Raw genomic sequence first — 55,756 nt, 5'->3', positions numbered from 1 at the left:
AGAGCAGCTGGACTCCGGAGCCGTGAGCGACCTCGAGATCCGCGGCTCGGGGCCGATCGCGGTGGACACCGCGTCTTTGGATGCCGCCGCCGGCGGCTTCGAACTGGTCGCCGCCGCACTCGACGATGACGCCGACGCGCTCGCGGCCGTGGCGACCGACCTGTCCGGCGTGGTCTTCGCGGAGCCGGAGACCGGCGACGCCCGCGCCCTCAGCCGGGAGGTGGCGGCATCGGCCGATGAGGCACGGGCCCTCGCGGCGCGGCTGCGTCACGCCTCGGCGGTGTACGAAATCGTCGAGCTGCGGGCCCAGCTGGTGGCGGCCGAAGCGGGGGGCGACGGCGCGCAGATCATGCGCGTGCGGGTCGCGCTGCTGCTGGCGCGCGCCACCGACCCCGAGGCGGCGCGGGCGGCGGATCTGGCGCTGCGCGCGTGGCGAGCAGACATGGGGACGGCGTTCGGGGGCCAGCTGCTGGCGCTGGGGATGCAAGCGGGGCCGCTCACGCTGGGCGCGCTCTCGGTCGGCCTGCCGGTGTTCCGGCAGGCGGTGCGCGCCCACGGTGGCGGCACCGTCGACGTCGGGGAGCGGCTGACGGGACACCCGCCGCCGGTGGCCGCCGTGCCGCTGCGGCAATCGGCGCGGGGAGCGGCCCCCGCCTCGCTCGCCGAGGCAGCGGCCCGCATGCCGGGCGAGGGCGACGCGCGCGTGCGGGTGGAGAAGTACACCATGCCGGATGGCACCCGGCAGTTCGCGGTCTACATAGCCGGGACGCAGACGGCGGCTTCGGGCGGTGAGGACCCCTTCGACATGCAGTCCAACCTGGAGCTCTATGGAGGGGAGACCGCGGCGTCGTACGCCGTCGTGGTCGATGCGCTGCGCGCGGCCGGCGCAGGCGAAGGCGACGCCGTGCACGCCTTCGGCCATTCACAGGGCGGCATGATCGCCTCGCGGCTGGCGACCGAGGGCGGCTTCGACACCCGCACGGTCGTGACCTTCGGGTCGCCGGTGGCGGCGGATGTGGGCGCGGGCACCCTGAGCGTGAGCGTGCGGCACGCCGACGACCCCGTCGCGGCGCTGGCCGACGGGGGCCTTCCGGCCGTCGTCGGTGCGCCGGGGAGCTTCGTCGCCGAACGCGTCGCGCACCCGCGGGCGCACGTCGGCGACCTCACGCTGCCCAGCCACCACATGACCGCTTACGCCGAGACGTCGGCGATGCTCGATGCGAGCACCGATCCCCGCGTGCAGCCGCTGCGCGATGTGCTCGGGGAACTGGGCGCCGCGGCATCCGTCGAGACGACGGTCTGGGCAGCGGCGCGCCGTGACGAGCGGCTCAGTCGCGGCGACGGCGCTGCGGGCGCAGGATGATGCCGAAGAACCAGTTGATGAGCGAGATCACGATCGCGGCGACCACGCCCCACCAGAAGTCGTCCAGGCGCAGTCCCCAGTGCCAGAACCCCGTGATCCACGCCGTGAGCCACAGCAGGAACCCGTTGATGATGAACGAGATCAGCCCCAGGGTGAGGATGTACAGGGGGAGCGCGACGATCTTGATGACCGTGCCGATGATCGTGTTGACCAGCGCGAAGATCGCGGCGACTGCGAGCAGGGTCAGCACGAGCTGCAGGGTCTCGCCGGGTGGGAAGGCGATCACCGTGACCTGCAGCGCGGGGATGAGGGTCACGACCCAGATCGCGAAGGCGTTGACGACGACGCGGATGATGAAGCGCATGCCCAGCAGTGTCCCATGCCGCGGCGCGACGCCGTCGCGAATTGCCGGTGCCGCCCGCGCGCGGGTTCTCGGCCGTGCTTTGGGGGCGGCGCCGCGCTTGTAGGCTCGGAATGTGACTGAGGCCCCCTCGCCCGCGCCCGTGCGGATCCGTCCCGAGATCGCCGCCCTCCCGCCCTACCGGCAGGGGAAGCAGGCCGGCGCCGATGCATTCAAGCTCTCCAGCAACGAGAACCCCTTCGAGCCGTTGCCGAGTGTCGTCGAGGCCCTGCGTTCGGCGATCGCCGTCAACCGCTATCCCGACGCGTCGGCGTCGCGGCTGCGCGCCCGGCTGGCGGCGCGGTTCGGAGTCAGCAGCGACGCGGTGCACGTGGCGGCCGGCAGCGTGTCGATCCTGCAGCAGCTGGCCCTCGCGACGGCAGGCGCCGGCGACGAGCTGATGTACGCCTGGCGCTCGTTCGAGGCCTACCCGGGTCTGGCCGCCGTCGCCGGCGCGACCGCGGTGGCGGTGCCGCTGGCCGCAGACGGCACCCATGACCTCGAGGAAATGGCCCGGCGCGTCACAGATCGCACTCGGATGATCCTCGTCTGCAGTCCCAACAACCCCACCGGGCCCATTGTCCGACAGGACGAATTCGAGGCCTTCCTCGCCCGCGTGCCGGCAGACGTGCTCGTGGTGCTCGACGAGGCCTACGCCGAATTCGTCACGGACCCTGCGGCCGTCGATGGTGCGCGCGTGCTGGCGACCGGACACCAGAACGTCGTGGTGCTGCGCACCTTCTCGAAGGCGTACGGTCTCGCGGGCCTGCGCATCGGCTACGGCGTTGGTCACCCCCGCATCCTCGACGCCGCCCGCAGCACCGGCATTCCGCTGTCGGTCACCGCGCAGGCCGAGGAGGCGGCGCTGGCCAGCCTCGACGCCGAAGACGAGCTCATCGCCAGGGTCGCCGTGATCACCGACCGTCGCGATCGCCTCGCGAGCGCGCTGCGGGCGGACGGGTGGAACGTCCCCGACGCGCAGGGGAACTTCGTGTGGCTGCCGACGGGTGAGTACACGCTCGACGTGGCGCCCCGCTTCGACGACGCGGGCCTCATCGTGCGTCCGTTCGCGGGTGACGGCGTGCGCATCTCGGTGGGCGAGGAGGAGTCGATGGCGGCCATTCACGAGGCCGCGGCATCCGCCCTGTCGCTGCTGCCCGAGGGGCACCCCGCGCGCGCGGCGCACGCGCAGGGTCTGTAGGTCGCGTACTGCGGATCCGGCGATCCGTTGTGGGATGTCCAGCAGGGCGGGCCTTGCGCCGCACGTTAGCGTAGGGGGATGATCCCGCCCGACGATCCCGCTCTCGTGCGCATCCTCGCGGCCGACGGGTCGTACGCGCCGACGCCCGCCGCAGAGCCCTACCTCGAGATCGTCGACGCCCTGCCCGACGCCGATCTCGAGCAGTTCTACCGCGACATGGCCAACAGCCGCGCGTTCGACAGGCAGGCCACGCACCTGCAGCGCCAGGGCCAGCTCGCCCTGTGGCCGCCGTCGTTCGGCCAGGAGGCCGCCCAGGTCGGGTCGGCCCGTGCCACCCGCACGCAGGACCACATCTTCCCCTCGTACCGCGAGCACGTCGTCTGCACGATCCGCGGGGTCGACCCGGTCGACATCATCCGCCTCATGCGGGGGCTCACGCACAGCGGGTGGGACGCGGCCGACCCGAAGAACGGCAACACCCGTCCGTACACGCTCGTGCTCGGTGCGCACACCCTGCACGCGACCGGGTACGGCATGGGTCTGGTGTTCGACGGGCGCACCGCGACCGGTGAGCCCGAGCGCGACGAAGCCGTGATCGTCTACTACGGCGACGGGGCGTCGAGCCAGGGCGACGTGCACGAGGCGATGGTGTTCGCCGCGAGCTACCGCGTTCCGCAGGTCTTCTTCCTGCAGAACAACCAGTGGGCGATCTCGGTCCCGGTGGCGACCCAGTCCCGCACACCGCTGCACCTGCGGGCGGCCGGCTACATGCCGTCGATCCTCGTCGACGGCAACGACGTGCTGGCCAGTTACGCCGTCACCAAGCGGGCGCTGGACGAGGCGCGCGCAGGCGACGGTCCGCGCGCGATCGAGGCGATGACCTACCGGATGGGCGCGCACACGACCAGCGACGACCCGACCAAGTACCGCACCTCCGACGAGGAGCAGTCCTGGACGCTCCGCGACCCGCTGGTGCGCATGCGCGCGTTCCTGCAGGCGCGGGGAGCCAGCGACGCCTTCTTCGCCGACGTCGACGCCGAGGCGCAGGCCCTCGCCGACGACGTGCGAACCCGCACGAACGCCCTGGGTACCATTCCGGCCGAGTCGATGTTCGCGCACGTCTACAGCGACCCCCACCCGCTCGTGGCCGAGCAGCGGGCCTGGCTCGCCGACTACGAGGCATCCTTCGAGGAGGGCGCGTCATGACCGAGGCTGCAACGACCACCCGTCCGGCAGAGGTCACCGGCACGCTGACGACCATGCCGCTCGGGCGCGCCCTCAACGCGGGCATGCGCGCCGCGCTCGCCGCAGATGACCACGTGCTGCTGATGGGCGAGGACATCGGCCGCCTGGGCGGCGTCTTCCGCGTGACCGAAGGGCTGCAGGCCGAGTTCGGCGAACAGCGCGTGCTCGACACCCCGCTGGCGGAGTCCGGCATCATCGGCACCGCGATCGGCCTGGCGATGGCCGGTTTCCGCCCCGTCGTCGAGATCCAGTTCGACGGCTTCGTCTTTCCCGGCTTCGACCAGATCACCACGCAGCTCGCGAAGCTCACCAACCGCTCCGAGGGCCGGCTGCAGATGCCGGTGGTCATCCGCATCCCCTACGGCGGCCACATCGGCGCGGTCGAGCACCACCAGGAGAGCCCCGAGGCCTACTTCACCCACACCGCGGGACTGCGGGTGGTGTCGCCGTCGACGGCGAACGACGCGTACTGGATGATCCAGGATGCCATCGCCTCACCGGACCCGGTGGTCTTCCTCGAGCCGAAGGCGAAGTACTGGGCCAAGGGCGAGGTCGACACCGCATCCCGCGCCGTGCCGCTGCACGCCTCACGGGTCGTCCGCCGCGGCACCGACGTCACGCTCGTCGGCCACGGCGCGATGGTGACGACTCTGCTGCAGGCCGCGGCGCTCGCCGAGGGCGAAGGCACCTCGTGCGAGGTGGTCGACCTGCGCTCGCTGTCGCCCATCGACTACGGCCCCATCCTCGACTCGGTGCGACGCACCGGACGCATGGTCTACGCCCAGGAGGCGCCCGGCTTCACCTCCGTGGGGTCGGAAGTCGCCGCGACCGTCATGGAGCGCGCCTTCTACGCCCTCGAAGCCCCGGTGCTGCGGGTGTCGGGATTCGATGTGCCGTTCCCGCCCGCGAAGCTCGAGGGCGTGTACCTCCCCGATGCCGACCGCATCCTCGAGGCCGTCGACCGCGTACTCGCCCACTGAGGCCGCAGGGCCGCCGCGAAAGGACCATCATGAGCACGCAGACGTTCGTCCTGCCCGATGTCGGTGAGGGACTGACCGAGGCCGAGGTGGTGCAGTGGCGCGTCGCGCCGGGGGACGAGGTCGCCGTCAACGACGTGATCGTCGAGATCGAGACCGCCAAGTCGCTCGTCGAGCTGCCGTCGCCGTTCGCCGGCACAGTCGGCGAGCTGCTGGTGGCCGAGGGTGACACGGTGCCCGTGGGCGCTGCGATCATCACGATCGAGTCGAGCCGGACCGCAGCGTCCGATGACGCCACTCCCGTGGTGGTCGGCCAGTCCGAGCACGGCGAGCAGGCGGCATCCGGCGACGGCGAGGGCGCGGTGCTGGTGGGCTACGGCACGGGCGGCGCGGTGGCGTCGCGACGGCGCCCGACGCGGACGCCGAGCTCGCAGCAGCAGGTGCGAGCGTCGGTCGGGGTCATCGCCAAGCCCCCGATCCGCAAGCTGGCGCGGGACCTCGGTGTGGACCTCGCCGCGGTGACGCCCACCGGCCCGGGCGGACAGGTCACCCGCGACGACGTGGTGGCGCAGGCGTCGCAGGCGAGCGTGTTCCGCAACATCCAGACCCCCGACCTGCCCGAGGTGCGAGAGCAGACGATCCCCGTCACTCCGGCGCCGTCCGACGACGGGCGTGAGGAGACCATTCCGGTCAAGGGCGTGCGCAAGGCGACCGCCTCGGCGATGGTGCGCTCGGCGTCGTCGGCCCCGCACGTGTCGGTGTGGACCGACGTCGACGCGAGCCGCACGATGGAGCTGGTCAAGCGCCTCAAGGCATCCCCCGATTTCGCCGACGTCAAGGTCTCGCCGCTGCTGATCATGGCTCGGGCGGTCGTCTGGGCGGTGCGTCGCACACCCATGGTCAACGCCGCGTGGGTCGACACCGACGGCGGAGCCGAGATCCGCGTGCGCAACTACGTCAACCTCGGCATCGCCGCCGCCACGCCGCGCGGCCTGCTCGTGCCGAACATCAAGGACGCGCAGGACCTCAGCATGCGCGAGCTCGCCCGCGCTCTGCAGCGCCTGACGCTCACCGCGCGCGAGGGCAAGAGCACCCCTGCCGACCAGCAGGGCGGCACGATCACGATCACCAACATCGGCGTCTTCGGCATGGATGCCGGCACCCCGACGATCAACCCCGGCGAGTCGGGCATCGTCGCGATGGGTGCCATCCGCCAGAAGCCGTGGGTCGTCGACGGCGAGGTGCGCCCGCGCTGGGTGACCACGGTCTCGGGGTCCTTCGACCACCGCGTGATCGACGGCGACGGCATGAGCCGGTTCATCGCCGACGTGGCATCCGTGCTCGAGGAGCCCGCACTGCTGCTGGACTGAACCGTGGCGGGCGCCCGTCGGCACCCATGTTGAGAACGATTATCAGTAGCCCGTACACTGGGTCCATGACGACCCGCAAGACGCTTCCCGCAGCCGCGCTCGGTGCGGCATCCGTCCTCCTGCTCGCCGGCTGCTCAGGCACCGCCCCGGATGATGTGGCGACGGACGACGGCGCGCTGCAGGTGGTCGCGTCGACGAGCGTGTACGGGCAGATCGCCGAGGAGATCGGCGGGGATGCCGTCGAGGTCACCTCGATCGTCTCGTCGGCGTCGCAGGACCCGCACGCGTACGAGGCGAGCGCCCGGGATCAGCTGGCGATCCAGCGCGCCGACCTCATCATCGAGAACGGCGGCGGATACGACCCCTTCGTCGACGCGCTGATCGAGGCGAGCGGGGTGGACGTCCCCGTCGTGACCGCGGTGCAGCACTCAGCCGAATGGCCGGGCGGCGACGGGCACGACGCCGAGGCCACGGACGCGCAAGAGCACGGCGATCACGACCACGTCGAGGGCTTCAACGAGCACGTCTGGTACGACCCTCACACCATGGAGCACGTCGCCGAGGACATCGCCGCCGCGCTCACCGAGCTGCGTCCGGATGACGCGGCGATGTTCGAAGAGAACCTGGCCGACTTCTCCGGGCAGATCGCCCGGCTCCAGTTCGAGCTCTCCGACCTCGCCGCCGTGCACGAGGGCGAGGGGGCGTTCGTGACAGAACCGGCTCCGGTCTACCTCGCGCTCGCCGCCGGGCTGGTCGACCTCACGCCGCCGGCATTCAGCGAGGCGGTCGAAGAGGGGCAAGACGTGCCGCCCGCCACCCTGCTCGCTGCCCTCGACGTCATCGCCTCGGGCGACGTCGCGGTGCTGCTGACCAACGCGCAGACCGCCGGCGCCGAGACCGCAGAGGCGATCGATGCGGCAGAGAACGCCGGGGTGCCCGTCGTCGAGCTCACCGAGACGCTCCCCGACGGCGAGACGTACATTGGCTGGATGGAGAACAACATCGCAGCCCTCGCCGCGGCGCTGGACGCGTGAGCGCGACCACCTCCGCACCCGGCGTGCCGCTGCGCATCACCGGCGCGGCGCTGCGCCGCGGCGATCGCGAGCTGTGGGCGGGGCTCGACCTCGAGGTGCATCCCGGTGAGCTGCTCGCGGTGCTGGGCCCCAGCGGGTCCGGCAAGACGACGCTTCTGCGGGCGATCCTGGGGCTGGAATCCCTCAGCGCCGGACACATCGAGGCGCTGGGACGACCCGTGCGCCAGCGCGGCAACCGCGACATCGGCTACATCCCGCAGCAGCGGCCGCTTCCCCCTGAGACGCCGCTGCGCGGCCGCGACCTCGTCGCGCTCGGCATCAACGGTCACCGATTCGGCTTTCCCTTCCCGCGCCGCGGCGAGCGTGAGCGCGTGGACGCGCTCGTCGACGCCGTCGGCGCGCGCGCCTTCGCCGATCGTCCGGTGGGGCTGCTCTCGGGCGGCGAGCAGCAGCGCCTGCGCGTCGGCCAGGCCCTCGCCGACAACCCCCGCCTGCTGCTCTGCGACGAACCGCTGACGAGCCTCGACCTCGCCAACCAGCAGGCCGTCGTGGGGCTCATCGACGCACACCGGCGCAGGAGCGATGCCGCCGTGCTGCTCGTGACCCACGACATCAACCCGGTGCTCGGCGCCGTCGACCGCATCCTGTACATCGCGGGCGGGCGGTTCACGCTGGGAACTCCGGACGAGGTGCTCACCTCCCGGGTGCTCAGCGACCTGTATGGCGCCCCCGTCGAGGTGCTGCGCGCGGGAGGGCGGCTCGTCGTCGTCGGCGCCCCCGACGCCGAGGCCTCGTCGCACCACCACCACCACGAGGCATCGGCATGAACTGGGACGACATCGGCGACGCGTTCTTCGGCGGACTGGCCGACTACAGCGAGATCCTCGCGCTCGTGCAGAACTCGGTGTGGGCGGGCGCTGTGCTCGGCCTCGTCGGCGGGCTCATCGGCGTCTTCGTGATGCAGCGCGACATGGCGTTCGCGGTGCACGGCATCAGCGAGCTGTCGTTCGCCGGCGCAGCGGCGGCCCTGCTCATCGGCGTCGACGTCGTCACGGGGTCGATCGTCGGCTCGCTCATCGCCGCCGCGATCATCGGCGGGCTCGGTGCCCGGGCACGCGACCGCAACTCGATCATCGGGGTGCTCATGCCGTTCGGCCTGGGCCTCGGCATCCTCTTCCTCTCGCTCTACGACGGTCGCAGCGCCAACCGCTTCAGCCTGCTGACCGGCCAGATCGTGTCGGTGCAGTCCGGGCAGCTCGGCTGGCTGATCGGCATCGGCGCCTTCGTGCTGCTCGGCCTGCTGCTGATCTGGCGCCCGCTGCGCTTCGACTCGCTCGACCCGCAGTCCGCCGCCGCGCGCGGTGTGCCGACGACCGCGGTGTCGCTGACGTTCATGCTGCTGCTGGGTCTCATCGTGGCGGTGGCCGTGCACATCATCGGGGCACTGCTGGTGATGGCGCTGCTGGTGACCCCCGCCGCGGCCGCCATGCGCGTGGCCTCGGGGCCGCTGTCGGTGCCGCTGCTGGCGGCCCTCTTCGGGGTGGTGTCCGCGGTCGGCGGCATTCTCCTCGCCGTCATGGGCACCCTGCCGGTGAGCCCGTACATCACCACCATCTCGTTCGTGATCTACCTCGTCTGCCGTGTGGCGGGAGGCCGCCGCGGGCGCGTGACGCGACTGCACGAGGCGGCATGACCGCGCCCGCTCTCAGCCGCCTCTTCGGGGCGCCCGCCTAGAATCGGACCCATGGCTCAGCGGAACACCTGGCAGCGAGAGCGCGTGCGCGACGCGCTCGCGGACGCGCCGGGTTTCGTCAGCGCGCAGACCCTGCACGCGACGCTGCGCGAAGAGAACACCGGCATAGGTCTCGCCACCGTCTATCGCGCGCTCGCGGGCCTGGCCGCAGCCGGCGACGCGGACCAGCTGCAGAGCCCCGACGGTGAGGCGCTCTACCGCGCCTGCACCACCTCGGGCCACCACCACCACCTCATCTGCCGCCGGTGCGGACACGCCGTAGAGATCGCCGCGACCGATGTCGAGCAGTGGGCGCACCGCACGGCGGCCCAGCACGGATTCACGCAGGCCGAGCACGTCGTGGACATCTTCGGGGTGTGCGCCGCCTGCACCGCCGCCGCCGCCGGCGCCGCGTCGCCCGCGGCCGCCGAGTCCGCGGTCGCCCGGGAGTCGCTCGCGTGACGAGCGTGCAGCCCCGCCGAGCGCGCCGGCCACGTATCGCGCGCCCCGAACCGGCGCGCAGCACGCGGCTGCTGGTCTCGCTCGGCCTCGGGGCGGCCGTCGTCGCCGCACTGCTGTTGGTTGCGGCGATCACACCGGCATCCACTCCTCTCCCCGATCGGGCGCAGGACGGCCTCACCCTCGCCATCAGCGTGCTCATCGAGTCCCTGCCCTTCGTGGTGCTCGGCGTGCTGCTCTCCATCGTCATCCAGGTGTGGCTCCCCCCAGGGGCGATCGAGCGGTGGATGCCGCGACGCGCGTGGGCGCGACGGGCGGTGCTGTCGTTGCTGGGCATGTTCATCCCGGTATGCGAATGCGGGAATGTGCCCTTCGCGCGGGGTCTGATGATGCGCGGGTTCTCGGTGCCCGAGACCCTCACCTTCCTCGTGGCGGCGCCGATCGTGAACCCCATCGTCATCCTCACGACGCACCAGGCGTTCGGGTTCGACGACGGCATCCTCATCGCCCGGCTCGTGGGCGGCTACCTGGTCGCGAACCTCATCGGCTGGCTGTACAGCCTGCACCCGGACCCCGATGCCCTCATCACCGACCGCTTCCGCGACACCTGCGACTTCGCGGCATCCGACACGGGCGGTCGGGGCCGACGCAGCCTCGCCCAGTTCGTCGTCGAGCTGCGCGCGGTCATGCCGGCGCTCGTCATCGGATCGGGTCTGGCCGGCGCCGTGCACGTGCTGGTGCCGCGCGAGGCGCTGGTGGCCATCGGGTCCAACCCGGCCCTGTCGATCGCCGTGATGATCGCGCTGGCGATGATCGTCTCGATCTGCTCCAACGTCGACGCGTTCTTCGCGCTCTCCTTCGCGTCGACATTCACGCCCGGCGCGATCGTGGCGTTCCTCATCGTCGGCCCGATCGTCGACATCAAGATGCTGGCGCTGCTGCGCACCACCTACCGCACTCCCGTGCTCGTCGGGATGACGGTGGTCGTCGTGCTGTTCGCCTTCGCGATGGGCGTGGGGGTGAACCTGCTTGTCTGACGTCGTGATGCTCTCGTCGAAGAGCGGGGTGCTCACCCGCGGTCAGGCGCTCACCAACCGCTGGCTGGGAGTCGGGCTCGCCGCCGGCGTGGCCGCGTTCACGATCGTGCTGGCGGCGACGGGCCGCATCGGGCTGTACATCAACCCCGACACGTCGTGGTTCGCCGTCGCGTTCGCCGTGGTCGCGCTCGTCGGGACCGTGGCGAGCTTCGCGTTGCCACTCGGCGCCGAGGCGGAGCACGGCCATGATCACAGTGACGCGCGCGCGGCCGCCGGCGACGCCCACGGTGGCGAGCACGAGGCGGAGCACGACGCCGGGCGCGAGGCCGTCGCCGCCGCGGGCTTCGGCCGCACCGCGGCGACCGCGGCGACCGTGGCGGGAGGGGTGCTGGCCACCGGCATCGTCGGCGCGATCCTCGTGCTGCCCCCGGCGTCGCTCTCCGCCGAGCTTGCGATGGACCGCGACACTGGATCGGCGCCGCTCTTCCAGGGTGCCGACGCGCTCGACCTCGCCACCACCGGCGACACCACGGTGTTCGGGGTCGGGGAGTGGGCGACGGTCTTCGCCACCGCCACCAACCCCGAGGCCTTCGACGGCGACGCGGTGACCCTCACCGGCTTCGTCACTCCCGCCGACGACGGGTTCGACCTCACGAGGCTGGTCATCACGCACTGCGTCATCGACGCGCAGGTGGCGAGCGTTCCCGTCGCCGTCGGCGACGTGCCCGAGACGGGCACCTGGGTGACCGTCAGCGGAACCGTGCAGGTCGGCGCCGACGGCGCGCTGACGATCGCCGCGACCGAGGTGACCCCCATCGACGAGCCGGACGACCCTTATGAGTACTGACGCCGTCGGTCGTCGGCAGCGCACGCGGGGCGGCCTGCGCCGCGATCGGCGCCGGCGCTCGTTCGCGGTGGCGTTCGCGGTCGTCGTCGGCCTGCTCGTGCTCGTCGGGCTCGTGGGCGCCGGAATCGCCGCTCTGCAGGGTCCCCGCGTCACCGGGGTGCAGTCCGATCCCGCGGCGGCGATCTCGGCATCCGGGTCGCGGTTCATCGTGACGACCAGCCGATCGCTGCAGGAGGTCGATCCCTCGCAGGTCACCGTCACCCCGGAGACCCCCTTCACGGTCGACACCTCCGGCCGCAGCGTCGGCGTGCGCTTCACCCTGCCGCTGTACGACGACACCGAGTACACGGTGCGCATCGAGGGGCTCCAGGCCGTCGGCGGTGGTCCGACCTCGGATGTGGTCGAGACGATGCGCACCCCGCCCCTGGAGATGTTCCTGCTGCGGCGCTCCGAAGGGGGCGACACCGTCTTTCGCACCGACCTCGCCGGCGAGGGCGTGCCCGTCTTCGAGCACCCCCACATCGAGGACTTCCGGGCCACCTCGAGCCGGCTCGTGATCTCGGTGCGCGAAGACGACCGCACTGCGCTCATCGTCACGGACCGCGACGGCGGCAACCCCACCCAGCTCGCTCTGCCGGGGGAGGGTCGCGTCGCCAACCTGCAGAGCGCCGACCGCGGCGAGCTCATCGGCTACACCTACACCGCCGACGACGTGGGGCTCGGCGGCGGCGCCGAGAGCGTGCTCTACACCGCGTCGCTCAAGGATCCGGATGCCGATCCGGTCGCGGTGTCGATCGCGGGCGACGAGCAGCGAGTCACCGACTGGAGGTTCGTCCCCGACAGCGAGGCGCTCCTGGTGCTGACCTTCGACGGCCGGCTGCTGCTGTCGGCGTCGTCGGGCGCCGACTCGGTCGACCTCGGCACTGCCATGGCGATCGAGGGCATCGCCCGTGGTACGCCGCTGGCCGCGGTCGAGCGGGTGGACGGGCTGGTGCTGGTCGATCTCGGCGACGGCACCGAGGAGCCGCTGCCGCTCGCCGTCGCCGACGTGCGGCCCCAGCTCGTGCTGCCCCTCCCCGGCGGCGAGGGGACCCTGCAGACCGTCACCCGCTTCGACGGCCTCAACCCGCTCGGCACCTCGGTCGAGGTCGTCGAGCCGGGCGGAACGCGAGCGGTCTTCGAGGTGCCAGGCACCGACGCCGTGCTGCAGACCTGCGTGTCGCCCAGCGGCCGCTACGCCGCGGTGCTGGTGGCGCCCGACGCGGTCGCGAACGCCTACGACCTCTATGACGTGCCGCTGCCCGAGCGACTCGAGACCCACATCGTCACCCTCGCCGAAGGTGAGCCGGTCGTCGCGCTCACCGGGTTCGACTCCTCGTGGTGCCAGGTGCCGCCGCAATGAGCGACCTGCGTCCGGCGACGCGCGAGGAGCTCGCGGGGCTTCCCCTCGAGGTCGCGCCGCGGCTGCTGGGCGGCGTGCTGCGGGTGACCGCAGACGGCGAGACGGTCGGCGTGCGCCTCACCGAGGTCGAGGCCTACCACGGCCGCGGCACGGGGGAGGTGCCCGACCCTGGTTCGCATGCGCGCATGGGGCCGACGCCGCGCAACGCCACCATGTGGGGGGAGCCCGGTCACCTCTACGTCTACCTGAGTCACGGCATCCACTCGTGCGTGAACGTCGTCTGCGCGCCCGACGGGGTCGCCGGCGGTGTGCTCTTGCGCGGCGGCGAGGTGGTGGAGGGGCTGGATGCCGCCCGTCGCCGCCGCACCGCCGCACGCGTCGACCGCGACCTCGCCCGAGGGCCGGGACGTCTCGGCGACGCGGTGGGACTGCGACACCCCCGTCATGACGGGATCGACGCCGTCACGGGGGTGCCGCTTCACGGTGCCGTCGCGCAGCTGCTGCTGCTGGTGGACCCGGTGGCGCAGCCGGCGACCGGGCCGCGCGTGGGCGTGGCGGGCGAGGCGGGGACGGCGGCGTTCCCGTGGCGCTTCTGGATCGCCGGCCACCCGACCGTATCGGCGTTCCGGTGGGGGCGCGGGGCCGGGCCGCAGGCGGCTGCGGCCACGTGAGGCGGTGCCGCAGGTCAAGCCGACACGCCCGCCCGTGCTAGACTGACTCTTCGTCTGCGCGCACTCCAGCACGCAGTTCGCACCCTTCCCTTCGACCGCGGTCCTTCACGGGCCGGATCGAGTGCGGGGTGCAGACAAGGGATCTTGGGTGGCACCGTCCGGTGCCACGGTACTAAGGAGACATCACATGGCAGCAGTGTGCCAGGTGACTGGAGCTGTTCCCGGCTTCGGTCACAACATCTCGCACTCGCACCGCCGGACGAAGCGCCGCTTCGACCCGAACGTGCAGAAGAAGACCTACTTCGTGCCCTCGCTGGGCCGGAAGATCACGATCAACGTGTCCGCCAAGGGCATGAAGGTCATTGACGTCCGCGGCATCGAGTCGGTTGTCAAGGACATGATCGCGAAGGGTGTGAAGCTCTGATGGCCAAGAAGGCTCAGGACGTCCGTCCGATCATCAAGCTGCGTTCGACCGCCGGCACGGGTTACACCTACGTCACGCGCAAGAACCGCCGCAACAACCCCGACCGCATCGTGCTGAAGAAGTACGACCCGGTGATCCGCAAGCACGTCGAATTCCGAGAGGAGCGTTGATCCATGGCTAAGAAGAGCAAGATCGCGCGCAACGAGCAGCGCAAGGTCATCGTGGCCCGCTACGCCGCGAAGCGCGCCGAGCTGAAGAAGGCGCTCGTGTCGCCGGAGTCCACCGACGAAGAGCGCGAAGCCGCCCGCGTGGGGCTGCAGAAGCTGCCCCGCAACGCATCGCCCGTGCGCGTGCGTTCGCGCGACGTCATCGACGGTCGCCCCCGCGGAAACCTCACAAAGTTCGGTATCTCGCGTGTTCGCTTCCGCGACATGGCTCACCGTGGCGAGCTGCCCGGTGTGACCAAGTCGTCCTGGTGACACCCGGTCGCTGACCGCATCGAAAGGCCCGCAGTTCCCCGGAACTGCGGGCCTTTCGCGTTGCCCAGTGAGTATTCGCGTTGCCGAGTGAGTATTCGCGTTGCCGATCCCCGAAACCGGCCGAGAAAGATGGTTGCGACGCCCGGAACGGGCGCATCCGTCCCGATTCACCCGCGACACGCGGTGAATCTGCCCCGCAAGGCGCCCAAATCCGCATGATTCCGCGGATCGTGGGTATATTCGGGCACGGTCGCACTGACCAGCCCGGGGGCGCCAGCCTCCGGTCCGAAGGACAAGAAGGCGGCGCCGCCGCCTTGGAGGACAACCCCATGGCTGACAAGTCCATCACGAAGACCGAGCTCGTCTCGAGCATCGCCAGCGCCACCGGCCAGAGCCAGGCCACCGTCTCCGGCGTGCTCGACTCGCTGTTCGCGGCCGTCTCCGAGGCCGTCGCAAAGGGCAGCAAGGTCTCGATCCCCGGCTGGATCGCGTTCGAGCAGGTCGACACCGCCGCGCGCACGGGCCGCAACCCGCAGACCGGCGAAGAGATCAAGATCGCCGCCGGCAAGCGCGTCAAGGTGACCGCCGGCTCCAAGCTCAAGGCTGCCGTCAAGTAACGACTCCGGCCCAGGCCAGGCCTCGGCGCGCGCAGGCGCGCCCCGAGACCTCGCGCCGCCAGAAGGGGGATGCCACGCGGCATCCCCCTTCTGCATGCCCACGTAGGCTTGTGTGGTGAACTCCCGCGCCCTCCGGTACGCCGGCCCGACGATCCTCGCGGTCGCGGCTGTCGCCGTGCTGCTGTGCGGGCTCGCCTTCGCCGGGGGAGCCGAGCCGCTGCGGCTGGGCGATCCCGGTCCGGTCGTCCGCTGGGGCCTGCCGGTGGCCAAGCTCACGGTCAACCTCAGCGCCGCCGTCATGGTGGGATCCCTCGTCGTCGCGCTGTACGCGCTGCGGGCGGGGACGCGCGCCTTCGAGACCGCGCTGGATGCGGCATCCGTCGGCGCAGCCGTTTTCACCGTCTCGGCCGGCATCACGGGGTTCTTCACCGTGCTCAACGCCCTCGGCTCCACTCCCAGCCCCGACGCGCAGTTCGGCCAGCTGCTGGGACGCTTCCTCGTCGAGCAGGAGCTCGGCCGCTCGTGGCTGCTGACCACCCTGGCCGGCGCCGTGCTGACGGTGCTGACGTTCGCGGTGCGCACGTGGACGCCAACGCTCATCGTCGCGATCCTCGCGATCGCCTCGCTCGTGCCCATGGCCACGCAGGGTCACTCCGGCGACGACGCCAACCACAGCGCGGCCGTCACAGCGCTGGCGCTGCACCTCATCGCGGCCGCGGTCTGGCTGGGCGGTCTCGTGCTCATGGTGCTGGTGCGGCCCGTGCTCTCACGCGACGAGATGGCCGACGTGCTGCGGCGCTACTCCTCGATCGCGCTGGCGGCGTTCATCGTGGTCGCCGTCTCGGGCACCGCGCGCGCCCTCGCCGGCGGTATCACGCTCGAGCTGCTGACCTCTCCCTACGGCCTCGTGCTGCTGGTGAAGATCGCCGCGCTCGTCGTGCTGGGCGTGCTCGGCGCCTGGTACCGCGTGCGGCTCATCGGCCGATACCGGGAGGATGCCGCATCGCGCCGGTTCTGGTCGCTCATCGGCCTGGAGCTGGCCTTCATGGGCATCGCCAGCGGTGCGGCGGCGGCCCTCGCGCGCACGCCTCCGCCGGTCGACACGTCGCTGCCCGTGGACCTCACGCCCGCGCAGTTCCTCACCGGGGCGCCGCTGCCACCGGAGTTCACCATCGACCGCTGGTTCACCGCGTGGGACATCGACCTGCTCTGGGCCTTCGCCGTCGCCTTCGGCGCGTTCTTCTACGTCGCGGGCGTCATTCGCCTCCGCCGACGCGGCGACACCTGGCCGGTCCACCGCACCGTCCTGTGGCTGGTGGGTCTTGCGCTGCTGCTGTGGGTCACGGGCGGGCCGATCAACGTCTACCAGGACTACCTGTTCAGCGTGCACATGGTCGGGCACATGCTGCTGTCGATGGCCATTCCGCTGTGCCTCGTGGCGGGAGCTCCGGTGACCCTCGCGGCACGGGCGATCCGCAAGCGGGACGACGGCACGCGCGGCGGCCGGGAGTGGATCCTGTGGGCGGTGCACAGCCCGTTCTCACGCGTGGTCACCCATCCGCTCTTCGCGGCGGCGATGTTCATCGGATCGCTCTGGGTCTTCTACTACACCGACCTCTTCCGCTGGTCGCTCTACGACCACCTGGGCCACGAGTGGATGGTCGCCCACTTCCTCATCGCCGGGTACCTGTTCACCCTGTCGCTCGTCGGCGCCGATCCGGTGCCGTATCGCTACCCGTACCCGTTCCGCCTGGTCACGCTCATCGCGGTGATGGCGATGCACGCGTTCTTCGGCATCGCGATCATGATGCAGTCCGGCCTGATGGTCGCGGAGTGGTTCGGCTCGATGGGGCGCACCTGGGGTGTGACCCCGCTGGAGGACCAGTACGCGGGTGGCGGTGTGGCGTGGTCGGTCGGCGAGATCCCGACGCTCGTGTTGGCGCTGGTCGTGGCGATCCAGTGGAGCCGCAGCGACGAGCGGATGCAGAAGCGGCGCGACCGTCAGGCGGACCGAACCGACGACGCCGAGCTCAAGGAGTACAACGAGAAGCTCGCGCGACTCGCCGAGCGGGATGCCCGCCGGGAGCGCGCCGGGCTCTGAGGGGGGCGGGCGCGGGGGTTCCCGGGTGCTGTGCGCCAAGCCGGCCCGGTTGTTCAGTCGTCGCATACTTCCCTGTGGAGCGCGTGCGCAGGGCCATTCGTGACGACCGTGCGGGCGGTGGTGCTCACTCGGCGGCGCGAATACTCACTCGGCGCCGGAGAGGACGATCGAGGCTGTGCCGTCGGGCAGCACCGAGATCTCGCCCGTCAACTGGAACGGCACGTCTTCGCTGACCGGCGTCACAGATCCGTCGAACAGTGACCTCACCTCGACGTCGATGTGCGCGACGGCGTCGGTCACGGGAATCTTCCACCCCGCGCCGTTCGGTTCCAGCGTGACCTGCGGCGGCTGCGGGATCGACCACTCGGGCAGCTCGTTGATGCGGTTGCGCACCGTGAATCCGAACGGGCACCCCGCGGGCTGCAGCACCTGCTGGGCGGCGCAGTCGGCCAGGAACTGGTCGACCTGCTCCTGCACGACGCCGATGAACTCCTCGGTGGGCTGCGCCTGAAGCTCGATCGGGATGCCGGTGGCCGGCGAGTCCGACAGCACCGCGACGCCGGGGGTCGCCGACATGGCGGTGTCGACCGACACGGAGTAGACGCCCGGGGAGAACACCAGCAGCGGCACCGACGCGGTGGGGTCGGCCTCGGCGCCCTCCGGTGACACCTGGCGCTTGTCGACCTCGAAGCCGTTGACGGTGAACTGCATGGCGCCGTGCACCGTCAGGTCGATCACCGCGAGCGGCGATTCGGCGAACCGCCAGGAGGGGGCCACGCCGATCCAGCCGTCGCGCTCCACGGCGAACGTGGTCTTTCCCGGGTAGGGCCCGGCGCTGTATTCCACCGTCACCAGGGTGACGCCGTCGCGGGTCTCCTCGGCGACGGCTCGCACGTCGGTGAGCTCGGCGAGGGCCGCGCGACGCAGCAGCGCCTCTGAGGCCGTCGCCGGAAGGCCGGCGGCTTCGAGGTCGGCGGAGTCCACGACGACCCCCGGGACGGTCAGGGCGTCGGCGGCCCGGCCCTCGCTGAGCATCGTGAGGTAGCGCGTGACGAACGCGCTCGGGCCGTAGAACTGCGTGTACAGCACGCTCGAGGTGGCAGCCAGCGCCGCGAGCAGCAGCACGCCCGCGACGGCCAGCAGCGAGAGATCCCGCCGCAGGCGACGGCCGGCCGACCGGGAGCCCGGCGTGGCGGCATCCGCCCGGGGCGAGGGGGCGCCGTCGCCGCGGCGCGCGCGAGAGCGCATCGGCTCCGTGACCCCCTGCTGCATGTACTCAGTCTAGGAACTGCACCCGCCCCCAGCCCGGGAGTACTCCCAGGCGGCGCGGCGTGGCGCGCTGTGGGCATCGGCGGCTGGGCGCCTCGCGCCTGTGCGAGCATGAATCAGTGAGCACACCGCCCCTCTCTGATGAACAGGAAGCGGTGTTCCGGCTGATCGAAGACACCGATGAGCACGTCTTCGTCACCGGCCGCGCCGGCACGGGCAAGTCGACGCTGCTGCGTCACCTGGCCTGGAACACCGACAAGCAGATCGCCGTCTGCGCCCCCACCGGGGTTGCCGCCCTCAACGTCGAGGGTCAGACGATCCACTCCCTGTTCCGGCTGCCCATCGGGCTCATCGCCGGAAGCGACCTGGACCAGCCCGACCAGACCCGCCGCATCCTCAATGCCCTCGACACGCTCGTCATCGACGAGATCTCGATGGTCAACGCCGACCTCATGGATGCCATCGACCGCTCGCTCCGCCAGGCGCGCGGCCGACGCAGCGAGCCGTTCGGCGGCGCCCAGGTCGTCATGTTCGGCGACCCCTACCAGCTGGCGCCGGTCCCGCCCCGGGGCGACGAGATGCGGTACATCCGCGACCACTACCGGTCGTTCTGGTTCTTCGACGCGCACGTCTGGGCGGGGGAGTCGGGTGACGACGCCGATGGCGGCCTCATCGACCTCGGCCGTCACGGCGCGAAGCTCAACATCCGCGAGCTGCGGGACATCCACCGCCAGTCCGACCCGACATTCAAGATCCTCCTCAACGCCGTGCGTCACGGGGTCGTCACCGCGGACATGGCGGACATCCTCAACACCGCCGGTGCCCGGCGTCCGCCCGAGCCCGGCGGCGACGAGCCGCCCATCATCACGCTCGCCACGCGAAACGACATCGTAGGCCGCATCAACCAGCGCCACCTCGACGCCCTCCCCGGCACGGTGCAGACGGCCCGGGCCGATGTCAGCGGCGACTTCGGGCGCGGCGACGCGGCGTACCCGGCCGAGATGGAGCTGCAGCTCAAGGTGGGCGCGCAGGTGATGTTCCTGCGCAACGACGTCGGCGGTTTCGGCGAGCCGCCCCGGTGGGTCAACGGCACGATCGGCACGGTCACCCGCATCGCCGGGGCGACGGTGCGCGTCGAGGTCGACGGCGTGGAGCACGATGTCGAGCCCACCGTCTGGGAGAGGTTCCGGTACGCGTACGACCCGGCATCCAAGGCGCTCTCCCGCGACATCGTCGCGGAGTTCACGCAGTTCCCGCTGCGGCTGGCGTGGGCCGTGACGATCCACAAGTCGCAGGGCAAGACCTACGAACGCGCGATCATCGACCTGGGCTCGGGTGCCTTCGCCCCCGGCCAGACCTACGTCGCGCTGTCGCGGCTGACGAGCCTCGAGGGGCTGTACCTGACCCGGCCGCTGCGCCCCAGCGACATCCGCGTCGATCCGGACGTGCGTCGCTTCATGCGCCCGCGCGCCTGACGGCGCCGTCGCGGCGGGGCGTGCTCGGCAGGTCAGGCGACGAGGATGCCGGCCTTCGCGCGGGCCAGATCCTCGAACAGCTCGGTGTTGAACCGGTAGGCCTGCAGCACCTCGGCGATGACGCGCTCCTTCTCGGCGTCGTCCCACGGCGCGGCATCCAACTGCTCGCGATAGACGTCCTTGAAAGCCTTCGGGTCGGCGATCGCGTCGAAGAGGTAGAACCCGATGCCGTTCGTCTCGAAGCCGAACCGGCGAGCCATCAGCCGGCCGATGAACAGGCCTCCGGAGAGGTCGCCGAGGTAGCGGGTGTAGTGGTGGGCGACGAAGCCCCCGGCCCAGGTCGCACCGACCGCCCGGATGCGCTCGACATAGCGCTGCGTCGTCGGCAGCGGTTGGATCTGCGTGCGCCAGTCGGCGCCCAGCAGGAACCCGAGGTCCGCTTCGAGGGCGGGCAGGCGCGTGAGACGGTCGCTGATGAACACGGATGCCACCGGATCGGCCTTCATGCGCTCAGTGGCCCCCTCGAGGGCTTCGTAGATGAACCAGTGCTGCGCGACGAGGGCGATGTAATCCTCGCGGGTGCCCTCGCCCTTGATGAGGTCGGCCATGAATCCCGCGCTCTCGCTGCCGGAGTGGGCGCCGGTGGAACGCTCGCGCAGTGCGGTGGAGAAGGCGATCGGCTCGGACATGCCCTCATCGTATGACGAAGGCTCAGCTAACCTGAAGCTTTTTATTCAGGCGGCATCCGGTTGTCTGGGCCGCTGTCAGCTGTGGGGCCGCGGTTCGACCCCGAGCGCGGCGCAAGCGGCGTCGTACAGGGCCACGATCTCGCGGCGAACGTCGCGGCGCTCCGCGATGGGCGCGTGCGGCCACCCCACGCGCACCGACTGTGCCGACCCGTCGGCCCGCACGGCCACCCAGTCGCCGCCGTCGCCGTCGAAGCCGGCCATGGTCGCCTGCACGGCGTCGGGGCACCCGAACGCGCGCGCGATCAGCAGGCTGTCGTCGGTGTGGTCGTCGTTCATGTGCCGGAGCACGCCCACCAGGGTTTCGTCGTCGAAGGTATGCGGCATGACCCCCAGGCTAGGTGAGCCGTACGGGGGCGGACGCCGGGGTGTGTTTGAATCGTAGGGAGACTTTTCGGGGGTTTGGATGCCGCACATCAGCCGCGCACGGCGCGTCGTGACCGCGATCGCCGGCGTCGTCGGCATTGCGCTCGTCGCCACCGCGTGCTCCGGCAACGGGCCGTCTGTCGTTCCCGACGTTCCGGAGCAGGTGGATGCCGCGCTGGCCGCCGAGACTCAGCAGCAGCTGCAGGGAGCGGTCGAGCGCGCCATGGCCGCGACGGGCTCGAGTGGCGCGATCGTCGGAGTGTGGGCGCCGTGGAGCGGCACGTGGGTCGCGGGCCTCGGGACCACGACGCCCGGCGGCCAGCCGGTGAGCACCGACATGCGCTTCCGGGTGGCCAACGTGACACGCGCGATGACCTGCGACGTGCTGTATGCGGCGGCATCCGACGGATTGGTGTCGCCTGACGACGCGGTGACCGAGTGGATCACCGGCATGCCGGGCTACGAGGACATCACCCTCGAGCAGCTGTGCGACTCGACGAGCGGCATCGCCTCGTACGCGCCGCGCGTGATCGACCGCTGGCTGGCCACTCCCGAGCGCGTGTGGAGCCCCAAGGAGCTGGCCGCCTACGGGATGGGATCCGCGCGCACCGGCGAGCCCGGGGCGGCGTTCGCCGATTCGGACACCGGGTACCTGCTGCTGGGCATCGCGCTCGAGCGGGCGACCGGAATGTCGGCCGCGGAGATGTACGAGAAGTACATCACCGAGCCGCTCGCGTTGGAGGCCACCGCGCTTCCGGCAGCGACGCGCAATCTTGCCGAAGCCGAGGCGCCCATGCTCAACGGGCTGTACTCGCCCGACGGTCCGGAGGGCGGGGCCAACTGCGCCGAGCCGATGGACGTCACCGCCCTGTCGTCGAGCACCGGCTACACCGCCGCCGGCGTGGTGTCGGACATCGAGGACCTGGGGCTGTACATGCAGGCCCTCGCGACGAGATCCCTTCCCGGTGCCAACGACGACCGCTTCGCCTCGGTGATGCCCGCCGGGCCCGGCGCTCCTGCCTGGTACACCACCGCCGGCGGCACCTACCAGGCAGGGTCGCTCATCGGCCAGTACGGTGCGATGCCGGGATACATCACCGGGGCCTTCTCCGACCCGGCCACCGGGATGACCGTCGCGGTCGTGCTGAACAACTCGCGCGCGAACGGTGGCGTCGGAGCGTACCTCGCGTGGGAGCTCGCCGCGATCGCGTCGAAGGCGCCGGCGGCGTCGGGACAGACCGCGCCCGCCGCCGGCCTGCCCTGGACGGCAGAACAGTACGGTGAGGCCGTCGCCGCCGCCGCCGTCTGCCCCCTCCCCGCTGCCGAGTGAGTATTCGCGCGGGATGCTGAATACTCACTCGGCAGCGTGAGGGGGGACGCTTCCGTCTGAGCGAAAAGGGGTGTCAAGCCCCTTTTCGCTGCTGCTTCGCTTGGGCACGCTCGAAGCACGCAACGGAAGGAGCCACATGACCATGCAGGATCCGCGTGATAAGTACCGCGACGAAGAGATCCCCGCCCAGCACCAGGAGCAGCCCGGCCTGACCGGGGAGACGCTGCCCGACCCCGACCACGGCGAGAAGACCTACCGCGGCAGTGGCCGACTCGAGGGTCGCAAGGCGCTGATCACCGGCGGCGACTCCGGCATCGGCCGCGCCGTCGCGATCGCCTACGCGCGCGAAGGCGCCGACGTCGCGATCGTCTACCTCCCCGAGGAGCAGGAGGATGCCGACGCCACCGTCGCCCTCATCGAGCGGGCCGGCCGCAAGGCCGTTGCCCTCCCGGGCGACATCCGCGACGAGACCTTCGCGACGAGCATCGTGGCCGACACGGTCGAGCAGCTCGGAGGCCTCGACATCGTCGTGCTCAACGCGGCCTACCAGAAGGACCGCGACGGCATCGAGAACCTGCCGACCGAGGAGTTCGACCGCGTCTTCCGCACGAACCTCTACGGCATGATCTGGACCGCCCGCGCTGCCGTGCCGCACCTGCAGCCGGGTTCGTCGCTCATCGTCACCGCGTCGATCCAGGCGTTCAGCCCGTCACCGTCGCTGGTGGACTACGCCATGACCAAGGCCGCCCAGGTGGCATTCGTCCGCGCCATGGCCGAGGAGCTCGGACCCCGCGGCATCCGCGTGAACGCCGTCGCCCCCGGTCCCATCTGGACACCGCTCATCCCCGCCACCGGCTGGGAGGTCGAGCGCCTCGAAGAGTTCGGCCATGACACCCCGCTCGGCCGGGCCGGGCAGCCGGCCGAGCTGGCCGGTGCGTACGTGTACCTCGCCTCCGAGGACGGCTCCTACACGTCGGGTGCCGTGCTGCCGGTCACGGGCGGCAAGCACCTGTAACGAACGGACGGGCCGGGGACCCATCGGGCGAGCAGTCCGATGGGCCCCCGGTTGTCCCGCCGACGCCGGGGGGAGGCGTGGCGGTCCGGGCGACGGTCGGCGCGGGGGCGCGGCGACCGCCGGCGTGGGAGCCGTGCGTGGGCGCCGTTCGATCAGCCCTGACGCAGTTCGGCGAGCTCGCTCTTGCGCTTCTCGAGCTCTTCGTTCAGCGCATCGAGGTTGTCGGCGAGCACTGCGCGGGCGTCCTTGAGCAGGTCGGGGTCGACGTCGAGCCCTCGAATGCTGGGCACCTCGTCGCCCCAGCTGACGGGGATGTCGCACAGAGTGAGTTTCTCGACGGTCGGGTTGTGGAGGAGGACGTTCGCCCTCGCGGATTCCTTCCACGAACAGCGGAACTCCACGCCGCCGATCACCGGGGCCTCCTGCGCATCCACGTGCCCGGCGAACGTCTTCGACTCGGCACCGAACATCGAGGCGTCGACCGGAATGCGGATCGAGGTCCCGCTGAGGCGGTACCACGAGTTGCCCTCGCCGAAGAAGTACAGCTCACCCGTGTACACGTCCCAGGCCTCGTACTGCACCATTCGCCCCACGGCGCCGAACGGGATCTCCGGGTAACTCGTCAACTTGTACTCGAGTCCTTTGCTGAGGTCATATCCGTAGCTCGTCTCGGAGCTGATTTCCACTCCGTACTTGAAGGTCTCACCCGGCATCGGCTCATACTCTGCCTCGTAGCTGAGCTTGACGCCGAAGGTCTGCTCGACGGAATCCGTGACCTCCTGTGACCAGGTGCGCTCGAACTTCCACTCCTGGGGCTCGTCTGAACCCGCCGCGTGGGGCTGGGTGGCGATGGTCCGCGGGTTCCCTGCCTCGGCCGTGTCGAGCGTCGGCTCACCGATGGACTGGATGCAGCCGTCCCCCTGCTCGCCACAGGCGTCGACGATGCCGCGGTCCCTGGCATCCTGGTCTGTCGTCACCGTGTCCACCTTGGCCATCCGCACCTGGAAGGTGGTGTCATCGTCGGTCTTGACGTTCGGCTTGCTCATTCCGGTGGGCTCGCACGTGAACGGCGTGTTCTCCAGCACGCGCACACCGGTCGTGTTCGGGTCGCCCAGGAAGATCGAACAGGTGGCGGAGGGCTCGCTGCCCGACAGGTACTTGTAGTTCTCCGCCCAGCCGCTGATCCAGTACGGGGTTTCCTTGCCGTCGAGCAGGATGCGGTAGGCGAAAGATGCCTGCGCGTGGGTGTCCGGTTCGGACTGTTCGCGCCCGAAGTTCTGCTGCGCGGCGGACCATGTGAGCTGCGCCCCGTTTTCGATGGTCGCGTACGGCAGCGCGCGCTTGTGCTCGACGTCGGCGTCCACCGGGTACCAGGCCTCACCGTTCATCACGATGCGCTTCTGCTGGTTCGCGGTGGAGAAGGTCCCCTCGGCGAGGGAGATGACCGGTCCGTGGCTGACGTTGCGCACGTCGATGATGCCGGTGATGGTGGACCAGTTGTACAGCGCCACCTTCGCCGAGGCGAGCACGGCCCCCGATGCCCCCTGCGTCGAGCTCCCCTCGCACGCGAAGGGCGACTCGTTCTGGAAGTCCACCGGTGCGCCGTCCTGCAGGATGACGCAGTCCGTCTCGACGCTCAGCGATCCGGATGTGCGGTTCACCTTCGAGGTGTATTCGACGGTGTAGTCGGTGAGGGTTCCGTGGTCGATCAGCTGCGCGGTGAAGGTCACCTCGTGATGGCCGTCATCGGGCATGGGGTAGTCCCAGGCCAGATAGTGGATGCCGGCATCGGCCCAGTCGTATTTCTGCTCCGCGGCCACGTCGGTCTCATTGTGCGGGTTCGCCGGCTGCACGCCCGGCGCGAACGCATACCGCAGCTGGAACCCGGTCGCCCGTGTGGGCACCGCGTCCCGCCGCACCGTCTGAGTGGCCTGGGACAGCACGGATGCCACGTCCTCATCGGCGGGCTCGGGCTCGGGCGCGTCGGGCGCCGGCGCCTGCTCGGTCGCGGGCGCCTCGGTCGCGGGCGCCTCGGGCTCGGGCGCGTCGGGCGTCGCCTGCTCCGGCGTCTCCGAGGGCGCGGGCGCGGCGGTCTCGGTCTGCGGATCGCCGGTCTCGGCGTGTGCCGGGCCGGCCAGGACCCCCACGAGGAGGATCGCGGCGATCGGGATGGCGAGGGCGGCGCGGGCGCGCACGGATGCCCGCCGGCGGTGAATGGTGGATCTCATCTGTCTTCGTTCCCCTGAGTGATCGTGGTCGTCAGCCGGACACGCTGTGGTGCCAGGCGGTGAAGGTGTCGAACGAGGAGCGGAGCGCGGCGGCCGCCGCTGCGGCATCCTGCGTCTGCCCGTCGAGGATGGCGGTGTGCAGATCGTCGAGCGCCCGGAAAGCGGGCAGCAGGCGGGTGAGCACCTGGTGGGGCTCGTCTGCGACGCCGAGCTGAGCGGCCCGCACGACTTCGGCGAACGCCTCGGCGACGTCGCCCGCGGATCTGCGTACTGCTCCGCCGTCGCCCGCCGCGATCCCCGCCTCGAGCGCGGCCATGTGGGTGAGCGCGTCCTCGGTCGGCATCCGTGACAGCGACCGGTCGACGATGACGTCGTCGTACGGGCCCGGGTACTGCGCCGAGAGCGGAGCGAAGGCGGTCAGTGCACCCTCCTGGTCGCCGGCCGCGACCGCATCGGCGACGTCGAGCACGCCCGTGAAGGTGTCCACCCAGTGTGCGTACTGCACGTCGTCACGCGCGGCATGGTCCAGTGCGGCCGCGGCCGCCTCCAACGTCGCGGCCGTCACGATCCACGCATGGTCGAAGTCTTCCTCGAGCCACCCGCCGAGCACCGGGAGCGACAGCGCGTACGCCTGCTCCGGTGTGGCGGCGAGCCGTCCATCGGGCTCGGGGGCACCCGCGCCGGCCTCCGCGGCGGGCGGCAGCGCGGGGGGCGGCCCGGTCGACGCGCCGACGGCGATCGCCACGCCGACGCCGACGACGGCCACGACACCCGCAGCGATCGCGGCCGTCTTCCAGGGGTGGACTCGGGTCTGGTGCTTTTCCATCACCCCATGACGCTAGGGAGCGCCCACGCGGCAAACAGGGGACTCAGGTCCCCAGAGGTGGCCGCGTACCGCCTGATAACTTCGCAGAAATCGCACAAAACTGGAGCTTCACAGTGACATCTCGCCGCATGATCCGTCTGTTCGTCCCGCTCGTGGCGGCGGTGGCGCTTCTCTCGGCCGGCTGCTCGGCGACACCTCCCGCCGACGCCCCCACCGCGCCGTCGGCGGCCGGTTCCGTGTCGGACGTGACCGTACCGGACGCGTTCACCGCGGTCACCGTCGAGACCATCGGCGCGCCGCCGCTGCCGTTCCCCGGAACCGATGGCAGATTCCACGTCGTCTACGATCTCCAGCTCACCAACGCCACGAAGATCCCCGCGACCCTGGGCCAGATCGACGTCGTCGATGGTGCCGATCCGCAACGCACCGTCGCGAGCTTCTCCGGAACGGCGTTGGTCGATCCGTCGTGCACGTTCGGTGAGTGCAATCGGCTCCGGGATCTGCCTGCCGGCTACGTCGACAGCGCGGTCATCCCGCCCCAGACCAGCCGCGTGGTCTTCGTCGACTTCACCCTCGAGTCGCTCGACCAGCTCCCCCCGGTTCTCCTGCACCGCATCTCGGGTACCGGCGCGCTCTCCCCGGCGTTCGGCGAGCCGGGCGCCATCGAGTATCTGGCCGCGCCGCTGGCGATCTCCACCCGCACGCTGCCCGTCATCGCGCCCCCGGTGCGCGGCGACGACTGGGTCGCGCTCAACGGATGCTGCGAGCCCGGTTTCCCGCACCGCAGTTCGGTCATGTCGGTCAACGGCAAGCTCAACAACAGCCAGCGCTTCGCGATCGACTGGAAGCGGACGAACGACGCGGGCGAGTTCTACTCCGGCGACAAGACCAGCAACGACAGCTACGTCGACTACGCCGCCGACATCCTCGCCGTCGCGGACGGCACCGTCGTGTCGATCCTGGACGGCATGGCGGCGAACGCCCCCGGCGTACTGCCCGCCCACGACCCCGAGCTGGCGGCGAAGCTCACCGTCGAGAACGTCGACGGCAACCACGTCGTGCTCGACCTCGGCGGTGGGGTGTACGCCATGTACGCCCACCTGATCGCGGGATCGATCACGGTGAAGCCCGGCGACACCGTGACCGAGGGCCAGGTTCTCGGGCGTCTCGGCAACACCGGCAACGCCAACGCCTCGCACCTGCATTTCCAGTTGATGGACGGGCCGAGCCTGCTGGATTCGGACTCGCTCCCGTATGCGTTCGCGGGCTTCGACTACAGCGGGCAGGTCGCCCCCGAGTCGATCGCCGACGCCGACGACTACCTCACCGGCACCTTCCTGCAGGGTGCGCTGTCTCGGCCCGAGCCGCGCACCGGCGAATTGCCGCTGGGCTTCGCCATCATCGACTTCCCGTGACGCGGCGGTGCGCGGCGGGTCGAGCGGGCGGATGCCGCGCCACAGGCGACCTGGGTCGCTAGGTGTCCCGGCATCCAGCCGCCACAATGGAGTTCCCCGTCCCCTCTGGTGCCCGATGACCCAACCTCATGGCGGCCGTCCGGTACCCGTCCGTTCGGCGCTCGCCCGCTCGCTCGACCGCGCCCTCGCGATGGTCGCCGTGCTGGCGGGGATCCTGGGCGCCGTGTACCTCGCGCTGATCCCCGTCGAAGACCCGGCCTGGCCGCTCATCGCGGCGAGTGCGGTGATGTTCTGGGTCTACGTCGGCATCGGCGTGGTGGCGTGGCAGCGCAGGCCGAGCAACCCGCTGGGACTGCTCATCGTCCTGGCGGGGGTGATGATCCATCTGGGCACGGTGGGCAACACCGGTGTCCCGTTCCTGGTGGCCGTCGGAGCCGTCTGCGCGACGCTGGTCCTCCCTGCCATGCTGCATCTGCTGCTGGCCTTTCCCACGGGCTACCTCATCACCTGGCCGGCGAGGGCGGTGGTGATCGCCGGGTACACGCTGTCGACGGCGCTGCAGGCGCCGCAGTACCTGTTCGACGCGGACGGCCCGGCACCGGACCTGGTCATCGTCGATGCCCCCGACCTCGCCGCGGCCGCCCTCTCGGTGCAAGTGGTCGCGGGGGCGGCGGTCATGGCAGCGACCGTCGTGATCCTCGTCGGTCGGCTGAGGCGCGCGGACGCCGCCCACCGTCGCGTGCTCGTGCCGCTGTTCTCGTACGGCATCTTCGCCGCCGTCGCGACACCCCTCAGTGGCCGGCTGGTGCTGGCGCCGTTGGGCGTCGACCCCCTGATCGGCATCGCCGCGCAGTACCTGGTGGTCACGGGGGTGCCCGTGGCGTTCGCGCTCGGCATGCTGCGCGGCGGGTTCGCCCGCACCAGCCAGCTCGAGGAGCTGGGCACCTGGCTCGGCGCGGCCGCGGCCAGTCGCGAGCTGCTTTCGGCGGCGTTGGCGCGTGCACTGGGCGATCCGTCGCTGGAGTTGTACTTCTGGGCGGAGGGCCGCGGCTGCTTCGTCGACGCCGACGGGCATCCGGCGCCCCCTCGCGCCCCCCACCGCGGCTGGTCGCAGATCGTCCTCGACGGGCGGGTGATCGGAGCGATCGAGTACGACCGGGCGCTGCTGGTCGATGAGGAGCTCGTGCGCACCGCCGGCAACGTCGTGGCGATCGCGGTGGACCGCGAGCGTCTCACCGCGGAGCTGCGGGCGAACCGCCGGGCGCTGCTGCGCTCGCGGGAACGACTGGTCGAAGCGGCCGACCGTGAGCGCCGTCGCATCGCCAGGGACCTCCACGACGGGCTGCAGGCGCAGCTGGTCATGCTCGCCGTCGACGCCCAGCGCCTGGCCTCCGCCGATCCCGACGTCGTCCACGCGCGTGCGACGCGGCTGCGTCGCGACATCGACACCGCCGCGGCCGATCTGCGGCGGCTCGTGCACGACCTCGTGCCGGCGGCGCTCATCGAGCGCGGTCTGTTCGCGGCCGCCGAGGAGCTCGCGGATCGCATGCCGATCCCTACGCGGCTGGTCGGCGCTGTCGGGGTGCTGGGCGACGCGATCGCCGACACGGCGTACTTCGTGATCGCCGAAGGACTCACGAACGTGGTCAAGCACTCCCAGGCCGGTTCGGTCGTCGTCCTGCTGGAGGTGCACGGCGATGAGCTCGTGCTCGACCTGAGCGACGACGGCGTCGGGGGTGCGCAGGTCGAGCGGGGCACCGGTCTTCGAGGCCTGGCGGACAGGGTGGATGCCGCGGGCGGGACGTTCGCACTGACCAGTACCCCGACGGAAGGGACGCGCTTATGCGTGACGCTGCCCTGCGGATCGTGATCGCAGAGGACGAGACGCTCATCCGGCGCGGCCTGCAGCTTCTGCTGGAAGAAGCCGGCCATGATGTCGTCGCCTCCGTCGGCGACGCCGGACAGCTGCGTGAGGCGGTCGCCGCGCACGCGCCGGACCTGGTCGTCACCGACATCCGGATGCCCCCGACCAACACCGACGAAGGACTCCTCGCCGCCCTCGCCATTCGGGCGGCGCACCCTGCGACCGGGGTGGTCGTGCTGTCGCAGTATGTGCAGCGCAGCTACGCCCGCGAACTGCTCTCCCGCGGCACCGGCGGTGTCGGGTACCTCCTCAAGCAACGGATCTCCGACATCGAGACGTTCCTCCACGACCTGGCCGCCGTCGCCACCGGGGCAACGGTGCTGGACCCCGAGGTGGTGGCCGTCATGGTCGACCGCGCGAGCCGGGCGACCTCAGCCGTCGGCTGTCTGACCCCGCGCCAGCGCGAAGTCCTCGCCCTGGTGGCCGAGGGCTGCAGCAACGCGAGCATCGCCGCGAAGCTCTTCCTCACCGAGAAGGCGGTCGTGCAGCACATGTCCCGCATCTACGACTCCCTCGGGCTTCCTGCCGACGCGGATGTCCACCGCCGGGTGCAGGCTGTGATCCACTACCTCGACGACGCCTGAGCGGGGTTGGGCGCGCGGCATCCGCGTCGTGGCCCGTCCTTCGGGGATCGCCGGTTCTTCGGGTGCCCACGCGCCGGCGACGCCCGGGGTCAGGCGGCGCCGGCGGCCCACCGGGCGAGTGTCCCGATGAGGCGCCGGTGCCCCGCGGAGTCGTAGGATCGCTCGTCGTGGCCCAGCGTGTCGACGGCCACCCGCGCCGGGCCGTGCGTGCGCACCCAGGCAGCCGGCATCCGCTCGCCGTCGGTGACCTGCGTCGCGACGACGCTGCGCTCGCCGAGCTGCTGCAGGCGGCAGTAGCGCTCGTCGAACACCGAGAAGCCGTCGATCACGGTGCCTCCGGGGAGCACACCGCCCGCGATGTCGACGTCGCCGATCTCGGGATGCCACGACGCCTGCGGCACCCACATGCCGCCGATCGCCGGCGCCCACGATGGGTAGTCCCGCAGCGATGCGACGGCGCAGTGCATCGCCAGCAGCCCCATCCCGCGCTCGAGGGCGTGGTCGAAGCCGTCGACGGATGCCGCGGGAGCGGCGCCGTCCCGGTCGTCGCTCCACGGGTCGCCCGCGTTCACGACGAGCAGATCGACGTCGTCGAGCCGGGTCATCGCGGCATCCACGTCGTCGTCGATCCTCACCTCGAACCCCGTCTCGCGCAGGATCTCGGCGAGGAGGGGACTCGTGCGGGGGAACGGATGCCACGGGTCGGCGTACCGCCCGGAGCCGCTGACGACGAGGGCGGTCTGGTGGGACGAGGAGGCGGTCGGCATAGTGCCACGGTAGCGGGGTGGGGTGCGTCGGCCGGCTCGGGCGCGGAGCGCCGGACGGCGTCTTCGACTTCTCCTGGATCGACCGAATGGCACGACAACGAGCCAGACCCGGGCCTGGCGCGGCCCTCGGTCGAGACGTACCGTGGCCGCCTACGAACACGGACGCCACGGAGGACGACATCATGCGCAAGATCACCACGGGCGCGCTCGCGGCCATCGTTCTGCTCGGTGTCTCGGGCTGTACCGCCGGCGGCGCGACAGGCGGCGCCACGCAGGCCACGAAAGAGCAATCCGTCGCCGAGGCCTGCGACATCGCGCAAGGCGAGGCCCAGAGCGCCGAGGATGCGCTGACGCAAGCGCTCGCCCTCATCGACGACGAGGACTACGCCGGGGCATCGGAGGCGATCCGGTCCGCCACGGACGACCTGGACACTTCGCTGGCGCAGGTCACGAACGTGCGGGTGCGCGACGAGCTCGAGGACGTGTACGAGGACATGAGGGAAGTCGGCCTGCTGATCGACCAGCTGCAGGCCGCCGCCGACGACGCGCCGCTGCTGGCCGAGGTCCAGAGCGACCTCGTGGACGACAGCCGCGACGTGCAGGAGTCCGTTGACGAGCTGGCGGCCCTCTGCTCCTGACAGCGAAGGATGCAGGCCCGACCCCTGCCGCGGTGCAAGCCGGGCGGCTCGCCCCGTTTGGCAGAAGGCGCCCGTCTCACGCGATACTCGTGGGATGCCCTCCCCGATCAACCTCGATGGCCAGCGGTTCGCGATGGTCTCCTCCACCGCCAGCATCGTCGATCCGCAGTCCCCGACCACCTTCACGTACCACCAGGACGGATTGCTGGTGTGGGGTGAGTACACCGGCGACACCGTGACCGAGGGGCGCTTCGTCGGCAGCGTCGACGGCGACGTGGTCGGCATCTCTTTCGCCCACGCGCTCGCCGCCGACGGAAGCATCGTGCGCGGTTCCGCCGACAGCCGCGCGGAGCGCGCCGAGGACGGCCGCCTCCGCCTGGTGGAGAGCTTCGTCGTGGACGGCGTCGACCACGAGAGCGTGTGCATACAGCTCTGAGCGCGCGTCAGCCCGACGGGCGATCCGAGCTCGTCGCCACAAAGCTCATCAGGCCCCGCTCGGGCATGACCTCTTTGCGGGCGGGGATGTCAGTGGGCAGTACGTACGGCCGCTCGAACACCTCGTTGAGGATCAGCACGGTCTCCACGCGCGCCACCTGCGGCAGCAGGGCGATACCGCCCACCACGAGGGCGTGGATGCCTTCGACGTCGATGCTGCGCACGAGCAGCATGATGTCGTGCTCACCGGTGGTGATCTTCGCCGATTCGACCTCGGGAAGAGCCCGGACCGCGGCGAAGAACTCCTCCCAGCTCTGCGGGTGCACGGAGCAGAACACCAGCGCGCAGACACCGAGGCCCGCCTTGGCAGGATCGACCCGCGCCGAGTAACCGGTGATGACCCCCGCTCGGGTGAGGGCCTCCACCCGGCTGTACGCGCTGGCCCGCGAGATGCCGACGCGTGCCGCCAGCGCGGCAATTGAAACACGACCGTCATCTCTCAGCGCACGGAGGATGTCGTAGCCGATTTCGTCGATCTGGACGGCCGATCGTCCAGCCGAGTGCGTGCGCGTTTCCCTCATGTTGGACATATTGCACCTGGGTGTTACGTCCGTCAACGGAAAGTGCGCGTCCGTGACGGAATCTCGGATAGAGTGCCCGAAAACCCGCTGCGCTCCCTCGGGATGTCCAGCCCGCGATCTCAGGAGGACCCACCCGTGGCCCGATCCCACTCCCGTGCCGCTGCCGCGCTCGTCGCGGTTTCCGCGCTGGCGCTCGCCGGCTGCTCCGGCGGCAACTCGGCGAACACCGACGTGGACGGTGGTGACGGCGCGTCCGGCACGCTCGTCATCGACACCGCCTTCTCGCTCGAGACCGGTGACCCCGGCCGCAACTACGTGCCCACGGGCAACATGGTGCTGCACGCGGTGTACGACACGCTGCTCACCCTCGAGGGCGACGACACCACGCCGCAGCCGGCGCTGGCGACGATGGAGCAGAACGAGGACGCCACCGAGTTCACCTTCACCCTCGACGAGGACCGCGTGTTCTCGGACGGCTCCCCGGTGACGGCGGACGACGTCGTGTTCTCGCTGGAGCGCGTGGCGGGCATGACCGACTCCAAAGCCAACTTCCTCATGACGGGCATCACGGTGGAGAAGGTCGACGACGCCACCGTCGTGCTGAAGACCGAGAAGCCGTCGCTGCAGCTGCCGGCGATCGTGACCAACCCGTCGCTGTCGATCCTCAACGCCGAAGAGGTCGAGGCCAACGGCGGCGCCACCGACACCACCGACGCCGCGCAGACGTTCCTCGACGGCGCATCGGCCGGTTCCGGACCGTACCTGCTGGACTCGTTGGACCTCACCACCCAGGTCGTCCTGGTGGGGAACCCCGAGTACAACGGGCCCACTCCCGCTGCGTACGACAAGATCGTGGTGCGCAACGTCACCGAGAGCGCCACCCAGCTGATCAACCTCAAGGGCGGAGACTCGAACATCGCGGTCGACCTGAACGGCGACCAGGTCGAGGGCCTCGGCGACGGGTTCACCGTCGACTCCGTACCGTCGGCCGAGACGATCTTCCTGCTGATCAACCAGAACCCCGAGGTCGGCCCCGCCACGGCGAGCCCGAAGTTCGCCGAAGCCGTGCGCTACGCCCTCGACTACGACAAGATCCTCGAGCTCGCCGGCGTGGGTGCCGAGCAGGCCACCGGCGTCATCCCGCCGATGTTCGCCGGCGCGCTCGCCGACGGCGCCGGCCAGGACCTCGACCGCGCACAGGCCGCGCTGGCCGAGTCCGGCTACGCGGGCGAGACGGTCAAGCTGCAGTTCCCGAACGACAACCCGGTCGGGGGCGTGGAGTTCACGCCCGTGGCCGAGCGCGTGCAGGACCAGCTGAAGGCCGCCGGCATCAACGTGGAGCTCGCTCCCGCGCCGTTCGCGACCGAGATCGACCCGTACGTCAACGGCACTGAGGCGTTCTCGATGTGGTACTGGGGACCCGACTACGCCGACTCCTCGTCGTTCCTGCCTTTCGGCCCGGGCGAGAAGGTGGGGCTCCGCGCGGGATGGGATGCCGCGGCATCCGCCGACATCGCCGCCCTCGTCGCCGCAGCGCGCAACGCGACGTCGGTCGAGGAGCGCACCGAGGCGTTCGGCGCCTATGCCGCCGCCATGCAGGAGTCTGGTCCGTTCGTGCCGCTCATCGTCCCCGGCAACAACATCGCCTCCGACGACACCGTGAGCGGACTGACGTACAACCCGACGTGGACGCTCGACCTCACCGCGCTTTCCCCCACGCAGTGACGTGACGACGTCCACCACGCCCGCTCGTCGCACTGGAGCCGGCCGGCACACGCTGGCCCGGTACCTGGTGCGGCGGGCGGGCACCTCCGTCATCCTGCTCCTGGGCGTCGTGCTGGTGACGTTCCTGCTGACCGTCCTGGTGCCCGGGGACCCGGTGCGCGCTGCGCTGGGCGAGGGGGCTTCGTCGAACCCGGCGACCGTCGCCGCGTACGAGGAGAAGTACGGGCTGGACAAGTCGGTGCCTGAGCGCTTCGTGCTCTACCTCGGCAACCTGCTGCAGGGCGACCTCGGCACGTCGATCACGACGGGCCGTGCGGTGGTCGACGACCTGGCCAAGGCCGTCCCCGCCACGGGCGAGGTCGCGTTCTACGCGATCATCCTGAGCCTCGCCGTCGCGATCGTGCTGGGCACGCTCGCCGCGTACCGTCGCGGCAAGGCCACCGATCAGGTGGTGCGGGTGGTCTCGCTCGTCGGCCTCAGCATCCCGACGTTCTGGATGGCGATCCTGGCGTACAACTTCTTCTTCCTCGAGCTCGGTTGGGTGCGCGGATCGGGACGACTGTCGCCGACCATCACGCCGCCGCCGCGCGTCACGGGCTTCCACACGATCGACTTCCTGCTCAACGGCGACTCGGTCGGGTTCTTCGACGCCGTCAGCCACCTGGCTCTGCCCGTGTTCGTGCTGAGCCTGTTCACGATCGCCCTCCTGACCCGCTTCATCCGCACCTCGGTGCTCGAAGTGCTCGATGCCGACTACGCCCGCGCCGCGCGCGCCAAGGGACTGAGCGGACCGCGCGTCGTCTTCGGCTATGTGCTGCGGGGAGCGGCGCTGCCGATCCTCACCATGGTCGGCATCGCGTTCGGCACACTGCTGTCGGGCACCGTGCTCGTCGAGGCTGTCTTCGCCTGGCCGGGTCTCGGCACCTATGCCTACAACGCCGCCAAGGGTCTGGACCTGCTCGCCGTCACCGGCGTGGGGCTCGTCGTCGGCGTCATCTACCTCGTCATCAATCTCGTGATCGACATCCTGTACGGCGCGCTGGACCCCCGGGTGAGGCTGTCATGAATCTGCTGCTGCCCGCCCGCGTCGCCCCTCGGCGCCGCCGTCTTCCCGCCGCGTGGCGCTCTCCGCTGGCCGTCGTCGGCGTCGTCATCGCCGCCGGGTGGGTGGTCGTGGCGATCCTCGCACCGTGGATCACGCCGCACGACCCGCTCGCGCAGCAGCTGCCGCGCCTGCAGGCTCCCAGCGCCGAGGCGCTCATGGGGACGGATGCCAATGGTCGCGACGTCTTCTCCCGCCTGCTGGCGGGTGCGCAGACGACCATCCCGCTCGCCCTCGTGCTCGTCGTGTGCGCCATGCTCATCGGCACGGTCGTCGGCGCCGTCGCGGGCTACATCGGCGGCTGGGTCGACGAGGTGCTCATGCGCATCACCGACATGGTGATGGCCTTTCCGACCGTGATCCTGGCCATGGTGATCGCCGCCGCGCTCGGCCCCTCGATCATGAACGCGGTGATCGCCGGCATCATCGTCGCCTGGCCCCAGTACGCCCGCATCACCCGCTCGCTGGTGCTGAGTCTGCGCCACCAGAACTACGTCATCGCCGGCAGGCTGCTCGGATTCTCGCCGCTGCGGTCGCTGCGCGTGGACATCCTTCCCAACGTGGGCGGACCGGTGCTCGTGCTCGCCGCTCTCGACATCGGCACGGCGATCCTGCTGCTGTCGGGCCTGTCGTTCCTCGGCCTGGGCGCGCAGCCGCCCACGCCCGAGTGGGGCGCGATGATCTCCGCCGCCATGCAGCACATCGACGCCTGGTGGCTGGGGGTGTTCCCGGGTCTCGCGATCCTCACCGTCGTCATGGCGTTCAACTTCATCGGCGACTCGCTGCGCGACGCCCTCGACCCGCTGGCCGCTCGGGAGCGGCCGGCCGAGGCCGCCGCGGCTGCCGTCACGGGCACGGTCACGGCCGGCGGCCCGGCATCCGCCCCGAGGGAGGATGCGCGGTGAACGCCCTCACAATCAGCGACCTACGCGTCGAACTGGGGCCTCGTGGCGCCCGTAGCGAGGTCGTGCGCGGCATCGACCTGGCGCTGCGCCCCGGCGCGGTGCAGGGGCTGGCCGGCGAATCGGGGTCGGGCAAGAGCATGACAGCGATGGCGGTTCTCGGCCTGCTGCCGGCCGGGGGCACAGCGAGCGGGTCGATCCGGCTCGGCGACGAAGAGCTCATCGGGATGCCGTCACGCCGGTACCGCGCCGTCCGGGGCCGTCGCATCGGGATGGTGTTCCAGGACCCGTCGGCGAGCCTGCATCCGCAGCTCACCGTCGGCGCGCAGCTGACGGACGTGATGCGCACCCACCTCGGCCTCTCGCGGGCACAGGCGCGCACGCGGGCTGCGGAGCTGCTCGACCGCGTGCGGGTGCCGCATCCCGACGCCGCGCTGAAGAAATTTCCGCACCAGTTCTCCGGGGGGCAGCGCCAGCGGGTGGCGATCGCGATCGCGCTGGCCTGCGACCCGGAGGTGCTGCTGGCCGACGAGCCGACCACGGCGCTCGACGTCACCGTGCAGGCCGGCATGCTGCACCTGCTGCGCGACCTGGCGATCGAGCGGAACCTCGCCGTGCTCCTCGTCACCCACGACCTCGGTGTGATGAGCGCCATCGCCGACGACGTCGCGGTGATGCGTCACGGCCGCATCGTCGAGGCGGGGACGCGTGCGCAGGTGTTCACCGCTCCTGTCCACGAGTACACGCGCGAGCTTCTGGCGGCCATGCCCGACGCGCAGGAGCCGCTTGTCGCGGGCGAGATCCCCCAGGAGGACGAACGATGACCGCTCCGATCCTCGAGGTCAACGACCTGGTCGTCGAGTACGGCGGACGGGGCGCGCTGCGCGCGGTGGACGGGGTGTCGCTGCGGATCGTGCCCGGAGAGGTGCTGGCGCTCGTCGGCGAGAGCGGGTGCGGCAAATCATCGACCGCCCGCGCGGTAGTCGGGATGGAGCGCCCCCACTCCGGCGCGGTGTCGTACCACGGGGCCGCGGTGCCGCCGTTGGGACTGCGCACCCGGCCGACGGCGCTGACCGCGATGCAGATGGTGTTCCAGGATCCGAACTCGTCGCTCAATCCGCGCGTGCGGGTCGCGCAGCAGATCGCCGACGGCGCGCGTGCCGCGCGCAGCCGGGGTGCGGTGTCGGCGCGACCGGAGGAATGGCTCGAGGCGGTCGGGCTCGCGGCGTCGTTCGCCCGCCGGTATCCGCACCAGCTGTCGGGAGGTCAGCGCCAGCGCGTCGCGATCGCCCGGGCGCTGGCCGCGCGCCCGGACCTCATCGTCGCGGACGAGCCGATCTCGGCGTTGGACGCGTCGGCACAGGCATCCGTCGCGGGCATGATGCGCACCTTGTGCCTGGAGTCGGGGGCCGGGATGCTCTTCATCTCGCACGACCTCTCGGTGGTGCGGCTCATGGCTGATCGGGTGGCGGTGATGTACCGGGGGCGCATCGTGGAGTCGGGGCCGACCCCGCTCGTCTGGGCCCACCCCGTGCACCCGTACACCCGGGATCTGCTCGCGGCGATCCCGCACCCCGACGGCACCGGCACCCTCCCGGCGGCGCCCGCGGCGGAGTCGCCCGCGGAGTGGGCGGAGCACATCCCGGCCGCGCTGAACCGCGCGGCCTGACACCGGCGGCCGTGGGCCTGCTCGCCCCAGCTCAGCGGATCGATGACGTGGTATATTGTATATTCCGTAGATTCGGCCCGCGTCAGCGGCGACAGAGCAGAATCGAGGCCCCATGCCATCGGCGCACCCCACGCCCCCGGTGACCGCGCACGACCCCAGCGCCTCCGCGACGCGGACGATCGCCGAGTGGGCCAGCGGCACCGACCTGCCGCCCGAGCTGCTGCACCACGGGCGGCGGATGATCATCGACTACCTCGCCGCAGCCACGGCCGGCAGCCGCACGGAACTCTCCCGCACGCTGCGCGAGCACTTCCGCACCGCCGAACCGGGACGTGCGGCGACGGTCATCGCGGGTCCGCGCCTCACCGCGACGGCCGCAGCGTACGTCAACGGCGCCGCCGCCCACGGTCTCGAGCTCGACGACGGTTACACCCCCGGCTCCGTGCACCCCGGCGGGTGCGTCGTGCCCGCGGTGCTCGCGGCCGGCGAATCGCGGGGCGTCAGCATCGATGACGTCGCCGCTGCCGCCGTAATCGGCGTGGAGGTCACCGCCCGGATCGCCGAGGCGGGCCACCCGAGTGTGCTGCGCGCGGGCTTCCACAACACCCCGGCGGCCGGGGTGTTCGGAGCCACGGCGGCGGTCGGCCGCCTGCTGCGTCTGTCGCCCGAGCAGATGTCCGGCGCGCTGGGCCTGGCCGGATCCTCCGCCGGCGGGCTGCGCGAATACCACGCGCACGGTTCCGAGGTGAAGCGACTTCACACCGGCAAGGCTGCGCGCGAGGGCGTCATGTGCGCCGAACTCGCCGCCGCAGGGATCTTCGGACCGCACACGATCCTCGAGGGGAAGGACGGCTACTTCGCCGCGTTCGCCCGCGGGCAGTGGAAGCCGGACGCGCTGCTGGGCGGCCTCGGCACCTCGTGGCGCGCGCTGCGCACCTACGTCAAGCCCTACCCGTGCTGCCGGCACCTGCACGGCGCGATCGACGCGGCGCGGCAGCTGCGCACCGTCGTCGGCGACGACCTGTCCCGGATCGACCGGATCCGCGTCGGCACGTTCGAGCTCGCCGCGCGACTGGACAGACGCGACCCCACCACCGTCATGCAGGCGCAGTTCAGCCTGCCGTTCGCCGTCTCCGCCGCCCTCGTGCAGGGCACGGTCGATCTCTGCACCTTCGAGCCGGATCGTCTCGGTGACCCGGACGTGCAGGCGCTGGCGCAGCGCGTGACGGTCCACCTCGACGAGGCGGCCCAGTCCGCGTACCCGCGGGAGCGGGCGGCCGAGGTGGAGATCACGCTGCACGGCGGGGAGGTCGTGCGCGCGCGGGTGCACCACCCGCTCGGGGAACCGGAGAATCCGCTCAGCGACGCCGATATCGAGGACAAGTTCCGGGCCCTCGCCCTGCCGGTCCTCGGCGCGTCGCGCGTCGACGAGGCGCTGGAGCAGGCGTGGCGCGGTAACGACCTTCAGGCCCTGACCTCCGCCCTGTCGGAGTGAGCCGAGACACCACGGCGGCATCGCCGTCGCGAAAGGAGACCATGCACGCCGCGGCTACGCCCACCGACGCCCCTCTGTTCACGAGACTCGCCCGATGGATCGCGTCGGATGATCTGGTGATCCCCGACGCGGTGCGCACCGTGGCGCGGCTCGCCATCCTCGACACGGTGGGAACGACGATCGGGGCGCGGATGAGCCCGGACTTCGATCAGGTCGCACCCTTCATCGACGAGGCCGAGTCGGACGCCCGCTCACCGCTCATCGGACGACGCGGCAGCGCGTCGGTGTCGGATGCCGCCTTCGTCAACTCCTTCAGCGCCCACCTGCTCGACTTCGATGACTCGCAGGGCGATATGGCAGGCCACCCGACGGCGGTGATCTTCCCCGCCGTCCTGGCGGTCGCCGAGAGGTTCGGCGGACCGATCGGCGACGTGGTCGACGCCTACGCGGTGGGCGTCGAAGTGGCTGCGCGGCTCGGGCGGATGCTCAACCCCGACCACTACGACCTCGGCTGGCACCCCAGCGCCACCATCGGGGTCTTCGGCGCCGCGGCGGCCACGGCGCGTCTGCTGGGGCTCGACGCCGAGCGCACGCAGGCGAGCCTCAGCCTCGCGGCGGCTTTCTCGAGCGGGATCAAGGCCTCGTTCGGCACCTCCGCCAAGCCGCTGCAGGTGGGGCGGGCTGCCGCGTCCGGTGTGCAGGCGACGCTCCTGGCGCGGGCGGGTGCGTCGGGTCGCGAGAACGCCTTCGAGCACCCGCAGGGGTACGCCCGGGTGTTCGAGCGCAAGGATCCGCAGGCCGTGCCCATCGCCGCCGCGCTCGAAGGACTCGGCACCGAGTGGGCGCTGGTGCACCCTGGCATCATCATCAAGCAGTACCCCTGCTGCGGAAGCACGCATTCCGCGATCGAGTCCGCCGCCGCCCTCGGGCCGCTGACGAGTGACGAGATCGAGGATGTCCTCGTTCACCTGCACCCGAAACGGCGAGGCCACGTGGACCGCCCGAATCCCGGCAGCGAGCTGGATGCGAAGTTCAGCGTGCAGTACACCGTGGGGCGGGCGCTGCTGAGCGGGACGGTCACGCTCACCGACTTCGCCGACGGCGCGCACCGCACCGACGAGGCCGTCGCGATGCTCGCGAAGACCACCGTGGCCGACATCGACGCCCCCGACACGTCGGTCGCCGACAGGTACGTGGCATCGGTGACCGTACGGACCACCGATGGGCGCACGCTTCAGCACACGACGCCCGTCGCGTCCGGCCGGGAGCCCGGGCACATGCTCCCCGCCGCGAAGATCATCGCCAAGTACGACAACTGCGTGCGGCCCTACCTCGACCCGACGCGTGCGGCGGCGCTGCGCGACATGATCCTCGGCGAAGAGTCCGCCCTCGCGCAGGGCCTCGTGCGGCTGACCCTTCCGGAATGAGTGAGAGAAGGGGGTGGATGCCGCGTGTGCGGCATCCACCCCCTTCTCGTCCGTCCGGAGTCAGGACGCGGTGCGGTCCAGCTCGAACCGCGGCAGCACCACGCCGTCGGGCATGGTGGCGTAGCGCAGCGAGACCCGCTCGTCGATCCAGGACCCCTCCGGCTCGGGGCCTTCCAGGTTGCTGATGATGATCGGCCCCTCGTCGAGCCGGACGGCGATCACCGTGTGGGGCGCGGGGTAAGCCGGCAGGTAGGTCTTGTGGAACACCACCCAGCTGAGGATCGTGCCCTTGCCGCTCACCAGCTCCCAGGTGACCTGCTCGGAGTTGCACTGGGCGCAGATTGGGCCCGCCGGGTATCGGAACTGCCCGCAATCGGCGCAGCGCTGCAGCTTCAGGTCCTGCTGCTCGACCGATTCCCAGAACGGGATGTCGTGGACGAGGGGAACGGGTGCGGGGGTGGGGGCGATATCCATGGGATCTCCTATCGTCCGTAGATGACCGACATGCACTTGCCGGCGACATCGGAGGTGTAGTGAACGGTCTGCGCGCCCGGGACCTGCCGGTCCCCGGCGGTGCCGCGCAGTTGGCGCACCGCCTCGAGCTGGTGGTTCCAGCCCTGCATGTACGACTCCGACAGATGACCGCCGTGGGTGTTCACCGGCAGCGCGCCGCCGGGCCCGATCCCCTTCTCCGCGAGGAACTTCGCGACATCGCCGACCTCGCAGTAGCCGTAGCCCTCGAGGGCGAGGGGCACATGCACCGAGAAGCTGTCGTACGCGAGCATGACGTCCATGTCGTCCGGCCCGATGCCGGCCATCTCGTACGACGACGCCCCCGCCTGCTGCTGCGCCGGGAGGTAGTAGTCGGTCAGGCGCGGTTCGAGGCTCGTCGCGCCGGTGTTCAGGTCCGACCGGCCGGTGCCCAGGATGTAGACCGGGTCCGGCCGCATCCGCTCGGCGTACTCCGCGTCGGCGATGATGAGCGCGACACCGCCATCGTTGACGAGGCAGTAGTCGAAGACGTGCAGCGGCTCGCACACGTACCGCGACTGCAGGTAGTCGTCGATCGTGATCTGCTTGCGCTGGATGGCGGCCTCGTTCATGCTCGCCCACGCGCGCTGCGCGACGGCGACCTGCCCCATGTCCGCTTCCGACAGCCCGCGCTCGTGCTGATAGCGGCGCAGGGTCAGCGCGTACAGCGCACCCTGCGAGGTCATGCCCCAGGGCGAGTGGTAGACGTACGAGAGGAACGACTGTCCGCCCATGGCGCTCGGGCCGCCGTACTGCGTGCCGGCAGAGCGCTGGTCGTTGCCGTACACCAGCGCGATCACCTTGGCGTAGCCGGCTTCGATGGCCATCTGCGCCTGGAGAACCGACTGCACCGCATCCGCTTGACCGCCCCAGCGGACGTTGAGGCCGAGGACCTCGCCCATCCGCTCGTAGGCCGTCGTCGGACCCACGATGAGGCCGTCGATGTCGTCCTTGGGGATGCCGGAATCGCGCAGCGCGTCCTGGAATGCCTGTGCGGCGTATCCGACCGAGTCCGCCGGCTTCTCGCCGGCGCGCACTCGCCTCCAGTCTCCGCTCCAGTCGGTCTGGCCGATGCCGATGATCGCCGTCGCGCGTCGCGTACGAGTCATGTTCTCCTTCTCCCGCTCGTTCTTAGCTGAGGATGTCCGTGGTGCGCAGATCCGCGATCTCCTGCGGGCTGAGGCCCAGCAGCTGTTCGCAGATCTCGTCGGTGTGCTGCCCGAGCAGTGGCGCCGGCCTGGTCGGCTGCACCTCGTGGCGGGCGAAGCGGAACGGCTGGCCGTTGTAGAGGGTGCGCCCCATCTCGGGGTGGTCGAGGATGCGCCAGTGCTCCCGGTGTGTCAGCTGCGGATCCGCGATGACCTCCGGCGGGGAGAGCACGGGGGCCGCGGGGATGCCCGCCGCCTGCAGCGCCTCGGCGAGTTCCCGGTTGCCGCGCGCGGCGACGGCGGTCGCGACGTCGCCGAGGGCGTGCTCGCGAGAGGACCCGGCGGCAAGCCCCAGCGTCGCCAGCAGCGCGTCCCACTCGCGCGAGGTGGGGGTGGAGATGGCGATCCAGTCGTCGTCACCCGCCGTGGGCAGCACGTCCTGCCAGTAGAGCCCTTCGCCGCTGTTGCCCAGCGGATCGCGATCGTTGCCGTTGACGGTCCAGTCCAGCAGTTCCGGGCCCAGGGTGGCGAGCATGGCCTCGGTCTGGGCCATGTCGATCCGCTGCCCCCGGCCGGTGCGCCGACTGTGGCGCAGCGCCGCCAGCATGGCGAACGCCGCGTGCCCGGGGTTGGGGATGTGGTCCGGATAGTTCGTGCCGGTGCCGGCGGGCGCGAGCCCGGGAATGCCGCTCAAGTGGTGCAGGCCCGTGATGGCACTCATCATCGCGCCGTACCCGCGGGCGTGACGTTCGGGTCCGCTGTCGCCGTTCATCGACATGGAGAGGTAGATGATGCGGGGGTTGACCTGTGCCACCGCTTCGTAGCCCAGGCCCAGGCGATCCATCACGCCGGCAGAGAAGTTGTTGCAGACCAGCTCCGCCTGCGCGATCAGCCGCAGCGCGATGTCGACGGCCGCGGGCTCCTTGAGGTTGAGCAGCATGCTGCGTTTGCTGGTGTTGCGGTCGGCGAAATAGCCGCTGCGGTTCACCCCGCTCTGTCCGCCGGCGAACGGCGGGCTCAGGCGGATGCCGTCGACCTTCTTCGTGCTCTCGATCTTGATGACCTCGGCGCCGAGATCGGCCAGGATCTTCGTCGCGTACGACCCGGCACCGACCCAGCTGAAGTCGATGACGCGCACGCCCGTCAGTGGACGTCTCATGCGATGCCTCCCTCCCGGCGCAGATCGTCGACGGCCGAGGCGGAGAAGCCGACCTCCGCCAGGATCTGCTCGGTGTGCTCGCCGGGCCGCGGGGCCGGCCGTCGGTGCTGCCAGGGCGTGCCGTCCAGTCGGTAGGGGGCACCCGGCGCGTCGGCGTGGGCCTCGTCGATCGCCGTCGGGGCGAAGAACTCCCGCGCCCGCAGCTGCTCAGAACGGTGCACTTCCGACATGGTCATCACGGGGGAGAGGGGCACGTTCCACTCGATCGCCGCGCGCAGCAGCTCATCCTTGGAGTGCAGCGAGGAGTATCCGGTGAAGATCGTCCAGAACAGCTCCTTCGCTTCGGTGCTCTCCACGAAGCCGCGTTCTCCCCAGCGCTCCTGCTGCAGGATCTGCGCGTCGGCGACGCCTTCGGATGCCATCCACCCGACGAAGTTCGGCCAGAACCTGTTGCCGCCGATGCCAGCGGCGATGAGGAAGACGAATCCGTCGGCGCACGGGAACACGCCGAACCCCGCCTGCTTCTGCGTGCCGCCGTGGCGGCGTCGCACGTGCCCTTCGAGGTCGTAGAACTGGATCGCGTTCTCGAGGCCGAGCGAGACGCACTCCTGCACCGACACGTCGATGAGCTCGCCCCGTGCGTCCCCCTCCGCGAGGAGCGCGGACATCGATGCGACCGCGCCGAACAGGCTTCCGGCGCGGAACGACTGGTGTCCGGCCGGCTGCACCGGCGGACCGTCCCCGTAGCCCCCCAGCCAGAGCATGCCCCCGAACGCCATGCACGTGGCATCCGTCGCCCGGTAGTGCGCATACGGACCGCTCAGCCCGAAGGGGGTGATGACCGTCGTCGTCAGGGTGGGGAACAACTCCCCGAGCGCGTCGTAGGTGAAACCCGCGGCCCCGAGGTCGTGCTGCGTCCTGTCGTCGAGCAGGAGATCGGCCGAGGCGACGAGGCGTGCGAAAGCGGAGCGCCCCCCGCTCGTCGCGACGTCCATGCGGATCGACCTCTTGTCCGCGTTGTCATAGGCGAAGCGCAGGCTGGCGCCCGAACCGGCCAGCGGGGGCGCGGTGCGGTAGCTCGAGCCCGACGGAGGTTCGACGAGGATGACGTCGGCCCCGAGCTGGGCGAACAGCCGGCCGCAGTAGTTCGCGATCTCTCCGCCCAGGTCGAGGATGCGCAGGCCTTCCAGCGCGCCCGCAGGCGGCGTGGTCGTGGTCATCGCGTGCTCCTCTTCACTGAGTCGATATAATCTATATAATACACAATGGAATCGAAGCGCAAAGGATGCGGCCGCGGCTCGTGGCTTCCAGCGCCGTCCAGGCCCGTGGGTGGTGGGACGGGCGCACAGGCGTGGCACGCGCAGTGCCCCGCCTGCCGATGACGCGGGGTGCATCAGGGGCGGACGGGGCACTGGTGCCGTCGAGTGTTGTCGGGTCAGCCTCGCGACGGATCCGCGCCGTACGCGCTCAGCGCGCAGGCGGATGCGGCGTCGTCGGCCGTGCTGCCCCTGTCGGGGAGCGAGGAGGTCACTGCGGGGACGAGTCGCTGTTCCGTGCCGCTCGCTCACCCAGCGCGACGCGGACATGCTCGGCCATCAGGCGTGCGGCTTCATCGCCGCGGCCTGCCTCCAGCGCGGCCAGCACGGCCTCGTGTTCCTGCAGGAACTGCTCCACGCGTTCGGCGTTGTCCCACATGCTCGCCGAGCTCGGAATCGCCTTCTCCCAGATCGGCCGCATCACGTGGTCGGCCAGGTAGGGCGACCCGGCGCGCATCACGGCGAGGTGGAACTCGCGGTTGGCCCGGGAGAGCTCGGTCGCGTCGGCTCCCTCGCGGACGAGTCCGCGCATCTGGTCGTGAGTGGCGCGCAGCGCGCTCAGCGACGCCGCGTCGGCGCGTTCGCTGGCCAGTCGGGCGAGGAACCCCTCGACCTCCGCACGGAAGAGGTACAGGTCGCGCACGTCATGCGTGGGCATTTCGGTGACCGTCGCCCCACGGTGGGGGGAGTAGTCGACCATTCCTTCCGATTCGAGCCGACGCAGCGCCTCCCGAACGGGGGTCGCACTCACGCCATAGCGCGAGCTGACGTCGGTCTGGCGGATCTGCGCGCCCGGAGGGATGGTGCCGTCGCGCAACTCCTTCCGCAGACGCTGGAAGACGTATTCCGCCTTGCTGAGTGGCCGCTGGTCCGCGCTGGGCTGGTCGATCGATCCGTCCATCCGCATCTTCCTCGATAGGGAGCCTTCACTCTATCCACATAGGTCGACGATGTGGCCCCTTGCGCGGAGGGCGGGATGCGCCTCTACAGTGCGCGATCGAGCGCGTCAGCGGCCCACGAAACGGGGGGTGCGCTTCTCGGCGAATGCGCGGCGCCCTTCGGCACGGTCCTCGGTGTCGCGGAGCAGGCCGAACGCATAGCGCTCCGCAGCGATGCCGGCTTCGAGGGGGACCTCCTGAGACATGGTGACGAGCTTCTTCACGGCGGAGATCGCAAGCGGGGCGTTGCCGGCGATGGCCCGGGCGAGCTCCGAGGCGCGCTCCTGCAGGCGTTCGAAGGGGACGACCTCTTGGACCAGGCCGATGCGCAGTGCCTCCTCGGCGTCGATGCGCTCACCGGTGAGGATCATCTTCATCGCGTTCGGAACGCCCACGACGCGGGGGAGCAGCTGCGTGCCGGCGCTGCCGGGGATGCTGCCGATGCGCGCTTCCGGCAGTCCGAAGCTCGCGTTCGCCGAGGCGATGCGGATGTCCGCACGCAGGGCGATCTCGAGCCCGCCGCCCAGCGCGTAGCCGTTGATCGCGCAGATGGTCGGCTTGTCCACCGGGAAATCGGCCAGCAGGTGGTCGCTGCGCCCTCCGAACTCCTGGACGACGAGGCTGTCGGCGCTCGCCGGTGCGGACTTGAGATCCGCGCCGGTGGAGAACGACCTGTCGCCGGCACCCGTCAGAACGGCGACCCGGATCTCGCTGTCGTCCGAGATGCGTCTGTAGATGGTGCGCAGCTCCGCGCGAGTAGGAGCGTCGAGGGCGTTCAGGGCCTCGGGGCGGTCGAGGGTGACCCAGGCGACGCCCTCGTCGACGGTCAGGTGCACGGTCATGATGCTCCTCCAAGAAGATATAGAGTATAGATAATATCTGCATTCTATACGTGGGGTAAATTGTGCGGATGAGTACACGCGAACCCGAGGCTGGGGCCGGACGGGCGGAGTCTTTCGAGAGGCCGCTGAGCAAAGCGGAATATGTTCTGCAGCGCCTGAGGCAGGAGCTCGTCGACGGGGCGATCGAGCCCGGGGCGCAGATCCGGCAAGGGGACATCAGTGCCCGCTACGGCGTCAGCGCCACGCCCGTGCGCGAGGCGCTGCGGCAGTTGGAGGCGGAGGGGCACGTCAGCTACTCGCCTCACCGCGGTGCGACGGTCAACACCATGCCCGAGGAAGACCTGTACGCCCTGTACCGCTTCCGTATCGAGGTCGAGAAGCTGCTCGCGGAGCTCGCCGTCGAACGCAGCGACGCGAGTGCGCTTGCGGACGTGAAGCGCAAGCACGAAGAACTCAAGGCCGCCGTCGCGGCGGGGCAGGGCGCCGAACGGCTCTCTCGGCTGAACCGGGAGTTCCACCTCGCGCTCATGCGCGCGGGAGCCCCGTACATCGCCGATCGCGTCGTAGGGCCGCTGTGGAAGACGGTGATCCCGACCTCGCAGAGCCAATGGGACAGTGGCGATTCCGTCACGGAGTTCCTCCACGCTCACGACGAGATCGTCGCCGCCATAGAGAAGGGTGATGCCGCCGAGGCCGGCAAGCTCGTGGGCGCGCACGTCCAGGACGCCTATAAGGAACGCCTCTCACGCCTCAAGGGCGACTGACGACACTTCTGAAACGTCTCCGTATAATCTATACAATCCTTTCTATATACGGTACATTCAGGGCAGCGGTCGATCGACGAAGTCGACCACCATGGAGGCGAAATGAGTGAGAAGTACGACGTCGTCGTCGTCGGCGGAGCCAGTGCAGGGTATGCGGCGGCGGTCGCCGCCAGTCATGCCGGCGCAGAGCGGGTGCTGGTCATCGAGAAGGCGCCGCGCGACGAAGTGGGTGGCAACTGCCGATTCTCGAAGATGGGCTTCCGCGTCGTGCATGACGGCACGGACGACCTCTTCGAGCTGCTCAACTCCGATCAGCAGGAGGAGCTCAAGGGCCGCTTCAAGGTGCGCCCGTACACGAAGGAAGACTTCGCGAGCGACCTCAACCGCGTCACCAAGGGTCTGATGGACCCGGAGCTCGCCCGCACCCTGGTCGAGGACTCCCGCGACGCCATCGACTGGATGACCGAGCTCGGCCACAAGTGGCTGGCCTGGCAGACGCCGGTCGACCGCGACGGCATCCTCGAGTTCCCCCCGGGCACCGTTCTCGGCCCGGTCGGCGGCGGCCTCGGCCTCGTCGAGCAGTGGATCAAGATCGGCGACGAACTCGGCATCGAGCTGCGCACGGGCACCCGCGTCTCCGGCATCCTCGGCGACTCCAACCGGGTGCACGGCGTCGTCGTCGACGGCCCCGATGGTCGCACCGAGATCGAGGCGAAGGCGGTCATCCTCGCCAGCGGTGGCTTCCAGGCCAGCGCCGAGCGTCGCGCCCGCTACCTGCCCCCTGGCTCGGACCTCATGAAGGTGCGCGGCAGCCGGCACAACACCGGCGAGGTGCTGGACATGGCCGTCCAGCTGGGTGCGGACACGTCCGGGCAGTGGCAGGGCGGTCACGCCTCGCCCATCGACGCGAGCGCTCCCAACGTCGAGGTCGACAACAAGGTCAACCGCTACGCGTACCCCTACGGCATCTCCGTGAACACGAACGGCGAGCGGTTCTTCGACGAGTCCGAGCGCCACCGCACGTACACGTACGCCAAGACCGGCTGGGCCGTGTCGCGTCAGCCCGACGGCATCGCGTACCAGATCTACGACCAGCAGGCCACGGCGCTGTTCCCCGACGCGTACCGCTCGGCGACGCCCTACCAGGCCGACTCGATCGCGGAGCTCGCCGAGAAGATCGGTATCGACCCCGTTGCGCTGGAGCGCACCGTGTCGGAGTACAACGACTCCGTCAACGTCGCAGTCACCTACGACCCGACGGTCGAAGACGGCCGCAATGCGCAGGGCCTGGTGCCGCCCCACAGCAACTGGGCGCTGCCGATCGAGAAGGGCCCCTTCCTCGCCTACGCCGTCACCGGAGCGATCACCTTCAGCTTCGGCGGCGTCAAGACGAACGCAGACGGCCAGGTGCTCAACACCTCGCAGAAGCCGATCAAGGGTCTCTACGCCAACGGCGACATCGTCGGCATGTTCTACCACAACTACCCCTCCACCAGCGGCATGACCCGCAACGTGGTGTTCGGTGGCCGCGCCGGTGCGCATGCGGCCACCGAGGCAGGGCGATGACGACCCTCGCCGCCGACGTGCGGGTCACCCGCGCTGTGGCGGAGTTCGCCTCGGGCCTCGAGTATGCCCAGATCCCGACGGATGTGCTCGAGCGCACGCGGTTGCTGCTGCTGGACGGCATCGCCTGCGGGCTGGTGGGCGCCAAGCTTCCGTGGGCGCGCAAGGCGGTCGAGGCCCTCGCCATCGTCGACTCGGGCACCGGCGCGACGCTGTGGGGGTGGGGCAAGAGCGTCTCGCCCTCCAGCGCCGCGCTGCTCAACGGCACGTTCGTGCAGGGCTTCGAGCTCGACGACTTCCACGCCCACGGGGCGCTGCACTCCTCGTCAGTGGTCGTCACGGCGGCGATGGCGGCGGCGGATGTGCATCCGGATGCCACGATCGGCGACCTGCTGCGCGCCTTCACCGTCGGCTACGAGGTCGGGCCCCGCGTGGGCATGGCCATGGGCGGCGGACGGCTGAGCACCATCGGCTGGCACACCGGGTCGGTGTACGGCACGGCCGCTTCCGCTGTCGCGGCAGGCTCGGTCTTCGGGCTGGATGCCGCGCAGATGGAAAGCGCCATCGGCAACTCGGTGACGCGGGCCAGCGGCCTCATGTCGGCGCAGTACAAATCGATGGTCAAGCGCATGCACCACGGCATGGCCGCGCAGTCGGGTCTGGTGGGTGCCGCACTGGCGAGCCGGGGTTTCGTCGGCACGGAGTCGGTCATCGAGCATCCCTACGGAGGGCTCGCTGCGGCGATCCTGGGCGACGCCGGCGAGGCGGACTTCACCAAGCTCACCGACGGGCTCGGTGAGGAGTGGATCCTCAAGACCATCGGCATCAAGCGGCACGCATGCCTCATCATGCTGCACTCGACGATCGATGCAATGGTCGAGCAGCGCGCTGCAGGCCTGCGGGCAGAGGATGTGCAGAGCATCCGCATCGGCGTGAGTGAGAGCGTCGCCCGCCGCACAGCGTGGGAGATGGAGCCGCCTGGCGCGCCGCTCAGCGCCCAGATGAACCTGCGTTTCGCGACGGCTGTCGCGCTGCTGGACGGCGCGGCCTACGTCGAGCAGTTCTCCGGGGCCTCGCTCGCCCGACCGGAGATCTGGGACCTCATGCGCCGCATCGACGTGGTCCATGATCCGCGCATCGACGAGCTCGGGCGTGCCCGGCGCTTCGTCACCGATGTCGAGATCCGCCTCACGGACGGCTCGACGCGGACGTTGCAGACCACGCCGCCGCAGGATCGCGACTTCGACGGGGAGGGCGTCAGGACGAAGTTCCGCGGCCTGGTGGGCGGCCTCGTCACCGATGAACGACTGGCAGCGATCGAGGACTTCGTGCTGACGGCGGGCCCGGACACGCCCGCCGCCGCGCTCTCGGACCTGCTGGCAGCACCCGTCGAGCCCGCACTCGCGGACCTCGACTGAAACCTGGAGGCGGGTCGCCGAAATAAAACATGCGGCGACCCGCACATCCAGTATTCTATACTTTATATCTAGTAGGTCGGTCGGGCTCTCGGGCGATGGCGCAGCCTGCATTCCTGACGATGGGAGTGGAAACGATGAAGTTACCGACTCAGCAAGGCGGATCCGAGACGATCCTCCGAGTCGAGGGGCTCCGGGTGCAGTTCGGCGCGGTCAATGCGGTCGTCGACACATCGTTCGAGCTGCGCAAGGGGGAGTTCCTCGGCGTCGTCGGCGAGTCCGGCGCCGGCAAGAGCGCGACCGCGAAGGCCATCGTGGGGTTGCTCGCCAAGAACGCCAAGGTCTCGGGGCGCATCGAGTTCGACGGACACAACCTCGTGGAGGCATCCCGCTCCCACATGCGCAAGGTGCGTGGCCGCCGCATCGGCTACATCTTCCAGGATGCGCTGACGGCATTGGACCCGGTGTACACGGTCGGGTACCAGCTCGTCGAGGCGTACCGCGCGGCGAATCCCCAGGCGACGAAGGCCCAAGCGCGCCAGCGCGCCCTCGAGATCCTCGAGGAGGTCCAGATCCGCGACGCGAAGTCCCGGCTCGACGCCTACCCTCACCAGCTCTCCGGCGGCATGCGCCAGCGCGTCGCGATCGCGGTCGCGCTGATCGGCGACCCCGACATCATCATCGCCGACGAGCCGACGAGCGCCCTTGACGTGACCGTGCAGAAGCGCATCCTCGAGCTGCTGCAGAAGGTCTGCCGCGACCGCAATGCCGCCGTCGTCCTCATCACGCATGACCTCGGGGTCGTGGCGCAGACCTGCGACCGCGTGGTCGTGCTCTACGGCGGCATCGTCGCCGAGAAGGCCGGGATCTTCGACCTCTTCGACGAGCCGCGGCATCCCTACACCAAGGCGCTGCTCGACACGCTGCCCAAGCGCGGACAGAAGTCCGCGCTGCGCCCGATTCCTGGGCAGGCAGTGCCCGTCGTCGGCGAGGCGCGGGCCTGCCCGTTCGCGAACCGCTGCGCCTCGGCGACACCCGTGTGCCACCAGCAGCTGCCGCAAGCGGAGCAGGTCGGTGCAAGCATCGTGCGCTGCTTCAACCCGCTCCCGCAGCGGTCGCTCCTGGCAGAAGAGGTACTCCGATGACCATCGCACTCGACGTCCGCAACCTCGACAAGGTGTTCCGAGCGGGTGGCCTCTTCGCCAAGAAGTCGGCCGTCCACGCGGTGAACGATGTCTCGCTCTCGGTGCGTGAGGGGACGACGATGGGCCTGATCGGCGAATCCGGGTCGGGCAAGTCGACGACGGCCCGCATGGTGTGCCGGCTGCTGACCCCGGACAGCGGGCAGATCCTCTGGCACGGCAAGGACATCGTCAAGCTCTCGCGCAAGGACGCCGCCCAGGTGACGCGCGACATCCAGATCGTGTTCCAGGATCCGGGCTCCTCGCTGAACCCGCGGTGGCGCGTAGGATCGCTCGTCGCGGAGGGCATGCTGACGCACGGGCTCGGTGATGCGGCGCAACGCCGCGCCCGGGTCGCGGAGCTGCTGGAGATGTGCGGGCTGCCCGGCTCTGCCGCCGAGAAGTTCCCCCACGAGTTCTCCGGTGGTCAGCGCCAGCGCATCGCGATTGCCCGCGCGCTGGCCGTGGCGCCGAAGCTGCTCATCCTCGACGAGCCGGTCTCGGCGCTCGACGTGTCGATCCAGGCGCAGATCCTCACGCTCCTCCAGGACCTGCAGCGAGAGCTCGGCATGACATACCTCATGGTGTCGCATGACCTCGCTGTGGTGGAGCAGTTCTGCGACGACGTCTGCGTGATGCGCAACGGGCAGGTCGTCGAGCAGGGCGATGCGAGCAGAGTGCTCACCTCGCCCACCGCGGAGTACACGCAAGAGCTCATCAACGCGCATCCCGAGCCCGATCCGCGACGATCGCGACTTCGGGTTGAGAACGGAAGGTAAGACAGTGAATCCCCAGAAGCAACGACGCTCCAGGATGACCCGCACGCCGGCGCGGGCGATCGCCGTGGGCCTGGCCGGCCTCGCGCTGGTGCTCACCTCCTGTGCGGGCGGATCGGGCCAGGCCTCCGGGTCGGTGCAGGGCACGGAGCTGGTCATCGCCCAGACGGAAGCGGTGCAGACGTTCGACCCGGCCGCTTTCCGAGGGCGGGCGACGCAGTACGTCGTGCGGCAGATCATGACCCCCCTTATGGAGCTCGACAACGACCTGCAGGTCATCCCCGCTCTCGCCACCGAGTGGGAGATGGTGTCGGACACCACCTGGCAGGTGAAGCTGCGGGACGACGTCACCTTCACCAACGGTGAGGTCTTCGACGCCGCCGCGGTGAAGTACAACTTCGACCGCATCCTCGACCCCGACACGGCGTCGCCGCGGCGTTCTCTCGTGGTCACCCTCGACAGCGTCGAGGTCGTCGACGAGCACACCGTCAACTTCCACACCACGCAGCGCGACGGGGCCTTCCCCCTCGCGCTCGCCTACATCGAGATGGCCGCGCCCGGCTATATGGAGGAGGTCGGTCCGGAGCAGTTCGCGAAGAGCCCGATCGGCACCGGCCCGTTCGTCTTCGTCAGCGACAATCCGGGACGCGGCATCATCCTGGAGCGCAACGAGGACTACTTCGGCGAGGTGGCCAAAGTCGAGCGCCTCGTGATCAAGGTCATCCCCGAGACGGCGAGCCGCATCGCGGCGCTGCAGTCGGGCGAGGCGCACATCATCGGCAACGTGCCCGCGGACCTGGCCGCGACGCTGTTCGGCAGCACCGAGGCCGTCTCCGCCTCGGGCACCGAGGTCTGGCACCTGGGGATGCAGGTCGAGCGCGGTCAGTTCGCCGACAAGAGCGTCCGCCAGGCGATGCAGCACGCGGTCAACCAGAAGGAGATCGCCGAGGCGGTCTTCGAGGGCGGAGCGGAGCCGCTGAACCAGCCGGCGTTCCAGAACATGAACTGCTACAACCCCGACTTCGAGGGCTACGACTTCGACCCCGAGAAGGCATCGAAGGTCCTCAGCGAGCTTCCCCCCGTGACGCTCGACACCGTCGAGAGCGAGAAGTACGTCGCCGAGGCGATCGCCGGCCAGCTGCGCGCGGCCGGGCTGAAGGTCAACGTCAACTCGATGGAGGACGGCGCCTACCTCGCCCGCATCAACGCGGGGGACAGCGAGCTGTACCTGGCCAGCTGGGGTGCCGGTCGCGGCACCTGCGACGAGATCTGGCGTCAGCACTTCCACAGCTCGACGCGCGAGTCGCAGGTGTTCACCGGCTACACCTCCCCCGAGGTCGACCGGCTCATCGACACCGCGTTCAGTCACGTCCCCGACATGGACGCGGCGAACGAGTACTACGAGCCGCTCATCGAGATGCTGATGGATGACTCCCCGTGGGTTCCCATCGTCAACCCCGACCAGATCTACGGCGTCTCCACGTCGGTAAAGGGCTTCGTCCCCTCGCCGATCGGGCAGTACAACGTCACCGGCGTCGAGTTGAAGGAGTGACGGCGGCATGATCGGCTTCATCGGACGCAGAGTCGCACAGGCGCTGCTGGTTCTGTTCGGCGCATCCATCATGGTGTTCCTCCTCGTGCGCGTGCTGCCAGGGGATCCGGTCGATCTCCTGGCGGCGGAGGAGGGGGCCACTGCGGAGCAGCGGGCGCTCCTGCGTGCGGAGATGGGACTGGACCAGCCTCTGCCGCTGCAGTACGCGACCTTCATCCTCCAAGCCATCCGGGGTGACCTCGGCATCTCGATCACCCAGCGCATCCCGGTGTCGACGGCGCTGGTGGAAGGGCTCGGCGCGACGCTGCAGCTGACGATCGCGGGAATGATCGTGGCCGTGCTGATCGCACTGCCGCTCGCGCTCATCTCCGCGCTGAAGCAGAACAGCGTCTGGGACCGCCTCGGCACCGTCGGCAGCATGTTCGGGGTCTCGATGCCCACGTTCTGGCAGGGGATCATGCTGATCCTGCTGCTGTGCGTCGCCTTTCCGATCTTCCCCACCGGGGGGATCATGGGGTCCTCGTACAACGTGCCGGTCGTGACCTACCTGCCCATCGTGGATTCGATCATCGCGGGATCCCCGGATGCCGTCTGGTCGAACCTCCGGCACCTGGTGCTGCCGGCGATCACCCTCGGCACGTCCGCGGCGGCGATGCTCACCCGGCTTCTGCGCGCCAGCCTGCTGGAGGTCAAGAACCAGGACTTCGTCGACGCGCTGCGCGCCCGCGGCATCTCCGACGGCAGGGTCATCATGCACATGCTGCGCAACGCTCTGCCGACGACGGTGATCGTCTTCGGCTCGAAGCTCGGCACCCTGCTCGGCGGCACCCTCGTCATCGAGGTCGTGTTCAGCTGGCCCGGGCTCGGAGCGCTCCTGGTCGAGGCGATCAGCGCCCGCGACTACCCGGTGGTCCAGGGTGCCGTGCTCGTCGCCACGATCATGGTGATCCTCTGCAACCTGCTCGCCGACGTCGCCCAAGGGTGGCTCGATCCGCGCGTGCAGTACGCGAAGTGAAGCGGAATCGGAGAGAGAAATGACATCATCCATCTACGTTCCGCGCACCGAGTTCGATGCACGCGGCCCGGCAACGGGCGTGGTCACGACGCGGCTCGCCAAGCGCAAGCGTGCCCGCCCGCCGATCTTCGTGGCGGTGCCGATGCTCATCATGCTCGTGTTCCTGTTCGTGGGCATCTTCGGTCAGTGGATCACCCCCTACGACTACGGCGCGCAGAACCTGTCCAACCGCTTCGCCCCGCCGGGAAGCGAGGGTCACCTGCTCGGCACCGATCACC

Annotated in this window: 56 protein-coding genes (2 of these 56 only partly in view); 42 read left to right on the top strand and 14 right to left on the bottom strand. The window is 70.3% G+C overall.

Annotated elements, in window-relative coordinates:
* Positions 1-26 carry the final stretch of a hypothetical protein gene (locus QNO21_RS15060; protein ID WP_257515547.1) on the top strand. It extends 247 nt beyond the left edge of the window, so the window shows 26 of its 273 coding nt (coding positions 248-273); its start codon lies off the left edge, out of view; it ends in the stop codon at positions 24-26.
* The gene (locus QNO21_RS15055) at positions 23-1,363 is read left to right on the top strand and encodes an alpha/beta hydrolase family protein (protein ID WP_257515546.1); all 1,341 of its coding nucleotides are present in this window, start codon (positions 23-25) and stop codon (positions 1,361-1,363) included. The genes QNO21_RS15060 and QNO21_RS15055 overlap by 4 nt, the downstream gene beginning before the upstream one ends.
* On the opposite strand, the gene QNO21_RS15050 is transcribed toward QNO21_RS15055, so the two are convergent.
* Complete coding sequence (locus tag QNO21_RS15050) at positions 1,329-1,727, bottom strand: phage holin family protein (protein WP_257515545.1); 399 nt, start codon at positions 1,725-1,727, stop codon at positions 1,329-1,331. The two genes, QNO21_RS15055 and QNO21_RS15050, sit on opposite strands and share 35 nt — an antisense overlap.
* Positions 1,728-1,839: 112 nt before the next feature.
* Between QNO21_RS15050 and QNO21_RS15045 the strand changes: the two genes are divergently transcribed.
* From QNO21_RS15045 to QNO21_RS14965, 17 genes are all read left to right on the top strand, one after another.
* Positions 1,840-2,964 carry a histidinol-phosphate transaminase gene (locus QNO21_RS15045; protein ID WP_257518606.1) on the top strand — a complete coding sequence of 375 codons (1,125 nt, stop codon included), beginning with the start codon at positions 1,840-1,842 and terminating at the stop codon, positions 2,962-2,964.
* Between the two features lie 78 nt (positions 2,965-3,042).
* Positions 3,043-4,170 (top strand): thiamine pyrophosphate-dependent enzyme, encoded by a 1,128-nt coding sequence (locus tag QNO21_RS15040; protein ID WP_257518605.1) that lies wholly within the window; start codon positions 3,043-3,045, stop codon positions 4,168-4,170.
* Complete coding sequence (locus QNO21_RS15035; RefSeq protein WP_257518604.1) at positions 4,167-5,189, top strand: alpha-ketoacid dehydrogenase subunit beta; 1,023 nt, start codon at positions 4,167-4,169, stop codon at positions 5,187-5,189. The genes QNO21_RS15040 and QNO21_RS15035 overlap by 4 nt, the downstream gene beginning before the upstream one ends.
* A 29-nt stretch (positions 5,190-5,218) precedes the next feature.
* The gene (locus QNO21_RS15030; protein WP_257518603.1) at positions 5,219-6,556 is read left to right on the top strand and encodes a dihydrolipoamide acetyltransferase family protein; all 1,338 of its coding nucleotides are present in this window, start codon (positions 5,219-5,221) and stop codon (positions 6,554-6,556) included.
* A 65-nt stretch (positions 6,557-6,621) separates the two neighbouring features.
* Complete coding sequence (locus tag QNO21_RS15025; RefSeq protein WP_257518602.1) at positions 6,622-7,590, top strand: metal ABC transporter substrate-binding protein; 969 nt, start codon at positions 6,622-6,624, stop codon at positions 7,588-7,590.
* The gene (locus tag QNO21_RS15020; protein WP_257518601.1) at positions 7,587-8,417 is read left to right on the top strand and encodes a metal ABC transporter ATP-binding protein; all 831 of its coding nucleotides are present in this window, start codon (positions 7,587-7,589) and stop codon (positions 8,415-8,417) included. The genes QNO21_RS15025 and QNO21_RS15020 overlap by 4 nt, the downstream gene beginning before the upstream one ends.
* Positions 8,414-9,283 carry a metal ABC transporter permease gene (locus QNO21_RS15015; RefSeq protein ID WP_257517197.1) on the top strand — a complete coding sequence of 290 codons (870 nt, stop codon included), beginning with the start codon at positions 8,414-8,416 and terminating at the stop codon, positions 9,281-9,283. The genes QNO21_RS15020 and QNO21_RS15015 overlap by 4 nt, the downstream gene beginning before the upstream one ends.
* Positions 9,284-9,334: 51 nt before the next feature.
* Positions 9,335-9,784 (top strand): Fur family transcriptional regulator, encoded by a 450-nt coding sequence (locus QNO21_RS15010; protein WP_257517198.1) that lies wholly within the window; start codon positions 9,335-9,337, stop codon positions 9,782-9,784.
* Positions 9,781-10,818: a permease gene (locus tag QNO21_RS15005; protein WP_374113680.1), complete on the top strand. Its 1,038-nt coding sequence runs from the start codon at positions 9,781-9,783 to the stop codon at positions 10,816-10,818. The genes QNO21_RS15010 and QNO21_RS15005 overlap by 4 nt, the downstream gene beginning before the upstream one ends.
* A 7-nt stretch (positions 10,819-10,825) precedes the next feature.
* Positions 10,826-11,665: a TIGR03943 family putative permease subunit gene (locus QNO21_RS15000; protein ID WP_257516727.1), complete on the top strand. Its 840-nt coding sequence runs from the start codon at positions 10,826-10,828 to the stop codon at positions 11,663-11,665.
* A complete protein-coding gene (locus QNO21_RS14995) occupies positions 11,655-13,067 on the top strand; it encodes a hypothetical protein (protein WP_257518600.1) in 1,413 nt (470 codons plus the stop codon). Before QNO21_RS15000 ends, QNO21_RS14995 begins: the two co-directional genes overlap by 11 nt.
* Entirely contained in the window at positions 13,064-13,738 is a 675-nt protein-coding gene (locus QNO21_RS14990; RefSeq protein WP_257518599.1) for a DNA-3-methyladenine glycosylase, read from the top strand. Before QNO21_RS14995 ends, QNO21_RS14990 begins: the two co-directional genes overlap by 4 nt.
* 187 nt (positions 13,739-13,925) lie before the next feature.
* On the top strand, positions 13,926-14,162 hold the full coding sequence (gene rpmB / locus QNO21_RS14985; protein ID WP_257494552.1) for a 50S ribosomal protein L28: 237 nt from the start codon (positions 13,926-13,928) through the stop codon (positions 14,160-14,162).
* On the top strand, positions 14,162-14,332 hold the full coding sequence (rpmG, locus tag QNO21_RS14980) for a 50S ribosomal protein L33 (RefSeq protein ID WP_005051772.1): 171 nt from the start codon (positions 14,162-14,164) through the stop codon (positions 14,330-14,332). The genes rpmB and rpmG overlap by 1 nt, the downstream gene beginning before the upstream one ends.
* A 3-nt stretch (positions 14,333-14,335) precedes the next feature.
* Entirely contained in the window at positions 14,336-14,641 is a 306-nt protein-coding gene (rpsN, locus tag QNO21_RS14975; RefSeq protein WP_257516230.1) for a 30S ribosomal protein S14, read from the top strand.
* Between the two features lie 329 nt (positions 14,642-14,970).
* On the top strand, positions 14,971-15,258 hold the full coding sequence (locus QNO21_RS14970; protein ID WP_257518598.1) for an HU family DNA-binding protein: 288 nt from the start codon (positions 14,971-14,973) through the stop codon (positions 15,256-15,258).
* Between the two features lie 115 nt (positions 15,259-15,373).
* A complete protein-coding gene (locus QNO21_RS14965) occupies positions 15,374-17,359 on the top strand; it encodes a bifunctional copper resistance protein CopD/cytochrome c oxidase assembly protein (RefSeq protein WP_257518597.1) in 1,986 nt (661 codons plus the stop codon).
* A 144-nt stretch (positions 17,360-17,503) separates the two neighbouring features.
* Here QNO21_RS14965 and QNO21_RS14960 read toward each other — a convergent pair whose 3' ends face one another.
* Positions 17,504-18,631: a hypothetical protein gene (locus QNO21_RS14960; protein WP_257518596.1), complete on the bottom strand. Its 1,128-nt coding sequence runs from the start codon at positions 18,629-18,631 to the stop codon at positions 17,504-17,506.
* A gap of 116 nt (positions 18,632-18,747) precedes the next feature.
* Here QNO21_RS14960 and QNO21_RS14955 point away from each other — a divergent pair, with 116 nt between their 5' ends.
* Entirely contained in the window at positions 18,748-20,103 is a 1,356-nt protein-coding gene (locus QNO21_RS14955) for an ATP-dependent DNA helicase (protein ID WP_257518595.1), read from the top strand.
* Positions 20,104-20,135: 32 nt separating this feature from the next.
* On the opposite strand, the gene QNO21_RS14950 is transcribed toward QNO21_RS14955, so the two are convergent.
* On the bottom strand, positions 20,136-20,792 hold the full coding sequence (locus QNO21_RS14950) for a biliverdin-producing heme oxygenase (protein ID WP_257518594.1): 657 nt from the start codon (positions 20,790-20,792) through the stop codon (positions 20,136-20,138).
* 75 nt (positions 20,793-20,867) lie between these two features.
* Positions 20,868-21,176 (bottom strand): DUF2470 domain-containing protein, encoded by a 309-nt coding sequence (locus QNO21_RS14945; RefSeq protein ID WP_257518593.1) that lies wholly within the window; start codon positions 21,174-21,176, stop codon positions 20,868-20,870.
* Between the two features lie 79 nt (positions 21,177-21,255).
* Here QNO21_RS14945 and QNO21_RS14940 point away from each other — a divergent pair, with 79 nt between their 5' ends.
* Both QNO21_RS14940 and QNO21_RS14935 read left to right on the top strand, forming a co-directional pair.
* On the top strand, positions 21,256-22,545 hold the full coding sequence (locus QNO21_RS14940; protein ID WP_257518592.1) for a serine hydrolase domain-containing protein: 1,290 nt from the start codon (positions 21,256-21,258) through the stop codon (positions 22,543-22,545).
* A gap of 136 nt (positions 22,546-22,681) precedes the next feature.
* A complete protein-coding gene (locus QNO21_RS14935) occupies positions 22,682-23,560 on the top strand; it encodes an SDR family oxidoreductase (RefSeq protein ID WP_257518591.1) in 879 nt (292 codons plus the stop codon).
* 152 nt (positions 23,561-23,712) lie between these two features.
* Here QNO21_RS14935 and QNO21_RS14930 read toward each other — a convergent pair whose 3' ends face one another.
* Both QNO21_RS14930 and QNO21_RS14925 read right to left on the bottom strand, forming a co-directional pair.
* Positions 23,713-25,788: a brain acid soluble protein 1 gene (locus QNO21_RS14930; protein ID WP_257518590.1), complete on the bottom strand. Its 2,076-nt coding sequence runs from the start codon at positions 25,786-25,788 to the stop codon at positions 23,713-23,715.
* A 31-nt stretch (positions 25,789-25,819) separates the two neighbouring features.
* Positions 25,820-26,614, bottom strand: coding sequence for a hypothetical protein (locus QNO21_RS14925; protein WP_257518589.1), 795 nt, complete (start codon positions 26,612-26,614; stop codon positions 25,820-25,822).
* A gap of 128 nt (positions 26,615-26,742) precedes the next feature.
* Here QNO21_RS14925 and QNO21_RS14920 point away from each other — a divergent pair, with 128 nt between their 5' ends.
* From QNO21_RS14920 to QNO21_RS14910, 3 genes are all read left to right on the top strand, one after another.
* Complete coding sequence (locus QNO21_RS14920; protein WP_257518588.1) at positions 26,743-28,029, top strand: M23 family metallopeptidase; 1,287 nt, start codon at positions 26,743-26,745, stop codon at positions 28,027-28,029.
* 115 nt (positions 28,030-28,144) lie between these two features.
* Complete coding sequence (locus tag QNO21_RS14915) at positions 28,145-29,899, top strand: sensor histidine kinase (protein WP_257518587.1); 1,755 nt, start codon at positions 28,145-28,147, stop codon at positions 29,897-29,899.
* Positions 29,872-30,537, top strand: a complete 666-nt coding sequence (locus tag QNO21_RS14910; protein WP_257518586.1) for a response regulator transcription factor — start codon at positions 29,872-29,874, stop codon at positions 30,535-30,537. The genes QNO21_RS14915 and QNO21_RS14910 overlap by 28 nt, the downstream gene beginning before the upstream one ends.
* Positions 30,538-30,626: 89 nt before the next feature.
* Here the strand turns inward: QNO21_RS14910 and QNO21_RS14905 are convergent, their stop codons facing one another.
* The gene (locus tag QNO21_RS14905; RefSeq protein WP_257518585.1) at positions 30,627-31,304 is read right to left on the bottom strand and encodes a ThuA domain-containing protein; all 678 of its coding nucleotides are present in this window, start codon (positions 31,302-31,304) and stop codon (positions 30,627-30,629) included.
* Positions 31,305-31,486: 182 nt separating this feature from the next.
* Between QNO21_RS14905 and QNO21_RS14900 the strand changes: the two genes are divergently transcribed.
* Positions 31,487-31,942, top strand: coding sequence for a hypothetical protein (locus QNO21_RS14900; RefSeq protein WP_257518584.1), 456 nt, complete (start codon positions 31,487-31,489; stop codon positions 31,940-31,942).
* A gap of 94 nt (positions 31,943-32,036) precedes the next feature.
* On the top strand, positions 32,037-32,378 hold the full coding sequence (locus tag QNO21_RS14895; RefSeq protein ID WP_257515120.1) for an avidin-fold protein: 342 nt from the start codon (positions 32,037-32,039) through the stop codon (positions 32,376-32,378).
* Between the two features lie 7 nt (positions 32,379-32,385).
* On the opposite strand, the gene QNO21_RS14890 is transcribed toward QNO21_RS14895, so the two are convergent.
* A complete protein-coding gene (locus QNO21_RS14890; protein ID WP_257518582.1) occupies positions 32,386-32,958 on the bottom strand; it encodes an Lrp/AsnC family transcriptional regulator in 573 nt (190 codons plus the stop codon).
* 135 nt (positions 32,959-33,093) lie between these two features.
* On the opposite strand from QNO21_RS14890, the gene QNO21_RS14885 reads away from it, so the two are divergent.
* The 7 genes from QNO21_RS14885 to QNO21_RS14855 all read left to right on the top strand — a co-directional run bounded on the left by QNO21_RS14885 (position 33,094) and on the right by QNO21_RS14855 (position 41,278).
* Positions 33,094-34,683, top strand: a complete 1,590-nt coding sequence (locus tag QNO21_RS14885; RefSeq protein ID WP_257518581.1) for an ABC transporter substrate-binding protein — start codon at positions 33,094-33,096, stop codon at positions 34,681-34,683.
* Position 34,684: 1 nt separating this feature from the next.
* On the top strand, positions 34,685-35,749 hold the full coding sequence (locus QNO21_RS14880) for an ABC transporter permease (RefSeq protein ID WP_257517049.1): 1,065 nt from the start codon (positions 34,685-34,687) through the stop codon (positions 35,747-35,749).
* Positions 35,746-36,690 carry an ABC transporter permease gene (locus tag QNO21_RS14875; RefSeq protein ID WP_257517048.1) on the top strand — a complete coding sequence of 315 codons (945 nt, stop codon included), beginning with the start codon at positions 35,746-35,748 and terminating at the stop codon, positions 36,688-36,690. The genes QNO21_RS14880 and QNO21_RS14875 overlap by 4 nt, the downstream gene beginning before the upstream one ends.
* A complete protein-coding gene (locus QNO21_RS14870) occupies positions 36,687-37,511 on the top strand; it encodes an ABC transporter ATP-binding protein (protein WP_257518580.1) in 825 nt (274 codons plus the stop codon). Before QNO21_RS14875 ends, QNO21_RS14870 begins: the two co-directional genes overlap by 4 nt.
* Positions 37,508-38,356, top strand: a complete 849-nt coding sequence (locus QNO21_RS14865) for an ABC transporter ATP-binding protein (protein ID WP_257517226.1) — start codon at positions 37,508-37,510, stop codon at positions 38,354-38,356. The genes QNO21_RS14870 and QNO21_RS14865 overlap by 4 nt, the downstream gene beginning before the upstream one ends.
* Before the next feature lie 112 nt (positions 38,357-38,468).
* Positions 38,469-39,851: an MmgE/PrpD family protein gene (locus QNO21_RS14860; protein ID WP_257518579.1), complete on the top strand. Its 1,383-nt coding sequence runs from the start codon at positions 38,469-38,471 to the stop codon at positions 39,849-39,851.
* Between the two features lie 41 nt (positions 39,852-39,892).
* On the top strand, positions 39,893-41,278 hold the full coding sequence (locus tag QNO21_RS14855) for an MmgE/PrpD family protein (RefSeq protein ID WP_257518578.1): 1,386 nt from the start codon (positions 39,893-39,895) through the stop codon (positions 41,276-41,278).
* A 60-nt stretch (positions 41,279-41,338) separates the two neighbouring features.
* Here QNO21_RS14855 and QNO21_RS14850 read toward each other — a convergent pair whose 3' ends face one another.
* The 6 genes from QNO21_RS14850 to QNO21_RS14825 all read right to left on the bottom strand — a co-directional run bounded on the left by QNO21_RS14850 (position 41,339) and on the right by QNO21_RS14825 (position 47,212).
* Entirely contained in the window at positions 41,339-41,752 is a 414-nt protein-coding gene (locus tag QNO21_RS14850; protein ID WP_257518577.1) for a Zn-ribbon domain-containing OB-fold protein, read from the bottom strand.
* A gap of 8 nt (positions 41,753-41,760) precedes the next feature.
* A complete protein-coding gene (locus QNO21_RS14845; protein ID WP_257518576.1) occupies positions 41,761-42,918 on the bottom strand; it encodes a thiolase family protein in 1,158 nt (385 codons plus the stop codon).
* 22 nt (positions 42,919-42,940) lie between these two features.
* Entirely contained in the window at positions 42,941-44,116 is a 1,176-nt protein-coding gene (locus QNO21_RS14840; protein WP_257518570.1) for a CaiB/BaiF CoA transferase family protein, read from the bottom strand.
* Positions 44,113-45,336 carry a CaiB/BaiF CoA transferase family protein gene (locus tag QNO21_RS14835; RefSeq protein ID WP_257518569.1) on the bottom strand — a complete coding sequence of 408 codons (1,224 nt, stop codon included), beginning with the start codon at positions 45,334-45,336 and terminating at the stop codon, positions 44,113-44,115. The genes QNO21_RS14840 and QNO21_RS14835 overlap by 4 nt, the downstream gene beginning before the upstream one ends.
* Positions 45,337-45,643: 307 nt before the next feature.
* Positions 45,644-46,333 (bottom strand): GntR family transcriptional regulator, encoded by a 690-nt coding sequence (locus QNO21_RS14830; RefSeq protein ID WP_257518567.1) that lies wholly within the window; start codon positions 46,331-46,333, stop codon positions 45,644-45,646.
* A 105-nt stretch (positions 46,334-46,438) separates the two neighbouring features.
* Positions 46,439-47,212, bottom strand: coding sequence for an enoyl-CoA hydratase/isomerase family protein (locus tag QNO21_RS14825; protein ID WP_257515445.1), 774 nt, complete (start codon positions 47,210-47,212; stop codon positions 46,439-46,441).
* A gap of 68 nt (positions 47,213-47,280) precedes the next feature.
* Between QNO21_RS14825 and QNO21_RS14820 the strand changes: the two genes are divergently transcribed.
* From QNO21_RS14820 to QNO21_RS14785, 8 genes are all read left to right on the top strand, one after another.
* The gene (locus QNO21_RS14820) at positions 47,281-47,976 is read left to right on the top strand and encodes a GntR family transcriptional regulator (RefSeq protein ID WP_257515446.1); all 696 of its coding nucleotides are present in this window, start codon (positions 47,281-47,283) and stop codon (positions 47,974-47,976) included.
* A gap of 102 nt (positions 47,977-48,078) precedes the next feature.
* A complete protein-coding gene (tcuA, locus tag QNO21_RS14815) occupies positions 48,079-49,542 on the top strand; it encodes an FAD-dependent tricarballylate dehydrogenase TcuA (protein ID WP_257515447.1) in 1,464 nt (487 codons plus the stop codon).
* A complete protein-coding gene (locus QNO21_RS14810) occupies positions 49,539-50,957 on the top strand; it encodes an MmgE/PrpD family protein (protein ID WP_257515448.1) in 1,419 nt (472 codons plus the stop codon). The genes tcuA and QNO21_RS14810 overlap by 4 nt, the downstream gene beginning before the upstream one ends.
* Before the next feature lie 134 nt (positions 50,958-51,091).
* Positions 51,092-52,099: an ABC transporter ATP-binding protein gene (locus QNO21_RS14805; protein WP_257515449.1), complete on the top strand. Its 1,008-nt coding sequence runs from the start codon at positions 51,092-51,094 to the stop codon at positions 52,097-52,099.
* Positions 52,096-52,914 carry an ATP-binding cassette domain-containing protein gene (locus QNO21_RS14800; protein ID WP_257515450.1) on the top strand — a complete coding sequence of 273 codons (819 nt, stop codon included), beginning with the start codon at positions 52,096-52,098 and terminating at the stop codon, positions 52,912-52,914. The genes QNO21_RS14805 and QNO21_RS14800 overlap by 4 nt, the downstream gene beginning before the upstream one ends.
* Positions 52,915-52,948: 34 nt before the next feature.
* Positions 52,949-54,463 (top strand): ABC transporter substrate-binding protein, encoded by a 1,515-nt coding sequence (locus QNO21_RS14795; RefSeq protein WP_257515451.1) that lies wholly within the window; start codon positions 52,949-52,951, stop codon positions 54,461-54,463.
* A 7-nt stretch (positions 54,464-54,470) separates the two neighbouring features.
* A complete protein-coding gene (locus QNO21_RS14790; RefSeq protein ID WP_257515452.1) occupies positions 54,471-55,478 on the top strand; it encodes an ABC transporter permease in 1,008 nt (335 codons plus the stop codon).
* A 19-nt stretch (positions 55,479-55,497) separates the two neighbouring features.
* Positions 55,498-55,756, top strand: partial view of an ABC transporter permease gene (locus QNO21_RS14785; protein ID WP_257515134.1) — the 5' portion only. The gene runs 680 nt beyond the window's last position; only the first 259 of its 939 coding nucleotides appear in the window; the start codon lies at positions 55,498-55,500; its stop codon lies off the right edge, out of view.

The sequence above is a fragment of the Microbacterium sp. zg-Y818 genome, from assembly GCF_030246905.1.
Taxonomy (GTDB): domain Bacteria; phylum Actinomycetota; class Actinomycetes; order Actinomycetales; family Microbacteriaceae; genus Microbacterium.
This window is presented reverse-complemented; position numbering and strand designations above follow the sequence as displayed.

Excerpts from the sequence above, each read along its gene's own strand:
- QNO21_RS14905 (WP_257518585.1), bottom strand. The coding sequence starts at position 31,304 with ATGCCGACCGCCTCCTCGTCCCACCAGACCGCCCTCGTCGTCAGCGGC.
- QNO21_RS14850 (WP_257518577.1), bottom strand. The coding sequence starts at position 41,752 with ATGGATATCGCCCCCACCCCCGCACCCGTTCCCCTCGTCCACGACATC.
- QNO21_RS14845 (WP_257518576.1), bottom strand. The coding sequence starts at position 42,918 with ATGACTCGTACGCGACGCGCGACGGCGATCATCGGCATCGGCCAGACC.
- QNO21_RS14970 (WP_257518598.1), top strand. The coding sequence starts at position 14,971 with ATGGCTGACAAGTCCATCACGAAGACCGAGCTCGTCTCGAGCATCGCC.
- QNO21_RS14790 (WP_257515452.1), top strand. The coding sequence starts at position 54,471 with ATGATCGGCTTCATCGGACGCAGAGTCGCACAGGCGCTGCTGGTTCTG.
- QNO21_RS14875 (WP_257517048.1), top strand. The coding sequence starts at position 35,746 with ATGAATCTGCTGCTGCCCGCCCGCGTCGCCCCTCGGCGCCGCCGTCTT.
- QNO21_RS14835 (WP_257518569.1), bottom strand. The coding sequence starts at position 45,336 with ATGACCACGACCACGCCGCCTGCGGGCGCGCTGGAAGGCCTGCGCATC.
- QNO21_RS14890 (WP_257518582.1), bottom strand. The coding sequence starts at position 32,958 with ATGAGGGAAACGCGCACGCACTCGGCTGGACGATCGGCCGTCCAGATC.
- QNO21_RS15010 (WP_257517198.1), top strand. The coding sequence starts at position 9,335 with ATGGCTCAGCGGAACACCTGGCAGCGAGAGCGCGTGCGCGACGCGCTC.
- QNO21_RS14915 (WP_257518587.1), top strand. The coding sequence starts at position 28,145 with ATGACCCAACCTCATGGCGGCCGTCCGGTACCCGTCCGTTCGGCGCTC.
- QNO21_RS14840 (WP_257518570.1), bottom strand. The coding sequence starts at position 44,116 with ATGAGACGTCCACTGACGGGCGTGCGCGTCATCGACTTCAGCTGGGTC.
- QNO21_RS14805 (WP_257515449.1), top strand. The coding sequence starts at position 51,092 with ATGAAGTTACCGACTCAGCAAGGCGGATCCGAGACGATCCTCCGAGTC.
- QNO21_RS14855 (WP_257518578.1), top strand. The coding sequence starts at position 39,893 with ATGCACGCCGCGGCTACGCCCACCGACGCCCCTCTGTTCACGAGACTC.
- rpmB (WP_257494552.1), top strand. The coding sequence starts at position 13,926 with ATGGCAGCAGTGTGCCAGGTGACTGGAGCTGTTCCCGGCTTCGGTCAC.
- QNO21_RS14995 (WP_257518600.1), top strand. The coding sequence starts at position 11,655 with ATGAGTACTGACGCCGTCGGTCGTCGGCAGCGCACGCGGGGCGGCCTG.
- tcuA (WP_257515447.1), top strand. The coding sequence starts at position 48,079 with ATGAGTGAGAAGTACGACGTCGTCGTCGTCGGCGGAGCCAGTGCAGGG.
- QNO21_RS14900 (WP_257518584.1), top strand. The coding sequence starts at position 31,487 with ATGCGCAAGATCACCACGGGCGCGCTCGCGGCCATCGTTCTGCTCGGT.
- QNO21_RS15025 (WP_257518602.1), top strand. The coding sequence starts at position 6,622 with ATGACGACCCGCAAGACGCTTCCCGCAGCCGCGCTCGGTGCGGCATCC.
- QNO21_RS14925 (WP_257518589.1), bottom strand. The coding sequence starts at position 26,614 with ATGGAAAAGCACCAGACCCGAGTCCACCCCTGGAAGACGGCCGCGATC.
- rpmG (WP_005051772.1), top strand. The coding sequence starts at position 14,162 with ATGGCCAAGAAGGCTCAGGACGTCCGTCCGATCATCAAGCTGCGTTCG.
- QNO21_RS14945 (WP_257518593.1), bottom strand. The coding sequence starts at position 21,176 with ATGCCGCATACCTTCGACGACGAAACCCTGGTGGGCGTGCTCCGGCAC.
- QNO21_RS15035 (WP_257518604.1), top strand. The coding sequence starts at position 4,167 with ATGACCGAGGCTGCAACGACCACCCGTCCGGCAGAGGTCACCGGCACG.
- QNO21_RS14935 (WP_257518591.1), top strand. The coding sequence starts at position 22,682 with ATGACCATGCAGGATCCGCGTGATAAGTACCGCGACGAAGAGATCCCC.
- QNO21_RS14990 (WP_257518599.1), top strand. The coding sequence starts at position 13,064 with ATGAGCGACCTGCGTCCGGCGACGCGCGAGGAGCTCGCGGGGCTTCCC.
- QNO21_RS14810 (WP_257515448.1), top strand. The coding sequence starts at position 49,539 with ATGACGACCCTCGCCGCCGACGTGCGGGTCACCCGCGCTGTGGCGGAG.
- QNO21_RS14960 (WP_257518596.1), bottom strand. The coding sequence starts at position 18,631 with ATGCAGCAGGGGGTCACGGAGCCGATGCGCTCTCGCGCGCGCCGCGGC.
- QNO21_RS14825 (WP_257515445.1), bottom strand. The coding sequence starts at position 47,212 with ATGACCGTGCACCTGACCGTCGACGAGGGCGTCGCCTGGGTCACCCTC.
- QNO21_RS15015 (WP_257517197.1), top strand. The coding sequence starts at position 8,414 with ATGAACTGGGACGACATCGGCGACGCGTTCTTCGGCGGACTGGCCGAC.
- QNO21_RS15050 (WP_257515545.1), bottom strand. The coding sequence starts at position 1,727 with ATGCGCTTCATCATCCGCGTCGTCGTCAACGCCTTCGCGATCTGGGTC.
- QNO21_RS14820 (WP_257515446.1), top strand. The coding sequence starts at position 47,281 with ATGAGTACACGCGAACCCGAGGCTGGGGCCGGACGGGCGGAGTCTTTC.
- QNO21_RS14830 (WP_257518567.1), bottom strand. The coding sequence starts at position 46,333 with ATGGACGGATCGATCGACCAGCCCAGCGCGGACCAGCGGCCACTCAGC.
- QNO21_RS15030 (WP_257518603.1), top strand. The coding sequence starts at position 5,219 with ATGAGCACGCAGACGTTCGTCCTGCCCGATGTCGGTGAGGGACTGACC.
- QNO21_RS14795 (WP_257515451.1), top strand. The coding sequence starts at position 52,949 with ATGACCCGCACGCCGGCGCGGGCGATCGCCGTGGGCCTGGCCGGCCTC.
- QNO21_RS14800 (WP_257515450.1), top strand. The coding sequence starts at position 52,096 with ATGACCATCGCACTCGACGTCCGCAACCTCGACAAGGTGTTCCGAGCG.
- QNO21_RS14860 (WP_257518579.1), top strand. The coding sequence starts at position 38,469 with ATGCCATCGGCGCACCCCACGCCCCCGGTGACCGCGCACGACCCCAGC.
- rpsN (WP_257516230.1), top strand. The coding sequence starts at position 14,336 with ATGGCTAAGAAGAGCAAGATCGCGCGCAACGAGCAGCGCAAGGTCATC.
- QNO21_RS14910 (WP_257518586.1), top strand. The coding sequence starts at position 29,872 with ATGCGTGACGCTGCCCTGCGGATCGTGATCGCAGAGGACGAGACGCTC.
- QNO21_RS14930 (WP_257518590.1), bottom strand. The coding sequence starts at position 25,788 with ATGAGATCCACCATTCACCGCCGGCGGGCATCCGTGCGCGCCCGCGCC.
- QNO21_RS14940 (WP_257518592.1), top strand. The coding sequence starts at position 21,256 with ATGCCGCACATCAGCCGCGCACGGCGCGTCGTGACCGCGATCGCCGGC.
- QNO21_RS14950 (WP_257518594.1), bottom strand. The coding sequence starts at position 20,792 with ATGTCCGAGCCGATCGCCTTCTCCACCGCACTGCGCGAGCGTTCCACC.
- QNO21_RS15040 (WP_257518605.1), top strand. The coding sequence starts at position 3,043 with ATGATCCCGCCCGACGATCCCGCTCTCGTGCGCATCCTCGCGGCCGAC.
- QNO21_RS14865 (WP_257517226.1), top strand. The coding sequence starts at position 37,508 with ATGACCGCTCCGATCCTCGAGGTCAACGACCTGGTCGTCGAGTACGGC.
- QNO21_RS14895 (WP_257515120.1), top strand. The coding sequence starts at position 32,037 with ATGCCCTCCCCGATCAACCTCGATGGCCAGCGGTTCGCGATGGTCTCC.
- QNO21_RS14920 (WP_257518588.1), top strand. The coding sequence starts at position 26,743 with ATGATCCGTCTGTTCGTCCCGCTCGTGGCGGCGGTGGCGCTTCTCTCG.
- QNO21_RS15000 (WP_257516727.1), top strand. The coding sequence starts at position 10,826 with ATGCTCTCGTCGAAGAGCGGGGTGCTCACCCGCGGTCAGGCGCTCACC.